This is a genomic window from Streptomyces sp. NPDC002476 (assembly GCF_042889785.1).
Taxonomy (GTDB): domain Bacteria; phylum Actinomycetota; class Actinomycetes; order Streptomycetales; family Streptomycetaceae; genus Streptomyces.
On record NZ_JBIARH010000028.1, the window covers coordinates 1 to 55,975 of the forward strand.

Below are 55,975 nucleotides of genomic sequence, written 5' to 3' on the forward strand. Positions count from 1 at the left end.
CACCGCGCAGCGAAGCGGGAACCCACCCGACACCGCAGCCTTCAACGGCGCGGTAGACGGGAATCGCCCTCGTTCACGGGGGCGAGGATGTCAAAACTGGGACAAGAACAAAGAGACGCCCTTTCCCGGCGGCATCGTGATCCCGGATGACGAGATGGGGCGGCTGCACAAGGTGGGCTTCGCCCAGGAGTTCGACATGAGGGGCAGCAGCTCGACCTTCAGCCACGACATGAACAGCGACGCGCCACCTGCGGTGAATGCCGCGGACCCCGGCCGCGACGGCGGCCGCGGGGACGTGTCGCGGGGCGATGAAGAGAACAGGTGAACATGCCGCACAAGACCTCTCGGTGTCTGTTGGTGGCGCTGACCGCCTCGATGCTCCTGAGCGCTTGCTCTGCCGCCGGCCGGGACCGCATCACGCGCGACCCCCTACCCGTACTGGGAGCGGGGAGCCGGCGCCCCCGAGGCCGCACGACGCCGCTCGCCGCTCCACCCCCTATTGCTCCCCAGGTCGTTACGACGGCGTGGTCACCCAGCACAGAGGCCACTGCTGATGGGTGGTTCGGGATTCTTCGACTCCACCGAGGCGAGACTCGTCCCAAGCCCCGTCGTGGTCTCAGCCGATGTGAGACACCACTCACCCGGCTCGCCATGCCCCAGTACGGAAGGCGTCGAATCGAAGGCGCAGGCACGCCGGCCACCGGGGCGGCGGAGCACATTGGTCCGGGCAGCAGGCGCCTGCCCGGTTGGTCACATGATGGTCCCAGCGGCAGGCGACGCCTCGCATCGCCCCAGGCCGGAGAACGAAGGACGACCGGGGCCGCCACCCCCCACAGGAGAGGCCCCGGTCGTCTTCCACGGGGCCGTAGGACGACCCCGTATTCCACTCAGCGCCGCCGCGGCGATTTCTGTCACACCACACTCTGTCCGAAGAATGTTGCAGGTTGTACAAGCCGTGGACGTACTCACGCGTAAGGTCGTAGCGTGCTGAGTCGCGCAGGGCGGCGAGGCAGTGATGACCAGCTGCTATTCAAGACGGCAGGGCAGGTTGAGGGAGTGCTGGGGGACGACGCTGAGCTGACCGCCGCCGTGCTCGCGGCGCAGGGCGGGGACGAAGATGCCTTCCGTACTGTGTACCGCGCCGTGCAGCCGCGTTTGCTCGGCTACATACGGACACTCGTGGGGGAGTCGGACGCCGAGGACGTGGCGTCCGAGGCGTGGCTGCAGATAGCCCGCGACCTCGACCGCTTCAGTGGCGACGCGGACCGGTTCCGCGGCTGGGCGGCGCGCATAGCCCGCAACCGCGCCCTGGACCATCTGCGGATGCGCGGCAGGCGCCCCGCCATAGGCGGCGACGAATCGGAGCTCTCGGACAGGCCGGCCGCGTCCGACACCGCCGACGAGGCGATGGAGGCCCTGGCCACCGGCAGCACGATGTCGCTCATCGCCCAGCTGCCGCAGGACCAGGCCGAGGCCGTGGTACTGCGCGTGGTCGTCGGACTGGACGCCAAGAGCGCGGCGCAGACGCTGGGCAAGCGGCCGGGGGCGGTGCGCACCGCCGCGCACCGGGGGCTGAAGCGGCTGGCCGAGCTGCTGCGTGTGAACGGTGCGAGCGGCGAGGGCGGCGCGAGCGGCGGAGAAGGCGCGGGGGGAACGGAACACGCGGACCGCGTGCGCGCGGATGATCCGGCGGACCAGGGCGCGACGCGCCGGACGACGGAGCTCGGTGCCGTGCCCGCCCAGCGTCCCGCACACCAGGGGCTGGCGGCCCCGGCCGGTGTGACGCATACGCGTCCTTGGACGCAGAAGGACATGTGATGGCCGACGAGCGGTACGAATGGCTTGACGAGGACGCGGCGGAGCACCTGCTTCGCGGCGAACCGGTCGCTTCCCTCGACGGTCACCGGGCTACGGAGGCGCAGGAGCTGGCGGCGGCACTGGAGGCCGTCGCCCGGACCGCCCGCCCGGCCGCCGGCGAACTGCCGGGCGAGGCCGCGGCGCTCGCCGCCTTCCGCGCCGCCGCGCACTCCGCGCCTTCCGTGCCCACGAACGCGGGCGATCTCGCCACGAGCGCGGAGACGCCGGGGCGCGCCGAGGTCACCGGACACGTGGAGGAGGTGGGCGAACCGGTCACGGCCGGCGTGCTCGACCCCGTCCGCATCCGCCCCGTCACCGGCACACCCGTCACCGGCACACCCGCCACCGGTACGGCCGCTTCGGCCGCCCCGTCGGCCGGGGGCTCCCCGGCGGCGGGCCGCGGCCGTGCCCGTACCCGTTCCCCGCGCCGGAACGGACCCGTGCGGTTCGGTCTGGTCGCCTCCTTCGCGGGCTGCGCGCTCGGTGGGGTGGCGATGGCCGCGAGCGCGGGCATGCTCCCCGGGCCGTTCGGCGAGCACACCCCCGGACCGGCGACCTCCGTGACGGCCGACGCGTCCCCCGACGGGGTCGGCTCACAGGACGTCACCGGCACGCACCCGCCCGCCGATCCGCCGGCCTCCCCGGACGCGTCGCCCTCCGCGCCCCGGACCGGCTCCTCCACCCCCGGCGACCGGGACACCGACAGGAGCGGCGAGGACACCGACCCCGGCAGCGGCGACGGCCGGACGGCCGGCCGCGGGCCGGATGGTTCCCCGCGCGGCAAGGCGTCCGGGAAGCCGGGGAACCGGACCTCCGGCCACTGGTACGCCGAGGCGAAGCGGGCATGCCGGGACTACCGCAACGGCGACCTGGACGACGACCGCAGACGCGCCCTGGAAGCGATGGCGAAGGGCGCCCGGAACCTGGAGCGGTTCTGCGACCGGATCCTCGCCAAGGGCGGGAAAGGGCAGAACGGGCAGAACGGGCAGGGTGATCAGGACGGGCAGGGCGGGCCGGGCGACGGCGACCGCACCGCCGAGGACGGCGACGACGACGGTCACGGCCGGGGCCAGGGTGTCGCGAACGAGCAGGGCGCGGGGAACGGGCGGAACCAGGCCCTCCCGGCGGCCCGGTTCACCACCGCCCCGAAGCGGCCGTCCGTGCCCCCGTCTCCGCGGCGGTCCGCGCCCCCGTACGCGTCACCGTCCGCCTCGTCCTACGCGGCACCGTCCCTCTCGCCGTCCACGATCCCGTTCGCGATCCCGCCCTCGGCGTACCGGGCGGCGGATGGTCCGGCCGCCGGCTCCTTCGGCCGCGAGCCGTGCGCACGGGGCTGCGGCAGCGCCGCCCACCACCAGGTGTGACGTTTTTCGAGGCCGTGACGCAGTACTGAATGCCGACTGGTCATCGGCAGCGCGACGAGCCGAGGTTCCCCCCGTACCTGTGGCTCAGCGCATCGGCGCGGGCGGGACATGTTCCCCCTGTCCCGCCCGCGCCACCCCGCTTCCGATCGGAGGCCACCCGACAGGCCCTCAGCCGTGGACGACGACCTTGTCCCCCTCCTTCACCTGGGCGAACAACGAGGCGATCTTCTGCTCGTCGCGGACGTTGACGCAGCCGTGCGAGGCTCCGGCGTAGCCCCGGGCCGCGAAGTCCGCCGAGTAGTGCACCGCCTGACCGCCGCTGAAGAACATCGCGTACGGCATGGCCGTGTGATAGATCGTCGACACGTGGTGCCGAGACTTCCAGAAGACGGAGAAGGTGCCTTCGCGGGTCGGCGTGTACTGGGAGCCGAAGCGGACGTCCATCGACGAGACGACCCGGCCGTCGATCATCCAGGACAGCGTGCGGCTGTTCTTGCTGATGCACAGCACCCGGCCCGTCATGCAGCGCTTGTCCGGCTTGGCGACGGGCAGGGTGGCCGGCGGGTGCAGTTCGGTCGCCGTCGGCGGACGCGTCATGCCCAGCAGCCGCTGCCAGGTGACGGTGTCCGTCTCGCCGGTGGCGGCCAGGCCGCGCTTGGTCTGGAAGGACCGTACGGCGGTGGCCGTGACCGTGCCGTAGTAGCCGGTGGGGGAGCGGTCGAAGTGACCGATCTGCCGCAGCCGGGCCTGGAGCTCGCGCACCCGGTCCCCCTGGGTGCCGCTCGCGATCAGTGGTGTGCCCTGCGGGTCCGGTTCCGTCGGCGGCTCGGGCGTGGCGGTCGGCCCGGTGGTCGCGGTGGCCGTCGGGGAGGCCGACGAGGGTGCGGCCTGCGGGGACGTGGCCGACGCGTCCGGGGACGCCGACCGCCGCGCGACGGGCTTGGCGTCGTCGCTCGGCGCGGACCCGGGCGGTGCCGGCGGCGGTGCCGGCGGCGGTGCCGAGCCGTCGGCGGCCGGCGCCTCGCAGCCGACGGTCGCGACGGCCACGGCGAGCACGGCCAGCGTCGCCTTGGCCGTGGCCCGTGCCCAGCCCTGTCTCCCGCGCCCCGCCCGATCTCTGCCGCTCGTCCGTGCGGTGGGCGGTGCGGTGTCCTGCGACCCGAGCGGTGCCCCGCCCCGCGACGCGTCTGCCGTGGTGCTTCGTATCATCTCGGTCCCCTGCTCCTCCGGGTTGCTCCGGTGTCCCCAAGGAACGGTTCCCGCCCTCCCCGGTTGCCAAAGCCCGCACATGGCGGGGCAAACCCGCGCATGATGGGGGGAGGCGGTCACGACGACCCCGGGCCGGGCGGGTGCTGTGAGCAAGGTCCCAGCGTCCGCCCCTCCATCGGCCTCGTGCCCGCCGATACAGTCCGTCGCGGGAACCCCATCATTCATTACCAGAAAGTAGCTTGTGGTCGACAAGCGGCTTGGTGAAGCAGCTTCAGCGGGAGGCACAGCAGATGACGCGTGAGTCGGAGTCGGGACTGCCGATCGAGCCGGTGTACGGGCCGGACGCACTCGACGGCTGGGACCCGGCGGAGAAGCTGGGGGAGCCGGGCTCGTACCCGTTCACGCGCGGTGTCTACCCGACGATGTACACCGGCCGCCCGTGGACGATGCGGCAGTACGCGGGCTTCGGCACGGCCACCGAGTCCAATGCCCGGTACAAGCAGCTGATCGCCAACGGCACCATGGGGCTCTCCGTCGCCTTCGACCTCCCCACCCAGATGGGCCACGACTCCGACGCGCCCATCGCGTCCGGCGAGGTCGGCAAGGTCGGGGTCGCGATCGACTCGGTCGACGACATGCGGGTCCTGTTCGACGGCATCCCGCTGGACAAGGTGTCCACGTCCATGACGATCAACGCCCCGGCCGCCCTGCTGCTGCTCCTGTACCAACTGGTCGCGGAGGAACAGGGCGTCGGCGCCGAGAAGCTGACGGGCACGATCCAGAACGACGTGCTCAAGGAGTACATCGCGCGCGGCACGTACATTTTCCCGCCGGGCCCCTCGCTCCGCCTGATCGCGGACATCTTCAAGTACTGCCGGGCCGAGATCCCGAAGTGGAACACCATCTCGATCTCCGGATACCACATGGCGGAGGCTGGTGCCTCGCCCGCGCAGGAGATCGCGTTTACGCTCGCCGACGGCATCGAGTACGTCCGCACCGCCGTCGCCGCGGGCATGGACGTCGACGACTTCGCGCCCCGCCTCTCCTTCTTCTTCGTCTCCCGTACGACGATCCTCGAAGAGGTCGCGAAGTTCCGCGCCGCCCGCCGGATCTGGGCCCGGGTGATGAAGGAGGAGTTCGGCGCGAAGAACCCCAAGTCGCTGATGCTGCGCTTCCACACCCAGACGGCCGGGGTGCAGCTGACGGCCCAGCAGCCCGAGGTCAACCTGGTGCGCGTCGCGGTCCAGGGCCTGGCGGCGGTCCTCGGCGGCACCCAGTCGCTGCACACCAACTCCTTCGACGAGGCGATCGCCCTGCCGACCGACAAGTCCGCCCGCCTCGCGCTGCGCACCCAGCAGGTCCTGGCGTACGAGACGGACGTCACGGCGACCGTCGACCCGTTCGCCGGTTCGTACGTCGTGGAGAAGATGACGGACGACGTCGAGACGGCGGCCCTGGAACTGATGCGGAAGGTCGAGGACCTGGGCGGCGCGGTGCAGGCGATCGAGCACGGCTTCCAGAAGAACGAGATCGAGCGCAACGCGTACCGGATCGCTCAGGAGACCGACAGCGCCGAACGCGTGGTGGTCGGTGTCAACCGCTTCCAGCTCGACGAGGAGGAGCCGTACGAGCCGCTGCGCGTCGACCCGGCGATCGAGGCGGAGCAGGCGGCCCGCCTCGCGAAGCTCCGCGCGGAGCGCGACCAGGGCGCGGTGGACGCGGCGTTGACCGAGCTGCGGAAGGCGGCGACGGGCGCGGACAACGTCCTGTACCCGATGAAGGACGCGCTCAGGGCGCGGGCCACCGTCGGCGAGGTCTGCAACGCGCTGCGGGAGGTGTGGGGGGCGTACGTGCCGACGGACGCGTTCTGAGGCGTTCCGGGGCCGCCGCTCACCAGAATTCACCGCCTCCCCGGGAATTCACCGCTCCCGTCTGGACGGAGTGTCGTACCCACGTGCGACACTCCGTTCATGCTGGGTGTCACCGACCTTCCTGCCTACCTCGCCGGCCTGGCAGTGATCGTGCTGCTGCCGGGACCGAATTCGCTGTACGTGCTGTCCGTCGCCGCCCGGCGCGGGGTGCGCACCGGGTACGTGGCGGCGGCCGGGGTGTGGACCGGGGACACCGTGCTGATGACCCTGTCCGCGCTGGGCGCCTCGTCGCTGCTGCGGACCACGCCGGTGCTGTTCGCCGTCGTCAAGTTCGCCGGTGCGGGCTATCTGGCCTGGCTGGCCATCGGCATGCTGCGGTCGGCGGTGGCGATGTGGCGCGAACGGCACCGGCGGGTGGCCGAGCTGACGGAGGAGAGCGCGGGGGCGGAAGCCGCCGGGGCGATGGAGCGGCCCTACCGCCGGGCCCTGGTGATCAGCATCTTCAACCCGAAGGCGATCCTGTTCCTGATCTCGTTCTTCGTGCAGTTCGTCGACCCCGGTTACGCGTATCCGGCGCTGTCGTTCCTGTTGCTGGGCACCCTGCTCCAGATAGCCAGCGCCCTCTATCTGTCGGTGCTGATATTCGGCGGCACCCGCCTGTCCGCCGCGTTCCGCCGCCGAAGGCGGCTGTCGGCGGGCGCGACCTCGGCGGCGGGGCTGCTGTTCCTCGGGTTCGCGGCGAAGCTGTCGCTCAGCAGCGTGTGACGGCGTATCTGGTATCCAGGGTGTCCCTGGTGTCCTGGTGTCTTGGTGTCCCCGAGTCGTCGTCCTCGCGAGGGCGCCCACGGCGTGCGGGAGCGCGCGGGGGAGTACATGCGGGGCGTGTGGTGTGTGCTGCCCGTGAGGAGTCGTCCATCTTTCGTTGCTTATGGTGACGAACTCCTCACGTGCTGCCGTCGCTGCCTCTACCGTGAAGGGGTTTTCCGCTTCACTTGGCACAGCGCGAAAGGTGGTCAACCATGGCTACGCGCAAGGAGATCGACGGCTCCGAGGGCGTCCCGCAGTTCTACGGAAGCGAACTCCGCTTCAAGCGGGAGCAGGCGGGACTGACGCTCGAAAGACTGCTCGACGGCAGCTACTACGGCATCACGTATCTGAGCGAGATCGAGCGGGGCTACCGTCGCATGCCCATGGACCTGGCCCAGCACGTGGACCGGGTGCTGGGTACGGACGGGTTCTTCGAGCGGCGCTGCGAAGACGTGCGCAAGGCCAAGAGCAAGGGGCATGCCGCGTACTTCTTCCAAGTGGCCGAGGCGGAGCTTCGAGCGCGCACCATCAACCATTGGTCCAACGCCCTCTTCCCGGGACTGCTTCAGACCAAGCCGTACGCACACTCGGTCATCCGCTCCGCGCATCCGTTGGACACGCCGGAAGAGGTCGAGGCCAAGATCGAGGCTCGGATGCGGCGCGCCCGGATTCTCGACGACCCCAAAAAGCCCGAGTACTGGGCCGTCATGCACGAGTCTCTGGTGCACCAACCCATCATTCCGCCTGAGGAAATGGCTGAACAGCTGGAGCACATCGCCGCATTGGTGCGGAGCGGCCGTATTGTCACGCAGATTCTGCAGTGGAATGGCCCGACCCGCCCCTTCACTGAGCTACCGCTTTTCTTTATGGACTTCGACGACGAGCCCCCACTTCTCTACACCGAGGGCCCCTACCACGGTCAGACCATTGACGATCCATCGGTCCTGATGAAGTACCGCAAGGCATACGATCGGCTGAGGGCCGCCGCCTTGCCGCCAGAGGTGTCCCTTGCCCTGATCGAGAAGGCGGCTGAGGAGTACCGGAATGGCCAGCATCGGTCTTGACCTCGACGCCGCTACCTGGCGCAAGAGCAGCTACAGCAACGGCGACGGCGGAGAATGCCTCGAAGTAGCCGATGAGTTCGCGCGCTGGCGCAGCAGCTCTCACAGCAACGGCAGCGGCGGTGACTGCCTCGAAGTCGCGGACGGCCATCTCGGTCTCGTCCCCGTCCGCGACTCCAAGCGCCCCGACGGGCCGGTGCTCGTGCTTCCCGCGTCCGCGTGGACGCCGTTCGTCGAGTCGGTCAAGGCGGCCTGACCATCACCGCGCCTTGACGCGACCCGGCCCCGACTCTCTCGTACGACGTCCGCACCGCCCGGCGGCTCCATCGGTCCCGTTGCCGACGGCGCGCACGCGAGGCCGTGCCGACGACGGGACAGCCCTTAGATGCGCCGGGACCCTTATGCGGCGTGGCGGTGCGGGGTGAGGTCGATGGTCAGGTCGGCGTCGAGCGCGCGGGCCAGGCGGCGCAGAAGGGGGATGGTGGGTACGGTGCCGCCGCCTTCGATACGGGAGATCTGCGGCTGCTTCATGCCGCAGCGCTCGGCGAGTTCGGTCTGCGACAGGCCGAGGGCGGTGCGCCGGTCGTACACCATCTGGCCCAGATCGTGGGCGAGTTCGGCTTCCTCGTAGAGGCGGTCGTACTCGGGGTTGTCCTCGGTCGCCTCACCCAGGAGCGCGCGGTGGCGGCGGGTCTTCCACTCGGCGTGGTTCATGGTTGGTCCTCCTTGATGTCGCGGCTGTAGGCAGCGTGCTCACTGGCCGGCTCATGGCGGGCCTCTCAGATGGACTGGGCCACCTGCGCGCGCTCGACCTCCGCGGTTTCGCGCATCCTGGTTTTGCGGAACACGGTCAGGAGCACGACGCGGCGACCGGGTGCGATCCAGTAGGTGATGCGCTGGGCGTTGCCGTCAAGGTCGAAGCGTAGTTCGCGGAGCTTGGCGCCGAGATGGCGCGTGTAGGGCTCGCCGAGCGTGGTGGCGTTCGCCGCGAGCCGGTCCACTTTCTGCTCGACGAGGACGTACTGGCGGGCGGGGATGCCCTCCAGCTAGAGCCGCACCTCGGGCTCGATCCCGATTGCGTACCGCTCACCGTCGACCATAACAGGAATGATATATGGCGGCGATGATATGAGTCCCGCGATGTCGACCCCTGGCCGGTTCGATCGCGCGCCGACATCGCCAGTAAACGCCCCAGGGGCCCTATCGAACGTTTGCTCGATAGGGCCCCTGGGGTCCTCCGCGAGCCTGCTTCGCGCCTCGGGCCCCCGCGCAGCCCGCCCGGCGGGCGCCCCGTCAGCCCGTCGCCGCTCGCTTCAGTGTGCGGGCCTTGCGGGCGAGTCGGCGGACCGTCGCGTTGCGCGGGATGAACGCGAGCTGCTGGGGCACGGCGCCCGGCAGGCCCAGCGCGGTCAGCCGGCGCCGCTTGAAGTAGCGCCGGATGTCGTCCCGGTACCGGCTCAGGTAGCGCTCGGCCTCGGGCCGCAGGCCGACCTGGAGCTGCGGCTGCATGGCGTAGCCGACGGCGCTGATCAGCCCGGTCGGCTTCCCCCGGACCTCGTCGGCGGAAGGCAGTGACCAGCCGGTGACGGCGGACGGGTCCTCCAGGTCGGGCAGCAGCGCGTCGACGATCGTCAGCGGGACGCGGTTGCTGTTCTGGTACGGGGCGAGCCGCTCCAGCACGGTGTCGGTGCCGACGCGGGCCACCGGGAGCCCGTAGAACGACGCGGCGGTCAGCAGCGCGGTGGAGAAGCAGCCGACGACCAGGGCCGGCCGCATGGTCCCGAACAGCGTCTCGGCGAGGACGGGGCTGTCCAGGACGGTCAGGTCGGCGCCGAGCCGTTCCGCCTCCAGTTCCAGCAGCCGCGCCCAGTGGGCCGGTGCGCTGGGGTGCGGCTTGAAGACGACCCGGGTGTGGCCGAGGGCGACGGCGCCGCGCAGCATCCGCGCGTGCAGCTCCTCCTCCTGCTGAGGCGTGAGGATGCCCAGCGTGGAGAGGTACTGGCCCAGCAGCAGGGCCGGTGCCGGTGCGGGCCCGGCGGAGGCGGGGGAAGCGCCGAACATGGCGTCCAGCGAGGTCTCCAGTGAGGTCCCCAGTGACGCGTCCGGCGAGGCGTCGAGGGCCGCCGATCCGGCCAGTTCGTCCAGCACCTCCAGGAAGACATCGGTCGGTACGACCTCGGACTCGACGCCGAACTCGGTGAGCAGCAGCGGTCGCAGGCCCGGCACCAGGTCCAGATGGAGCAGCCTGCGGATGCGGGTGCCGAGCAGCTGGTCGAGCCTGCTGCGGGTCGGACCGTAGCTCATCAGGCCGTCGGCGTAGATGTGCACGGGGCTGTCGCCGAAGATCACGGCGAGGGCCTGGGCGGGGTTGGCCTGGATGGACTCGCAGGCGATCTCGACGGGCCCGTCCCCGAGATGCCACTCCCTGCGCACGGCCCGCTGCCACAGCGAGGCGTCCTGCTCCCGTGGCGACCATCCGGCGGGGTGGAACGGACGGATGAATTCGTTCCAGGAATACACGTCGTCGAATTCGGACTCCAGTTTCTCGAAACCGGGCCTGCGGTGGAGCGGTGTGCCCAGTTCGGGAGAGGCGGAGGTGTCACTCACGACGAGAATGCGACGGTGTTCGGACCGGGGACCGAACTGGCCCGCGCGCAATGCGGCGACGACCGTCGCGGCGGCGTACTGCGTGCACGCGGAGAAGATCTGAGTGGTGGACCGGCCGGCCGGCGCCGTGTACGTACCGGACATCAGGCCGCGACCTCCCGCGAAACGGAGCGGCGGCGTACCCGGCGCAGCCGGTCCGCACGGCGGTCGCCCAGCGAATTCAGCGTGTCCGCGAGAATGTCCTGGGGCATGCGCCGCAGAGAGGCCGCGCTCAGGGTGCGCAATTTCCGTGCCACTGCTGGTTCGAACCTTTCGATGGATTCCAGGTGGTGCGCCATGACCGCGCAATAGGTCCGTACGGCCTTCGGCAGCAGCCGGTCGGCCTCCGGATCCTGTGCCGTTTCTTCGAGCACCTGGTCGAAGGCCCGGATGAAGTCGAGCTGTCGCACGTCGCCGATCTGCGTGAGCGAGGACGCCACCCCGCGCCGGTAGAAGACCCCCTGGAGCCCGACCACCGCGAAGGACTCGGCCTCGCGGTGCAGGCGCCAGATCCAGGGCCGGTCCTCGGCGGTGCGCAGCCCGTCCCGGAAACGGAGCAGCCCCGATTCGACGAGCCGGCGGTGATAGGCGCCGGCCCAGGCGTACGCGTAGTCCACGGGCGTCGACCGGTCGGCCGGCAGGATCACGTCGCGCGGCCGCATGACGGTGTCGCGCAGGCCGTGCGGGACCTGGTGGACCGTGCGCGTCCGGTCCGTGAACTGCACATGGTCCGTACGGACGAAGTCGCAGCCCAGGGCGGTGATGGCGGCGAGCAGCCGCTCGAAGTAACCGGGAACCACCCAGTCGTCGCCGTCGAGGAACGTGAGGTATTCGCCCCGCGCCGCGTCGATCCCGGTGTTGCGGGCGGTGGCCAGGCCCCCGTTCGTCTCGTGTCCGACCAGGACGGCACCGGGGATCTCGCGCTCCGCGCGCGCGAGGATCTCCGGCGTCCCGTCGGTCGAACAGTCGTCGACGAGAATGAATTCGAAATCCTCGCGGGCGTTGGCCCGCAGACTTCGCAAGGTATCGGGAGCATATGCCTGCACGTTGTAGAACGGCACGATGACGGAGAGCTTGACCACGTGCCACACGCTAGGCGCGGGGTCGTCATTTGCCTTTGCCCCGGAAAGGACGACAGGTGAACGAAGAATGTCGAAATGATGAACCGGATCGATTGCCCGCCCCGTGCGGGGTTTTCGCGAGGGTGATTCGCCGATCGTCGGCGGGCTGTTAACCAGCTGTTGCGGTCGCGTTGGGCCGCGAATCGAAATGCCTTCCTAAGTTCTGGGGCGTGGCTCCACGTACCGATAAGACGACCGCCCTCCGGGTAGCCGTGCTCGCCGACTCCGACACCCGGTGGAAATGGGGCGCGCTCACCGCGCGCCGACTCACCGCCGACGACCGGGGTGGTCCGGCGCAGCGCGTCGAGATCAGCGGACTGCTGCTGCGCGGCCGGGCCACCCCGACCCCGCGCCAGCTCGCCGAGGTCGGAGACGTCGGCATCGCGTCCGACCGGGTGCGCGAGGTCACGGCCGTCGAGTTCCTGCACGCGGTACGGGACGAGGGGTACGACGTCGTCGTCCTCGCCCTCGTCGGGGGAGCCGTCCAGGCGATGCTGCACGGGCTGGCCGCGCTGGGCCCGGCGGCCCGGCCGGTGCTCGTCACCGGCTATGTCGGCGTCGTCTACGAGAAGCTCGCCGACGGGCTGCTGCTGCGGCACGGCGCGGACGTCGTGCTCGCCAACTCCCGCCACGACGCGGAGCGTTTCCGCGCGGTGTACGAGGGGGTCGGCGCCGACGCCTCGGCCGTCACGGAGGCCGCCCTGCCGTTCCTCGGCGGCGAGCCGTACCGCCCGAAGGAGGGCCGCGACACCGTCGTCTTCGCCGCCCAGCCCTCCGTTCCGGCCTCCCGCGCCGAACGCACGTACCTGCTGCGCCGACTCGTCGAGCACGCCCGGCTGCACCCGGACCGCGAGGTGCTGCTGAAGCTGCGGTCCAAGCCGGGGGAGCACACCACGCACATCGAGGAAATCCCGTACCAGCGGCTCGCGGAGAGGATCCCCGGCGGGCCGCCGCCCAACTTCCGTCTGGTGTACGGGCACATGGGCGAGGTCCTGGACGGCGCCGACCTGCTGGTCACGGTCTCCTCGACGGCCGCCCTGGAGTCCCTGCACCGGCGCATCCCGACCGCGGTCCTCACCGACCTCGGCGTCCGCGAGGCCCTCGGCAACCACCACTTCATCGGCTCGGGCCTGCTCACCTCCTGGGACCGCCTGGACGGTGGCCACCGCCCGGAGCCCGACGCCGGATGGCTGGCCGGTCAGGGGGTCGCCGCCGACGGTACGTACGCCACCGCCTACGACGCCGCCCGTGCCCGCGTGGAGGACCTGCTCGCCGCCGGGCGGCTGCCCGGGATCGCCCCGTACTACACGCCCGCCACCGCCCCCGGCTACCTCCCCGGCATCCTCGCCCGCCACCACCTGGGCCCCGACGGCCGCCCACTGCCGGGCGCGCAGCGGCCGCGCGAGACCGGCGGGCTGCGCGGCGCGGTCCGCGAGGCGGTACGGGAGGCGGCGCGGGGCGCGTACCGGCAGGGCGTCCAGCGGGTCGCCCCCGTCATCCGGCGGATGGGCGAGCTGTGACCGCCGCACCCGGGGCCCCCGGACCCACCACCGCGGCGTCCGGCACCGGCGCTTCCGGAGCAGCCTCGCCGACCACCCCCGGGCCCGCCGCCACCGAGGCCGGACCCGCCGCCCCGTACCCACCGTCCACCGACCTCACCACCCACCGACCCCGACTCCAGGAGCAGCGATGACGCCGCCCACCGTGCTCGCCGTGATCCCCGCCCGCGGCGGATCCAAGGGCGTCCCGGCCAAGAACCTCGCCCAGGTCGGCGGCGTACCGCTGGTCGCCCGCGCCGTACGCGCCTGCCTCGCCTCCCACGAGGTCACGGACGTCGTCGTGACGACCGACGACGCGGCCATCGCGGACGCCGCCCGCGCGGCCGGTGACACCTCCGGCACCCCGGAGCGGCTGCACATCGTGCGGCGCCCCGCGGCCATCGCGGGGGACCGGGCGAGCAGCGAGGACGCGGTGCTGCACGCCCTGGACGCGTACGAGGCGATGCGCGACCGCGCCGCCGACGTGGTGCTGCTGGTCCAGTGCACCAGCCCCTTCGTCGTACGGGAGGACATCGACGGCGTCGCCGCCGCGGTCGCCCGCGAGGGAGCCGACACGGCGGTCACGGTCGCCCCCTTCCACGGCTTCCTCTGGCGCGACGGCAGCGCCCCGGCCCTGGAAGACGGCAACCACGGCGTCAACCACGACAAGTCCGTCCGCCAGATGCGCCAGGACCGCCCCGAGGACCTGCTGGAGACCGGCGCCGCGTACGCCATGGACGTCACCGGATTCCGCGCCCACCGCCACCGCTTCTTCGGCCACACCGCCCTGGTGCGCACCGACCCCGCGCGGGTCCTGGAGATCGACGACCCGCACGACCTGGCCCGCGCCCGCGCGCTCGCGCCGCTGCTGGACCCCTCCCCGCTGCCCACCCTCGCCGACGTCGACGCGGTCGTCCTCGACTTCGACGGCACCCAGACCGACGACCGGGTCCTCATCGACGCCGACGGACGCGAGATCGTCGCCGTCCACCGCGGCGACGGCCTGGGCATCGCGGCCCTGCGCAAGGCCGGGCTGCCGCTGCTGATCCTCTCCACGGAACAGAACCCGGTCGTCGCGGCGCGCGCCCACAAGCTCCGCATCCCGGTCCTGCACGGCATCGACCGCAAGGACCTGGCCCTCAAGCAGTGGTGCGACGAACAGTCCATCGCCCCCGAACGCGTCCTCTATGTGGGCAACGACGTCAACGACCTGCCGTGTTTCGCACTCGCCGGCTGGCCCGTCGCCGTCGCGAGCGCCCACGACTCGGTGCGCGCCGCGGCGCGTGCCGTCACCACCACGCCGGGCGGCTCCGGCGCGATCCGCGAGATCGCCGCCTGGCTGCTGGGCCCCGCTCTCACGAACCCCACCGAGTCCCCCAAGTGATCCCGGGTCCCCCCAAGACCCACACCCCGAGTTAAGGAAACAACACCTCATGAGCACCTCCCGCCTGCGCACCCTCGGCACCCGCACCGCGGGCCCCGGCCGCCCCGTCTACGTCACCGGTGAGATCGGCATCAACCACAACGGTGACCTCGACAACGCCCTCGCCCTGATCGACGTGGCCGCCGAAGCCGGCTGCGACGCCGTCAAGTTCCAGAAGCGCACCCCGGAGATCTGCACCCCGCGCGACCAGTGGGACATCGAGCGCGACACCCCCTGGGGCCGCATGACGTACATCGACTACCGCCACCGCGTCGAGTTCGGCGAGGACGAGTACCGGGCCATCTCCGAGCACTGCGCCCGGCGCGGCATCGACTGGTTCGCCTCCCCGTGGGACACCGAGGCCGTCGCCTTCCTGGAGAAGTTCGACGTGCCCGCCCACAAGGTGGCCTCGGCCTCCCTCACCGACGACGAGCTGCTGCGCGCCCTGCGGGCCACCGGCCGCACCGTCATCCTCTCCACCGGCATGTCGACCCCGAAGCAGATCCGGCACGCGGTCGAGGTCCTCGGCTCGGACAACATCCTTCTCTGCCACGCCACTTCGACGTACCCGGCCAAGGCCGAGGAGCTGAACCTGCGGGTCATCAACAGCCTCCAGCAGGAGTACCCCAACGTCCCGATCGGCTACAGCGGCCACGAGACCGGCCTCCAGACGACCCTCGCCGCCGTGGCCCTCGGCGCCGTGTTCGTCGAGCGTCACATCACCCTCGACCGCGCCATGTGGGGCTCCGACCAGGCCGCCTCCGTCGAGCCGCAGGGCCTCAGCCGCCTGGTGCGCGACATCCGCGCCATCGAGGCGTCGCTCGGCGACGGTGTCAAGAAGGTGTACGAGTCCGAGCTCGGCCCGATGAAGAAGCTCCGCCGGGTCGCGGGCGTCGTCGCCGAGAACGAGGCCGTCCCGGCCGCCGAGCCGGTCGCGGTCTGACGGGCCGACCGGTGAACCTCGCCTTCGTCGAGAGCCCGGTCCAGCTCCTGAACGTCCTGGAGTGGGCCTACGCAGAGGGAGGCGACGACCACGTCCTGGCGGACGTCACGGTCGTCGTCCTCCCCCCGGTCGACCCGATGTCGCGCGGCCAGCTGCGCCGGATGGCGGAGCTGGCCCGCGACGAGGGCGTCAACGTCCGATGGCAGGAGGCGCGCGGCGGTGCGGGCGCGCCCCTGAAGACCCTGCGCGCCCTGACCGGACTGCTGCGTGGCGCGGACCGGATCGTCATAGGGGACCCGTTCTCCCGTTACGTCCAGCTCCTGCTGACCATGGTCCGCGCCCGCCGCCTCACGGTGGTCGACGACGGCACGGCCACCATGGAGTTCGTCGCCCAGCTCGCCCGCGGCGAACGCCTGGTGCGCTGGCACCGCAAGGGCAGCCCGGGCCCGCGCGAACTGGTCCTGGCTCCGGTCACGGCCCGCGCCCGCAGCCGCTTCACCCCCTCCGCGACGCGTACCGTCGAGGTCTTCACGGCGATGCCGGTCGAGGCCCCGCCCGGTGTCACCGTCACCCCCAACACCTTCACCTGGACCCGCGCCCGCTTCGGCCCGCCGCGGCTCACCAAGGGCGCGGACATGGTCGGCACCTCCCTCGTCGAGACCGGCGTGGTCGACCAGGACCGCTACCTGGAGGCCGTCGCCTCCCTGGCCCGCACCCACCAGGCCGCCCGCTACTTCGCCCACCGCCGCGAGTCCACCGAGAAGCTCCACGCCCTGGAGGCGGCCACCGGCCTGGAGATCGTCCGCCCCGACCTCCCCCTCGAACTCATCGCCCGCCGCGGCCCCATCGGCCGCACCGTCCTGAGCTTCCCCTCCACGGTCGTCCACACCCTGCCGCTCGCCCTGGCGGGCACGGAGGTCAGGGTCGCGGTCTGCGACATAGCCCCGGAATGGCTCCGCGACACCGCCTCCCCCCGCGCCCACGGCTTCCTGACCGGGGTCACGGAGACCGCCCGCGACGTCCAACGCCTGGCGCCCTGGCGGGCGACGGCGGTCGGGGAGGCGTGAGAGCGGTCTGACGCGGGTCCGACGGGAAACGGCGCGGGACACCGCGCGTGATCGGACCGTGCCTCCGGGGCACCACCACGGGGTGCCCCGGACGGCTCGACGGGGACGCGGCGCGCGCCCGTGCCCTCAGGCGTTCCGGCGCTCCAGCATGCGGGAGAGCAGGTTGCGGGTGGCCCGCTGCACGTGCGGGTTCACGAAGCCGGGCTCGTAGAGCGCCAGCGGCCAGTAGAACGTTCCGGCGACGAAGACGTGCGTGCCCCGCTCGTCGACGCACAGGCTGGTGTTCTGCACGGTATGGCCCCGGCCCAGCCGGTCCTTGTAGGGGGACGCGGAGAGCAGCGTCTGCGTGGTGCCCGCGGGCCGGGGCATGGCCGGATTGCAGCCGTCGGCCTCGACGGCGATCAGGTCGGGAATCCTGTCGCCGTCGCGCAGACCGGTGCCCGACCAGAACCAGTGGCCGCTCTCCCGGACGACCAGGGGCGCGGGCGTCTTGAGGATGCCGTTGTACTGGACGCCGAGCAGCCTCTGCTCCGCGTGCCGGCGCTTCGTGCCGAGGTCGCGCCACCGCACCGTGGGCCCGCTCGGCCCCGGTTCGGGGTCGATGGCCTCCTTGTAGCAGGTCACCACACGGTTCGGACCGCCGTCGGCGGCGTCCTCGACACGGATCTGGAAGTAGATGTTGTTGGCGGTGAGGAACGCGAGATGGGTTCCGGCCAGGACGGCGCGCTCGGCGCAGTCGCGCATCTCCCTGGACCAGTACTCGTCGTGCCCGGAGAACATCATCACGCGGTGCTTCGAGGGATCGACCCGGCCCTCGTGCAGGTCCACGCTGCTGGCGTACGTGATGTCGTAACCGGCGCTCTCCGCCCACCGCGCCGCGCTGGTGTCCAGCTCGAACCAGTGCGGCGTACCGGACAGCGAGTAGGGCCGGTCGAAGGAGACCTTGAACGCGCGGTCCTCGGGTGCGCCCCACACGCCTTCGGGGCTGTAGCCGCGGTACAGGTTCTTTCCGGTGCGTCCGTCGTGGGGCCAGAGGTTGTACGCCTGGTACGTGGTGAACGGGACCACCATCAGGATGTCGGAGCGGCGCTCGGTGTCGCGTACGACGAAGGGCGTGCAACTGCCGTACCCGTCCTCGGTCGTGAAGACCGCCACGTAGATCCCCGACCCCCACGACCCCGGTACGCGCAGCGTCCACGAGACCGGCCAGTCGCAGGCGATGAGCCGGGCGTCGCCCTCGGCGGCCGGCCTGGTTCGCGGGTGCACGGGCACCGGGTCGCCGGTCAGCAGATGCCGGGTGCCCGTTCGGCCGTAGTGACCCACGCGGTGGACGGCCACCGTGCACGTCTGGCTGCGGTGCGACGACAGGTGGAAGTCGATCGACTCCCCGCGGCCGACGGAGGTCTTCGACGCGTAGCCCTGGATCTGGCCGACGGTGTCGGAGACCTTCTTCGTGCCGCCCCGCAGCCTGTTCCATTCCGTCGGGACCGCACGACGCGGCCTGTTCCGTTCCGTCGGGACCGCACGACTTGGCGGCACCGTGGGGCTGTTGCCGACGTGTGTGGCCGGGGTGGTTCCGTCCTGCACCCGGCATCCGGCAAGAGCGGCAGCCCCGATTCCGAACGCAGCCAACGCCGCCCTGCGGGACACCTTCGACACAGACACGCTCCGGGACCTGGACGCCGGGCCTGGTGCCCCGCGCGCGGACATGTGCGACCGGCCGACGCGGGAGTCCCGGCGCCATACCCGTCGGCGACCGTTCTCACTCCTGATGGATGTGACCGATCGTGAAGGATGATGGGGAGAAGGTGTGGTTGGTTGCCTGTGGAAGGCATCGCGGTGAACAGAGTGGCCGGAACATTGTTTTTCGGTCCGAAGTCGCATGCCTCTCGCTGATCCGGGTCGGCGCGGCAGACGGTCGGTCCCGTCCGTTGGGCCGCGGACCGGGGCGCACGCGGATTCGCCCCCACGCGCCCCCCGACCTCGAAGCGGTCCGCGCTCAGGGTTTGTCGGGACTCGTCCCCGATGGTGGTCGGATGCGGCCAGGAGTGGGCATCTGCTGGTGAACTGAACAGAATTGACTGTACGTCAGCTTAATTCCGTCGGAGTGACGACGGTCGCCGGTCCGGCCCTGAGGGCGGTGAGCCTGGATCTGCTGCCGGTCGGCGGGCTGTTCCTCGGGCTCGCGCTGCTGCCCGTAGGCGTGCGCTGCCCCGGCGCGGAGAGAGGCGCCGGGGCAGCGGAAGCCGACTGAGGCCGGCGGGGCGCAGGTGGCTGGGAGGGGCGGAAGAGCTGGCGTCGCGAGCGGCAATCTGCATCGAACTTCTTGGCGTTGCTCATGGCGTGATCGCCGCTTCGCCCAGGACAAGCGGACCGAGTCGGTTTGCCGGGGCGACCAGTTCAGTCAGGCCCGGGCAAACCGATGAATCCGCGAGCTGAGCAATCAGCCGCTGATGTCGACGACCTTCAGCTCAATGGGCCAAGCGTTGGTGCCGCATTTCAGAACCGAGGCAGCTTCGGTGGCACCCTTGCGCCAGCCCTTGCTACCGCGGTACGGCCCGTTCACGCGACCCGCGCTGGCACACTTGGCCTGCACGTACCAGGACCCGTTTCCCTTGTTGCACCAGGCGACGGCGTTGTTCGCGCTCTCGTGGCTCACGTAGGCACTACAGCCGCTCGGCTTGGGCACAGCGGCACTGGCCGCCGGTATGGAGCCCAACGTCACGCCGGTGGTCACCATGCTGATGACCGATGCCATTAATCCGAACTTCATTCCGGTGCGATTCATGACAAATCCTTCCCCTGGGGGCGAGTCGGTAAATGGGTCTCGGGAACGGTGTCAAAAGTCGCTGCGCTCTTGCATCCCGCCTTGGGAGGAGGCGCCATTCGGGCAATGGGAGGTTGTGTCCGGCATCGAAGTATGAGACTCAAGGCCGAAGTTGATGTGGATACTGCTGGGCCCATTGGCAGGCGGCTGGTAGCGGACCGCTGGGGGAGTCGTGCTTACGGCTGGCGAATGAGCGACGACGCACCCCGACCCGAGGGCGTGGGACAGGGCTTATTGGGGTCGGCCCCGAATGGCGGGCGGGGGTGGGTGAGGAGTGCCGGGGCGGGTCGGCGCTGACGGGCCGGGTCGACGGCGGGAGCCGTGACCGAGAGGCGCCGGGGGCAGGTGAGGCGGAGGGGTCCGCGGGGGCGGAGACGGGTGCGGGCCCGTTCACTCGAACGGGCCCGTCTTGCGCCCCGCGTGCGCCCAGCGATCGAAATGCGCGAGTTTACCCACCTCGTCGTCAGCTCACACGCGGCAACACGGTCATTTATTCGTCTGTGTGGCTGAACTTTTCTTGTTTCATGGTCAGTTGAAGGGGGAAGGGACGTACCCTTCACCGGGTGAACCACTTGATGTCCCGCGCGTCCGATGCTGTTCCCACGACTTCTGGCGACCCCCTCCCCGGCACCCTGTCCGACACCCTGCGCGCCGAGTTGATCGCCTTCCGGCGCGACCTGCACATGCACCCCGAGCTGGGCAACCAGGAGTTCCGCACCACCGCGGCCATCAAGGCCCGGCTGGAGAAGGCCGGGCTGCGGCCCCGGGTCCTCTCCACCGGGACCGGACTCATCTGCGACGTGGGCACGCGGGACGACTCCACCCGGCCGATGCTCGCCCTGCGCGCGGACATCGACGCCCTGCCGATCCCGGACACCAAGTCGGGGGTCCCGTACCGCTCCACCGTCCCCGACCGGGCGCACGCCTGCGGGCACGACGTCCACACCGTCTCGGTCCTCGGCGCCGGGCTCGTGCTCGCCGAGCTCGATCGCGAGGGGCTGCTGCCCAACCCCGTGCGCCTGATCTTCCAGCCGGCCGAGGAGGTGCTGCCCGGCGGGGCGCCCGACGCCATCGCGTCCGGGGCGCTGGAGGGGGTCGGCCGGATCATCGCCGTGCACTGCGACCCGAGGGTGGACGTGGGGCGGGTCGGGCTGAAGGTCGGCGCGATCACCTCCGCCTGCGACCGGCTGGAGATCGGCCTCGACGGCCCCGGCGGGCACACCGCCCGGCCGCACCTGACCACCGACCTGGTCACCGCCGCCGCCAAGGTCGCCACCGAGGTGCCCGCGCTGCTGTCCCGCCGTGTCGACGCCCGCGCCGGACTCGCCGTCACCTGGGGGCGGCTGCACGTCGGGCATGCCTGCAACGTGATCCCGCAGCACGCCGAGCTCTCCGGCACCGTGCGCTGCCTGGAGCTGGCCGCTTGGCGCGAGGCGCCCGACCTGGTGCACGCGGCGGTCGACGAGGTCGCCGGGATGTACGGCGCCAAGACCTTGATCAACTATGTCCGCGGCGTCCCGCCCGTCGTGAACGACGCCTCCGTCACCGATCTGCTCGCCGCCGCGATGACCGCGCGCCGCGGCGCCGACGCGATCGAGAGCACCGAGCAGAGCCTGGGTGGCGAGGACTTCTCCTGGTACCTGGAGCACGTCCCCGGCTCCATGGCCCGCCTCGGCGTCCGCACCCCCGGCGACAGTGCCCGGCTCGACCTGCATCGCGGCGATTTCGACGCCGATGAACGGGCCATCACGGTCGCCGTGGAACTCTTCACTGCCTCCGCGTTGCTGTACGGCAACCATCCGTGACCGAAGGTGTCACCCCCCGTTCGCGACGATCCGATAACGGCTTCCGTACGGGGCTTTATCTGACATCTACGCGCGTTACGATCGCCGCGAAACCAGCGCCGGAAGAGGCGCTTCGGTCAGGTTTGAAGGAGCCTTCCCTTGCGCCGGATCACCCGGATTGCCACCGTGGGCCTTGCGTCCGCGGCGCTCGCACTCAGCGCCACGGCCTGTGGCAGTAAGACGTCGTCGGATGCTGGTTCCGACTCCAAGGAAGCCAAGGCGGCCATCGCCTACGACGTCGGTGGACGCGGCGACCAGTCGTTCAACGACGCGGCCTACGCCGGTCTGGCCAAGGCTGAGAAGGAGCTCGGTTTCAAGGGCACCGAGGCGGAGCCGTCCGACGGCGAGGCGGACGCCGACAAGGTGCAGCGTCTCACCACGCTGGCCCGCGCCGGCAACAACCCGGTGATCGGCGTCGGCTTCGCGTACGCGCCCGCCATCGAGAAGGTCGCGGCGAAGTTCCCGAAGACCACCTTCGGCATCATCGACGACTCCTCGAAGACCGGCAAGAACATCGCCAACATGGTCTTCAACGAGGAGCAGGGCTCGTACCTCGCCGGTGTCGCGGCGGCCAAGGTGACCAAGTCCAAGACGGTCGGCTTCATCGGCGGTGTGGAGACCCCGCTGATCAAGAAGTTCCAGGCGGGCTTCGAGCAGGGCGTGAAGGACACCGACCCGTCGGTGAAGGTCCTTTCGCAGTACCTGACCCAGCCGCCGAATTACGACGGCTTCTCCAAGCCCGACCTTGGCAAGGCCGCCGCCCAGGGGCAGCTCGACAAGAAGGCCGACGTCATCTACTCGGCGGCCGGTCTGGCCGGCTCCGGGTCCATCGAGGCCACCGCGAAGGCGGGCAAGTGGGCCATCGGCGTCGACTCCGACCAGTACAACCAGAAGGGCCTGGCCGCTTACAAGGACCAGATCCTGACCTCGGTCACCAAGGACGTGCCGGACTCCGTCTTCGACCTGATCAAGTCGGTCAAGGACGGCAAGCCGCAGACCGGTGAGGTCCGCTACGGCCTGGACAAGGACGGCGTCGGCCTGGCCGACTCCAACCCGGCCTTCACGAAGATGGCCGACGTCACCGCTGCGGTCGACAAGGCGAAGAAGGCCATCGTCGAAGGCAAGATCACCGTCAAGACCGCCCCGTAACGACTTTTGTCTACGACCGGTCCGTCGTGAGCCCGGAGCGCGTGCCCCCATCGCCGCTCCGGGCCCGCGGGCGCTTTACGCGGACGGGTCCGGAGCGGCGTTCCCTCCGCACCGGACCCGTCCTTTTCGCGGGGACCCCGAGTCCGCTCCGTACGGGCCACGAAGCCGGGTTTTCGGTTTCGTCGCACGTCGGAGTCTCACGATTCGGCAGCACTACGCGCGTAGACCACCCCTTGCCGCGATAGCTTCAGCCCGCCCCTTTCCCCCCATGTCCCCGCTCCTGTCCGGCCGAGGAGAGTGCGTCATCAACGCGTCCAGTAGTCCCCCCGCCGTGGAACTGCACGGCATCACCAAGCGCTTTCCGGGCGTGGTCGCCAACCGCGACATCGACATCACCGTCCGCAAGGGCACGGTTCACGCCCTCGTCGGTGAGAACGGCGCCGGCAAGTCCACCCTGATGAAGATCCTCTACGGCATGCAGAAACCGGACGAGGGGACGATCAGGATCGATGGGGCCGAGGCGGTGTTCGGCAGTCCCGCCGACGCCATCGGCCGCGGCATCGGCATGGTGCACCAGCACTTCATGCTCGCCGACAACTTCACCGTGCTGGAGAACGTGGTCCTCGGCGGCGAGAAGCTGCACGGCATCGGCTCCGCCGCGCGCCGGAAGATCATGGAGATATCGGACGCGTACGGTCTGGGCATCAGGCCCGACGCCCTCGTCGAGGACCTGGGCGTCGCCGACCGCCAGCGCGTGGAGATCCTCAAGGTCCTCTACCGGGGGGCGCGCATCCTCATCCTGGACGAGCCGACGGCCGTCCTCGTGCCGCAGGAGGTCGACGCGCTCTTCGACAACCTGCGCGAGCTGAAGGCCGAGGGCCTCACCGTCATCTTCATCTCGCACAAGCTGGGCGAGGTGCTGTCGGTCGCCGACGACATCACGGTGATCCGCCGCGGCACGACGGTCGGCACAGCCGACCCGGCCACGACCACCACCAAGCAGCTGGCCGAGCTGATGGTCGGCAGCGAACTCCCCTCGCCCGAGACCCGCGAGTCCACGGTGACGGACGTCCCGATGCTCCGGGTCGAGGGCCTCGCGCTCGGCGCGACCGACCCGGACGGCGTGACGCGTGACGTGCTGGCCGGCATCGACTTCACCATCCACAAGGGCGAGGTCCTGGGCATCGCCGGTGTCGAGGGCAACGGCCAGACCGAGCTGATCGAGACACTGATCGGCATGCGGGACCCCGACCGCGGACTGATCACGCTCGACGGCGAGGACATCTCGCACGCCCCCACCCGCAAGCGGCGGGAGGGCGGCATCGGGTACATCCCCGAAGACCGTCACCGCCACGGCCTTCTGCTGGACGCCCCGCTCTGGGAGAACCGGATCCTCGGTCACGTCACCGAGAAGCCCAACAGCCGGGGCGGCCTGCTGGACATCAAGGCGGCGCGCGCCGACACCGAGCGGATCGTGCGCGAGTACGACGTCCGCACCCCCGGCATCGACGTCACCGCGGCCTCCCTCTCCGGCGGCAACCAGCAGAAGCTGATCGTCGGCCGCGAGATGAGCCACGACCCGATGCTGCTGATCGCCGCGCACCCCACCCGCGGGGTGGACGTCGGGGCACAGGCGCAGATCTGGGACCAGATCCGCGCGGCCCGCCGCGAGGGGCTCGCCGTCCTGCTCATCTCGGCGGACCTGGACGAACTGATCGGACTGTCCGACACCCTGCGTGTCATGTACCGCGGCCGGCTGGTCGCCGACGCCGATCCCGCCACCATCACCCCGGAGGAACTTGGCTCGGCCATGACCGGCGCCGCCACCGGTCATCTCGAGGCAGCACCGGAGGACGAGTCCTGATGAAGAAATTCGACAAGGACCGGCTGGTCCTGGGCTTCGCGGGCCCGGTCCTCGCCCTGGTCGTGGCCTTCGCGCTCACCACGGTGGTGCTGCTCGTCTCGGGGAAGGACCCCTTCGAGCCCTACCAGCTGATGTTCGACTCGGCGACGTACGCGGACGTCCAGGTACTGATCATCAACCAGGCCGGTACGTACTACCTCGCCGCCCTCGCGGTCGCGGTCGGCTTCCGGATGAACCTCTTCAACATCGGCGTGGACGGCCAGTACCGTCTCGCCGCGATGGCGGCCGCGCTGGTCGGCGCCTCCGTCGATCTGCCGGGGCCGCTCCACCTCGCGCTCGTCGTGGTCGTCGCCGTGCTGGTCGGGGCCTTCTGGGCCGGTATCGCGGGCTTCCTGAAGACCACCCGCGGGGTCAGCGAGGTCGTCTCGACGATCATGCTCAACTCCATCGCCACCGCGCTGGTCGCCTGGCTGATCCTGCCGAAGAACTTCGGTGTGCAGCCGGCCGGGTCCAACAACCTGACCACGGGCGACATCCCGGAGTCCGGCTGGTTCCCCGGCCTCTCCCTGGGCGACGAGGCGGGCGAGATCTACGGCTTCACCTTCGTCGCGGCGGCCCTCGGCGTCGTCTACTGGTTCGTGCTGAACCGCACCCGGTTCGGCTTCGACCTGCGGGCCACCGGCGAGAGCGAGAGCGCCGCGCAGGCGTCCGGCGTGGACGCCAAGAGGATGGTCCTCACCTCGATGCTGATATCCGGGGGGGTGGCCGGTCTCGCCGGCATGCCGACGCTCCTCGGCGACACCCATACCTACAGCCTCGACTTCCCGACCGGAATCGGCTTCACGGGCATCACCATCGCCCTGCTCGGCCGGAACAACCCGCTCGGCATCGCCTTCAGCGCCCTGCTGATCGCCTTCCTGGACAAGACCTCCTCCTCCCTCGACCAGTTCGGGTACGAGAAGGAGATCGCCACGATCATGCAGGGCCTGATCGTCATCTCGGTCGTCGTCAGCTACGAGCTGGTCCGCCGTTACGCAACCCGCCGCCAGCAGCAGAAGGTCGGCGAGGAACTCGCCGCAGGGCACGCCCTCACGACCGAGAAGGAGGCCGCACTGTGAGCGCCACCGAAGTCTCCGCCGCGAGCGTCGCCCCGACGAAGGGCGGCGGCCGCCGCAAGCTCTCCCTGCCGGTCGTCCTGCTGATCATCGCGGGCGCCCTGGCCCTGGTCTCGCTGGTCCGGCTGATCAGCGGCGCCAACGACGTGACCTCCGTCGGCCAGGTCGCGGGCGCCCTGGAACTCGCCGTCCCGATCGGGCTGGCCGGACTCGGCGGCCTGTGGGCCGAGCGCGCGGGCGTCGTCAACATCGGCCTCGAAGGCATGATGGTCCTCGGCACCTGGTTCGGTGCCTGGGCCGGTTTCCAGTGGGGTCCCTGGGTGGGTGTGCTGTTCGGCATCCTCGGCGGGGCCCTCGGCGGACTCCTCCACGCGATCATCACCGTCACCTTCGGCGTGAACCACATCGTCTCCGGTGTGGCCATCAACATCCTCGCCGTCGGCCTCACCCGCTACCTCTCCAACTTCGCCTTCGACGGCGTCGAGGGAGGTTCCTCCAAGCAGTCCCCGCGGATCGACGCGATCGACCGGATCACCGTTCCGGGACTGTCGGACTGGCTGCTCGACCTTCAACAGAGGCACTGGTTCCTGGTCTCCGACATCGCCGGGATGGTCGGCGGTCTGATCACCAACCTGTCCTGGCTGACCGTGATCGCCCTGCTGCTGGTCCCCGGCACCTGGTGGGTGCTGTGGCGCACCTCGTTCGGCCTGCGGCTGCGTTCCTGCGGCGAGAGCCCGGTCGCCGCCGAGTCGCTCGGCGTCAACGTCTACAAGTACAAGTACATCGCCGTCGTCGTCTCGGGCGGTCTGGCCGGACTTGCCGGGGCCTTCCTCGCGATCGTCTCCACCGGCATCTACCAGGAGGGCCAGACCGGCGGCCGCGGCTACATCGGTCTCGCCGCGATGATCTTCGGCAACTGGATGCCGGGCGGCCTGGCGCTGGGAGCCGGACTCTTCGGCTTCACCGACAGCCTCAAGCTGCGCGGCGGCGCCGAGAACGTGCACGCGATGCTCCTGCTGCTCGCCATCCTGCTGATCGTCGTGCTGCTCTGGCAGCTTTACCGTAAGAAGTATGTGGCCGCGGTCGTCTCGGCCGCCGTCTCCGCGCTGCTCTTCACCTGGTACGCGCTGACCGACCAGGTCCCGAGCCAGTTCGTCGACGCCGCCCCCTACGTCACCACGCTCCTGGTCCTCTCGCTCTCGGCGCAACGGCTGCGGATGCCGAAGGCGGACGGGCTGGTCTACCGGAAGGGCCAAGGCAAGTGACCGTCCCCGCCGAGGTCGACTGGGCGGCGCTGCGCAGCGCCGCACGGTCCGCCATGACGCGTGCGTACGTCCCCTACTCGCACTACCCGGTCGGGGCCGCCGCGCTCGTCGACGACGGGCGGATCGTCTCCGGCTGCAACGTCGAGAACGCCTCGTACGGCATCGGGCTGTGCGCCGAGTGCGGACTCGTCTCGCAGCTCCACGTCACCGGCGGCGGGCGGCTGACCCACTTCACCTGCGTGGACGGCGCGGGCGAGATCCTGGTGCCGTGCGGCAGGTGCAGGCAGTTGCTGTACGAGTTCGGCGGGCCGGGGCTGGTCCTTCAGACACCGGACGGGCTGCGCACGCTCGACGAGATGCTGCCGCAGGCGTTCGGACCGGGGCATCTGAAGCCGTAACGACCGGCGGCACTGAGTCACCGTGGCCCTCCCGCCCGTCGGGAGGGCCACGGACAGGGCCGTCCCCGCCGCCACCCTCTATGCGCGTAGAGTCATGCAGGACTCTTGCGCACGTACGTACAGGCCGGAAGGACTCCCAGGACATGGACGCCATCTCCGTCATCCGCACCAAGCGCGACCGGGGCGAGCTGAGCCCCGAACAGATCGACTGGGTCATCGACGCGTACACGCGCGGCGAGGTCGCCGACGAGCAGATGTCCGCGCTGGCCATGGCGATCCTGCTGAACGGCATGAACCGCGCCGAGATCGCCCGCTGGACCGCCGCGATGATCGCCTCCGGCGAGCGCATGGACTTCGCGTCGCTCTCCCGGCCCACCACCGACAAGCACTCCACGGGCGGCGTCGGCGACAAGATCACGCTGCCGCTCGCCCCACTGGTCGCTGCCTGCGGCGCCGCCGTGCCGCAGCTCAGCGGCCGGGGACTCGGCCACACCGGCGGCACGCTCGACAAGCTGGAGTCCATCCCCGGCTGGCGCGCGCACCTCACGAACGAGGAGATGCGACACGTCCTGGACGCCACCGGCGCCGTCATCTGCGCGGCCGGCGACGGGCTCGCCCCCGCCGACAAGAAGCTGTACGCGCTGCGCGACATCACCGGCACCGTCGAGGCCATCCCGCTGATCGCCAGCTCGATCATGTCCAAGAAGATCGCCGAGGGCACCGACGCACTCGTCCTGGACGTCAAGGTGGGCTCCGGCGCGTTCATGAAGACCATCGAGGACGCCCGCGAACTGGCCTCCACCATGGTCGCGCTGGGCACCGACAGCGGCGTGCGGACGGTCGCCCTGCTCACCGACATGGCCACCCCGCTCGGCCTGACCGCGGGCAACGCCCTGGAGGTGCGCGAGTCCGTCGAGGTGCTGGCGGGCGGCGGCCCGAAGGACGTCGTGGACCTCACCCTGGCCCTCGCCCGCGAGATGCTCGACGCGGCCGGGCTGAGGGACGCCGACCCGGAGAAGGCCCTCGCCGACGGCTCGGCGATGGACGTCTGGCGTCGGATGATCTCTGCCCAGGGCGGCGACCCGGACGCCGCGCTCCCGGTCGCCCGCGAGCGGCACGTGGTCACGGCCCCGGCCACCGGCGTGCTGACCCGGCTGGACGCGTACGACATCGGCGTTGCCGCCTGGCGGCTCGGCGCCGGCCGGGCCCGCAAGGAGGACGCGGTGCAGGCGGGCGCGGGCGTCGAACTGCACGCCAAGCCCGGCGACCCGGTCACGGCCGGACAGCCGCTGCTGACCCTGCACACCGACACGCCCGAGAAGTTCGAGTACGCACTGAAGGCCCTGCCCGGCGCTTACGACATCGCCCCCGAGGGCACGGACTTCACCCCGACGCCGGTCGTGCGCGAGCGCATCGCGTAACGCGGACCGCGCGGGCGCACGCCCCGCGCCCCGGACCACCGGACGGGACCCCACTCCCGTCCGGGGAACGGGAACGGCCCGTCCGGACGGATTCCTCCGCCCGGACGGGCCGTTCCCGTTCCCCGGCTCGTTCCGCCGGCCGGTTCTGCTCGGTCCTTCTACCCGGTCGTCTACCTGCTACTTGCCGAAGTAGGCGTTGTAGATCGCCACCGAGGACTTGTTGCCCTTCTTGTCGGTGACATCGGCCTTGTAGGAGATGGACTTGCCCTTGGCCGGGTTCTTCACCGAGAGCTTGCCCGACTTGACCGCGGTCTTCTTCCAGGTCTTGCCGCTGTCGTAACTGACGTACACCGTCAGCGACTTGAGGTTCTTACCGGCGGCCGAGCCCTGCACCGTCACCGGCACGGACGCGGTCCTGCCCGCGGTGACCTTGCCGTCCAGCGTCACGTTGGGGGTGAAGCGGACCGTGGAGGCCGGCAGCTTGGTCAGGGTACGGGTCTTCTGCGACCGGAAGGTCCAACTGGCGTCGATCCGGCTGGAGACGGCCGATGCCTTGGGGGAGAGCCGCACGGAGGTCGTCAGCCGGTAGTCGGCCGCGCCGGACGGCACGGTGATGGGCTCACCCTCCAGCGGGTTGGTGTTCTGGACGAGCTTCTTGCCGTTGCGGTACAGCACGGTGTTGACCGAGCTGTATATCTGGGCACCGTAGTTGCCGCTGCCGTCGGCCGAGACCGGCAGATCGGGGACGAGGTTGTTGCCCTCGCGGGAGATCCCCAGGTCGGAGGCGAGAACCGGGCCGAACACCGCGGTGTTGGCCTTCTTGGCGTACGTGGCGCCGGCCTTGAAGGTCTGCGGGTCGCCGAGAGTGTAGACCGACTCGATGTTCGGGATGCCGTCCGCGTCCACCCCGCCTACCTGCATGAAGTCGAAGCTCCACTTCACCTTGTCGGCGGTGGACACGTACGCGGTGACGGTGCCGGGCAGCTTGTGCGGGGACCAGATACCCCAGGAGCCGGACGAGCCGGGAATCAGGCCGTACGCCGCGAGATTACTGCTCTTGCCCTTGACGGACGCGCCGAGACCGAGGTTCACCTTGGCCATCTGACCGGTGGTGAACTTCCGCTTGTACCCGGTCGCGACCTGGGTCACCGGCCCGCCGACCGCGATGTCGTACCGGGTGGCGGCCCCCTTGGTCCAGGTGCCGATCCACTGCTGGGAGAGCGAGCCGTCCGTCACCTTCGGGCCCAGGTGCGCGGTGCGCAGACCCTTGTACGACTCCAGGAACCAGCCGTAGCCGTAGCCGGTCTGCTTGGTGTTGGACTGGATCTCGGGCGCGGCCAGCAGGTCCTTCGTGCCGGTGGCGGGCAGAGTGATCTCCACCGGCTTCGTCGTGCGCGCGTCGAGGGTGACGCTGGTGTTCTTGCTGATGTCCAGCTTCGGCTGGGTCAGCCAGTCGGTGCCCTTGGTGCTGTCCTCCGGGTCGGTGTGGACGGCCGTGTTGAGCATGTAGCCGCCCTTGGGCACGCGCACCTTCGCCGTGCCGTTCTCGCCCGTCGGGTTGAGCCAGGCGCCGAGCGCCGGACCGGAGAGGCCGGCCAGGTCGTTCTCGTAGAACGCGGCCGGCTTGCCGTCGCGTCCGATGACCTTGAGGGTGAGGTCGTACGACTCGATCTCGCGCTCGACCGCCGCGGCGGTGCGGACGGTCTGGCCGCCGCCGGTTCCGACGACGTAGGCCGAGTAGCCGCCGTCGGCGTTGCCGCCGAGCTTGGTGTTCACCGTCAGCGGCACGTCGACGGTGCCGCCCGCGGGGACGGTCACCTTGTCGGAGCCGAGGGTGAAGAAGCCGGCCGGGGCGGGCGCGCCCTTCGGCCCGGTCGCGGTGACCGCGAGGTCGAGGGTGACGTCCGTCTTCCCCAGGTTGCGGTACGTGATCTGCTTGGTGACCGGGGCGTCGTCCGTGTGCGGCCACTGCTGCACGCCGAAGTTCAGCGACACCGGGTCGGCCACGACGGTCTGGGCGATGGCCTTGTCGACGGCGATCCGGCCGGAGCCCTGCTGGAACGGCGTGTACGCGCCCGGCTTCGTCGAGGCCGTGAGCGCGCCCTTGAGCTCGGTGTACTTCCAGTCCGGGTGCTGCTGCTTGAGGAGCGCGGCGGCGCCCGCGACGTGCGGGGTCGCCATCGACGTACCGGAGATCGTCAGGTAGCCGGGCGGGTTCTGGCCCTCTTCCCGGTCGATGACGGAACCGGGGGCGGCGGCCGCCGTGATGTCCACGCCGGGGGCGGTGACGTCGGGCTTGATCGCACCGTCGCCGACCCGCGGGCCGCGGCTGGAGAAGTCGGCCAGCTGGTCCTTGTCGTCGACCGCGCCGACGGTCAGCGCGGCGTCCGCGCTGCCCGGGGAGCCGACCGTGCCGGCTCCGTCGCCCTCGTTGCCCGCCGCGATGGCGAACAGCACGCCCTTGTCGGCCGACAGCTTGTTGACCGCCGCTTCGAGCGGGTCGACCTCGGGGGTGTCGGTGCCGCCGAGGCTCAGGTTGACGACGTCCGCGCCCTGCGCGACCGCCCACTCCATGCCCGCCAGGATGCCGGAGTCGTCGCCGAAGCCGTCGTCGTCGAGCACCTTGCCCGCGAGCAGCTTGGCGTCCGGGGCCACGCCCTTGAACTTCCCGCCGGACTTGGCGCCCGTACCGGTGGCGATCGACGCCACGTGCGTGCCGTGGCCGTACCGGTCCTTGGTGTCGGACGCGGCGGAGAAGTTCTTCGCCTCCAGGATCTGGCCCTTGAGGTCCGGGTGGGTGTCGTCCACGCCGGTGTCCAGGACGGCGATCTTGACGCCCTTGCCGGTGTAGCCGGCCTTCCAGGCGGCGGGGGTGCCGATCTGCGGGACGCTCTTGTCGAGGCTCGCCCTGCGTACGCCGTCCAGCCAGACCCGGTCGATCCCCGCGGCCGTGGTGCGCTGGACACCGCGCGACGGCTTGCTGGTGAGCGCCTGCCAGACCTCCTGGGCGTCGTCCACCGGCGTGGTCACCGACTCGGCGTTCAGCGACTTCAGGGTCCGGCCGACCCGGGTGCCGCCCGCGTCGTGGACCTCGGCCTTCGCGGCCGACGCCCGCGCGCCCCGGTAGGAGACGATCAGCTTCAGGCCGGACTTCTGGGCCCTGCGGATCTCCGCGCGGTTCAGCTCGGTGATGTCGAACAGCCGGCGGTCCAGCTTTCCGGAGTTGATCAGCCGGTGGGCGTCGGCGGGGATGAGCAGGGTGTGCCCGTCGCGCATCTGCCGCTGCACCGGTATGTGTTCACGCCCCTTCGCGGGCAGGAACCGCAGCACCCGGCCCTTGGCGTCCACCGTGACGCGGTCGCCGGTGATGAGCGTCAGCTCGTGCGTCGCCCCGGCGGCGGTGCCCGCCGACCGGGCGGGCGTGGGCTGGGCCGCGGCCGGGGTGGTCATCCCCGCCGCGAGGGCCACGGCGGCGGCCGCGGCGATGGTCGAGACACACGCGCTTCTCACGTGTTTGCGCAACTCTCCCCCTGGAGAATCAGGCGGCCCACGAGGGCCACTGGTCAGTCGGTGCCGACGGGGCGGCCGCAGCGGCCGATCAGCCGGGAATCTGAAGGCTGAACAGCCGGACAGCGAACGGCCGAACCGTCGGACCGCTGGTACAGACCGGTCACAGCACTAGAGGGGGAATTGATCGTTCAGGTTCACAGGTGCTGCATAGATAACCGGAGTTGACGCAAGTTGATCGGTAACGGAGTGCTTGCGGACGCCGAGCGGGAGCCGGAAGACGGGGCGCGACCAGCCACGGGGCGGTGATGAGGCCGGACCGCGCCGAGCGGACGGAAATCGGGAGCGATGATTTTCGGCCGCGGGACCGGTCTTTCTGACGTGGAATCGATGACCCCGAACGTGCTCGTCGTCACCGGCCGCGTCACGCGGGCCGAGGTACCGGGACTCTGCGCCGAGCTGGAGTCCCTGCTGTACGACGCCAAGGGCGCCGTACGCGTCCCGGACGACCGGGTGGACTGCGACGTGGGCGGCGTCACGCACGTGGACCTGGCCCTGGTCGAGGCCGTGGCACGCCTGGGACTCGTCGCCCGGCGGGCGGGCGGCAAGCGCCTGCGCCTGCGCAACCCACCCCCCGAAATGCTCGCCCTGCTCGATCTGTTGGGGCTGTCCGGTGTCCTGGACGCGGCCCGCGGGCCGGGGCCCGGGGCGGGCGGGCCGGCCCCGGGAGGCCGCGGCTCCGGACCGGGAGCCCGGGAGCCGGGGCCGGAGCCGTGACGTACGGGGGCGAGGTCCGGAACCCGGCACATACGGGCGTGGGGCCGCCCCCGGCCGCCGACGCCTCCCAGCCCACCATGAGCCCGTTCCGTACACCGCGTCCCATGCCGCGTCGGCCGCGCTCCGTGTCGCGTGGGCCAGGACTCACACCGCGTCGGCCGGTCTCACACCGCGTCGGCGTCGAGCCGGTCCGGCAGCCCGAACAGCGGGAACCAGCGGGGCGTGTCCAGGAAGCAGTGCATCCCCGTGATGGAGCCCTCCGAGATGTCGATGACCTGCACCGCCCACGGCACGAACCCCGGGCCGTCCGGATTCGGCTTGTAGTGCGCGAACGCCGGGGTGCCGTTCGCCTCCGTCGCCACCAGTCGGGAGCCCGCGCAGGCCGCGCCGATGGTCTGCATGAAGCCGGTGATGTCGGCGTGCCCCCGGAGCCAGAGGTCGAACGGCGGCATGGTCATCACGGCGTCCTCGTGGAGCAGCGTGGTCAGTGCCGCCATGTCGTACCCCTCGAAGGCGGCGACGTACCGTTCGAGGAGTTTGCGCTGCTCCTCGTCGAGCGGGTTCGCGGTGTCGACGGGCTTGCCCGCGTGCTCCGCGAGCGTGGCACGCGCCCGCTGGAGGGCGCTGTTCACCGAGGCGACCGAGGTGTCGAGCAGCTCGGCGACCTCGCTCGCCCTCCAGGCCAGCACCTCGCGCAGGATCAGCACGGCCCGCTGCTTGGGCGGCAGATGCTGCAACGCCGCGACGAACGCGAGCCGCACCGACTCGCGCGCCACCGCGGCCTCCGCCGGGTCGTCGACCGACGGCAGGATCCGCCCGTCCGGCATCGGCTCCAGCCAGGTGTTCTCCGGCAGCGGTTTGAGCGCCGCGTCGGCGAGCGGCGTCGGGCCCGACAGGTCGACCGGACGGGCACGCTTGCTGCCCGCGTTCAGCATGTCCAGGCAGACGTTGGTGGCGATGCGGTACAGCCAGGAGCGCAGCGACGAACGCCCCTCGAACTTCGCGAAGTTGCGCCAGGCGCGCACCAACGTGTCCTGTACGGCGTCCTCCGCCTCGAAGGCCGAGCCGAGCATCCGGTAGCAGTAGCCGGTCAGCTCGACCCGGTGCCCCTCCAGCCGGCTGTCGATGTCCGCCGTCCCCGCCGGCACCGTCAGATCACTCATCGCTCCACCCCTGCTGTCCTGTGACACCGATCACTTCGGTACTGCGGACGCTAACGGAGCCCACTGACAACGGGGGTGGGAAGCGGCCAAGCCGTGCCCGTCCCGGCACACCGCGTACGGGACGGCGAGGACGACGCGGCGCGGACGGACTCAGGTGCCGCCGGGCCCGGGCGCGGACGGGCCCGGGCGCGGAAACGGTCGGGTGCGGAAGCAGTCGGGGGCCGATGGACTCAGGTGCCGGGCTTGCGCCCGTACACGTACACCTCGTCGCCGTTCTTCAGCAGCTTCCAGTACGTCTTCGCGTCGGCGTCCCGCATGTTGACGCAGCCGTGCGACCCCGGGTTGTTCCACATCTTCAGGCCGACCGAGTGGAACGCCTGCCCGCCGTCGAAGAACTGGGCGTACGGCATCCGCACGTGGTAGATCGACGATACGTGGTCGATGTTCCGCCAGTAGACCTTCTTCAGCCCGGTGCGGGTCTCGTACCCGTCCCGCCCGGTCCGTACCGGCACCGGACCGAACTTCAGCTTCGAGCCGTCCTGGATCCAGCTCAGCTGCCGGGTCAGGTCCACACACGCGATGCGCCCCTTGTTCGTGGGGCACTTCTTGTCCTTGTTCGGGTTCTTGCCGGCCGCCTTCTGGGCCGTCAGCGTCTTCATCGTCCGCCAGGTGACCGTACCGGCGTAACCGACCGCGGGGGTGACCCCGTAGGTGTTCTGGAACGACCGGATCGCCTTGCAGTCGGCGGCGGACTGCTTGCCGTCGACCGGCCGGTGCAGGTACTTCTCGACCTGCTTCTGGTACGGCCCGGTGGACGCCGTGCAGGACGCGGCCTGCGCGGATCCGCCGGTGCCCAGGACGACGGCGGGCACCGCCGTCAGACCGGCCACGGACACCGCGAGTACGCGCCGCGCCCGGACCCCTCGCATCTTCCCTGCGACTCTCATGCTGCCGAACTCCTCTTCGCGCTCAGACAAGTGCTTCCGACCACAGCACTAGACGCGCGTCGAGGAGTGGTTGGTTGTGCGCCGAATGTCTCAGTTCGATACAGGTGCCGACGTGCCTGGTCAGGTGCCGCGTCGGGTGCCTGCGGACGTCGGCGTCAGTGCTTCGGGCACTCCGCCGGGACCATCGCGCGCCGCGCGGCCCGTGAGCCGTACAGCGTGACCGTGACGACACCCAGCACCGCGAGCAGCCCCAGCGAGACCGTGCCGCCCCAGCCGACGGCGTGGAAGGCGACCGCGCCGAGCGTGCCGCCCGCGCTGGACCCCAGGTAGTACGCGGACTGGTAGAGCGCCGACGCCTGGGCCCGGCCCTTCGTCGCCGTACGGCTCACGGCCGACGAGGCGACCGCGTGTCCGGCGAAGAAGCCCGCCGTGATCAGCACCAGTCCGAGGAGCACGAGGACCACGTCGTCGGCGAGCGAGAACAGCAGTCCGGCGGCGGTCGTCGACACGGCCAGGTACAGCGCGCCCCGGCGGCCGAGCCGGGCGACCAGCTTTCCGGCCGCGGCGGAGGAGACCGTACCGACGAGGTAGACCAGGAAGATCGAGCCGACGACACCCTGCGGAAGGTTGAACGGCTCCGCCACCAGTCGGTAGCCGATCACGGTGTAGACCGCGCCGAACACCGTCATGAACAGCGCACCGATCGCGTACAGCCGACGCAGCAGCGGATCGGCCAGATGTCCGCACACCGTCCGCGCCACGGCCTTCGGGTTCAGCGAACCCGGGGTGAAGTGCCGCGCCCTGGGGATCAGGAAGTGGAACGCGACCGCGCAGGCCGCGGCCAGCAGCCCGACCGCGCCGAGCGCCGCCCGCCAGCCCCACAGCTGAGCGATCCAGCCGGTGAGGATCCGGCCGCTCATGCCGCCGATGCTGTTGCCCGCCACGAACAGTCCGATCGCGGCCACCAGCGCCTTGGGCCGCACCTCCTCCGCCAGGTACGCCATCGCGGAGGCGGGCAGCCCGGCCAGCGCCGCGCCCTGTACGGCGCGCAGCGCCACCAGCCAGCCCAGCGAGGGGGCGAAGGGCACGAGCAGCCCGACCAGTACGGCGACCGTCAGCGACGCGGTCATCATCTGCCGCCGCCCGAACCGCTCGGAGAGCGCACTCAGCGGCAGCACGCACAGCGCCAGCGCACCCGTCGCGGCGGAGACCGTCCAGCTGGCCTGCCCGGCCGTGGCGCCCAGCGAGGCGGAGATGGCGGGCAGCAGGGCCTGCGTGGAGTAGAGGAGCGCGAAGGTCGCGACACCCGCGGCGAACAGGGCGAAGCTCATCCGGCGATAGCCGGGGCGGCCGGGTTCGAGGCGGTCCGGCACGGCGGGACCGGCCTCGTCGGCGGGACCGGCAACGGCGGTCGCGGCGGCGGGGGCGTCGGCGACGGGGGACGGCTGGGGCGAGGCGACCACGGTGATCGTGGCCGCCCCGGTACTGGCAGGAGGCATGCTTCGAACGTAGGCCCCTCCGTTTCATGCGTCCAATGCATGAAACGGACATAATCAATCCCATGGTGCATGAACCCAGCTCACAGCCACGGCTGTCACCGAGCAGTTACGAAGAAGACGTTCGGGCCGTCCTCGCACCGCGTCTCGCCCACTTCGCGGCGGTGGCCCGCCACGAGCACGTCACCCGCGCCGCGCACGAGCTGGGCGTGCCGCAGTCGACGCTCTCGCGGTCGATGGTCAGGCTCGAACAGGACCTGGGGGTCGCCCTGTTCGCCCGCAAGGGCCGTACCGTCTCGCTCACTCCCGCGGGCCGCACCTTCCTGGCCTCAGTCGAGCGGGCCCTGGCCGAGGTCGAGAAGGCCGCCGAATCGGTACGGGCCGACGCCGACCCGGCCACCGGCAAGGTCGCCTTCGGCTTCCTGCACACCATGGGCTCCGAGACCGTGCCCGCCCTGCTCCGCGCCTTCCGCGCCGACCACCCCGGCGTCCGCTTCCAGCTCGTCCAGAACTACGGCGAGGCGATGATCGAACGCCTCCGGTCCGGCGGCCTCGACCTCTGCCTCACCTCACCCGTCCCGGACGCCCCCGACCTGGTCGCCCGCCGCCTCGACGAACAGCGCCTGCGCCTGGTCGTCCCCGAGGACCACCGCCTCGCCACCCGCCGCCGCATCCGCCTCGCAGAGGCCGCCGACGAGAAGTTCGTGACCCTCGAACCGGGCTACGGCCTGCGCCGGATCACCGACGACCTGTGCGCCCAGGCGGGCTTCAGGCCCCGGGTCGCCTTCGAGGGCGAGGAGGCGGAGACCCTGCGCGGCCTCGTCGCCGCCGGCCTCGGCGTGGCCCTGCTGCCCCCGCCCGCGGTGGCCCGCCCCGGCGTCGTCGAACTGACGGTGACGGCCCCGAGAGCGGCCCGCGAGATCGGGGTCGCCTGGCTCGACGGCCACCCGGACACCCCGCCCGTGGCGGCGTTCAAACGCTTCCTCCTGTCGCGCCGGGGGCACCTGCTGCCGGACTGAGCCGGGGCATTCGCCCACCGGATCGGCCCGGGGCGCGCCGCGTCACGTCGTACGGCCGCACGGCGCGAGAAGAGCCCCGCCGTTCCCTCCGAACCGGGGGTGTGGCGAGGCTTCGTCGCGCTCGGTACGCGGGTGGCGCGGTGGGATCAGACGGCGCCGAACTCTCCGGCTTTGACGCCCGCCACGAACGATGCAAACGCATGGGCGCGGATGCTCAACACCGGGCCGCGCGGGTCCTTCGAGTCGCGAACGGGAACCATGCCGGTGGTGGCCGCGCTGCGCGGGGCCCATTCGACACAGGAACCGCCGTTGTCGCTGTAGGAGGACTTGACCCAGCACAGAGTCGTGGAGTCGATCGTCACGGGGTGCCCTTTCGTAGCTGGTGGATCACATCCACGGAAGCTGTCTGCGACAGAGATACGGCCTGCAGGTGATGGTAGTCCCTCACCAGCGGTAATACGGAGGGCAGTTCGCGATCCAGATGCCCCTGTGTCTGCGATTCGACGTAGGAGACCACGGATCGGTCCTGAAGGGTGAGCAGGTTCACCAGCCGAGTGAACGGCCGCTGCTCGCCAAGACTGAAGGGGGCGAGTTGGAGCATGGTGTTCGGCTGTGCGGCGAACTCGATCAGATGCTGCAACTGAGCGTCCATAACGGCGGGGCCGCCGACAGGCCTGCGAATGCAGCTTTCGTCCAGTACCGCGACTACCAAGGGAGGCAGGGGCCGCACCAGCGCGGCCTGGCGCTCTATGAGGAACGAAACCCTTTCATCTGCCTGTTCACGGGTAATGACGCCCCGTGCAACGGCACTGTCGGCCAGGGCTTGTGCGTACGCGCGCGTCTGAAGCGGTCCAGGGATGACACCCGATTCGAAGAGTTTGATCTCCGCCGCCCGGCCCTCCAGCCCGACGTACTCGGGGAACCCTTGCAACAGCACACCGTGCCGGATCTCACGCCAGGCGCGTTCGAATGTGTCGGCTGTTCCTTCGATTCCGAACGCGGCATCAACGGCGGTCGCGAACTTGCGGGTTGGCGACTTACGCCCATTTTCAACTCCCGAGACATGCCGCCCGGAATACCCGATTCGCTCACCGAGGTCGTCCTGTCTCCAGCCGCGCTCCTCCCGTGAGCTGCGTAACCGTGCGCCAAAGGCTGCTTCCGGGCTCGCCTCCGGGTTTAGCTCATTGCGGTTTACCAATGTGCCCTCCCTGAACGGGACGTTGAATACCTGCTCACTGTAGGTCGATGCTGAGCGCTCCCGTAGTGGAAGCGCTACAGAGAGGAGCGGTCGTGTCTGCAAAGAGCGGCCCCCCGAGCAGTGGACTGGAACCCCCACAACTCCCGTCCCTCGGCACGCTCATGGTGGATACCTCGCATGGTGCGCGGGTGGGGGAGTTCCGCGGAACCGCCGGCCCGTACTGGTCGTTGCGGCCAGTCGGTGGCGGCGCCGAGTGGGAAGCCGAGCCCGCCCGCGTCCGCCCTGCCGACCCGATAGAGCGACTGCGCGCCGAAATCACCCGCGCCAATCGTCGCAGCCGTGGCGAACTGCTGTGACAGCGCGGGTCCTTGCAGAGGTGTACGCGGGTGACGCGCGGACGACCGTCCATCTCGGCGGAGCGCTCGTCGCGTCCCCGCGGCTCGCCCTCCGTTGGCTGCGTGGTCAGGCCGAACGACTGGCGAACGGACTGGACCCGGACCCCGGCGCCCCGTGGATTCCCCGAGCGGCGTTACGAGCGATGCCCCCGGCCGAACGCGACGCACCGGCCGAGCTGCGCGCCTGGGCTGCCGACGACAAGTGCCAGGGCGAGGCGCTTCACCGGATCGCCTCGGGAGGCGAGTTCGAGTTCGTCGTTCGGGACGGAGCGTGTCGGTACGGGCTCACAGCCCGACCCTTGCGCATACCGGATTTCACCCGAAAGGCGGGCGCGCTGATCAACGCGTAATCCCTCATCGCCTCGTCCGGCTGCCCCATGTCGTGGAGACGGCCTGTCGTGAAGACGGCGGCAGTCGGGTGCGCTCCGCCTCGTAGGCGTAGCCCGAAGACCGTAGACAGAAGATCGGCGCCCGCCGACCACCGCCCCCCGACCACCGACAGAAGATCAGGAAAGCCGTGGCATTGCTGACCCCGTTCGTTGCTTTACGCAGTGACGAAATGACCGTTGCCGTAGCGGAGTTGAAGATCGATTTCGCCGCGCGTGGACCCCAACTCGCCTATCGGAAGCCTCGCCAGGGCGACCGGGACCATCACGGAAACCTGTGGGTTCGCATGTCGGAGTCCCCGGTGGGGCGCCCTGTGTACGCTTCCATGCACACGAGTCGGCAACGCCGGTGCATGGAACGCCTGTTGTGTCAGGTCTGTGCCGAACCGGCCGACCGGAACGAACAAGGCTGGCTGTTCCTCGACTGGCGACGCCCGGACTCGCCCCGGACCTGGCCCGAGAGGTCCATCACCTCCATGCCGCCCCTGTGCGTCGAGCACGCCCGCGTGTCCGTACGGCAGTGCCCGTTCCTCCGCCGTGCCGAGTACGCCGTACTGCGCGTACGCAAACCCCAGCTCTACGGGGTCTCGGGCACCCTTTACCAACTCGCCGACACCGGATGGCACACCTCCGAGAACGACGTACTCTCCCCGTACAGCAGCCCCCGCCTCCCCGGCATGCTCGCCTCCCGCCTCCACCGCCAGTTGCGCGGCGTGACGGTCGTCGACCTGCCATAGCCCCCCGCACCGCGGTGGGGACCTCTCAAGGCTCCGGACCGCTCACTACTGCGCCGGCAGTTGCCGAGTAGTCTCCATGGCTCAAGACCGCTTTGCCGGGCATGAGCTTCGTGCAAGCTGAAGGAGTGACGAATCGGTGGGCCAGATGGGTTTTTGGTCGCAATGTCGCGATTCAAGGAAGTGAGTAAAATCGGCCGTCCTGCCACCTAAACCAGCAGGTCAGGAACTGTGCTCCCCGCGCGTGCGGGGATGGTCCGCATTCGGGCTGCACGTCGGGCACGACGAGGCTGTGCTCCCCGCGCGTGCAGGGATGGTCCCTTGAACCTCGGCGTCTACGAGAACCGTCACCGCCGTTCAGTCAAGGAACGAGCCCGCGGACAAGGATTGTCCCAATGTGCCCAGGCTGGGGAGCGTCGAGCACCTGGGCGTTGATCTCCGTGAACCCTGCCCTGGTGAGCAGGCGCTCCCACACGGCTGGACGGTAGCTGTAGCGGTAGGTGAACATCGCCTTGCCCGCGAAGCCTCCCTTGTACATGCCTTGCGGTCCGTATGCGCCGGGGATGGCTGGAGGCTGCGAGAAGACGAAGGCGCCGCCGGGGTTGAGCCGCTGTCGGACAAGGGGGAAAAGGCGGCTCGGGTCGGTGAACCAGGCGGCTCCGAAGACGGAGTAGACGGCGTCGTACGTGTCCTCGTGCTTGCTCAGGTAGTCCAGGATCTCGGCGCATACGAACTCAGCGCCCGTACGGGCCCACTTCGCGGTGGTCTTCTTGACCATGACGGGAGACAGGTCGACGCCCCGAGCGGCGATGCCCTGCTGAGCGAGGTAGGCGAGGGCGCGGCCGGTGCCGCAGCCGATCTCCAGGACGGATCGCGGGTTGCCGAGCAGTTCTGGGCCGGGGCCGTGGTCGGCGTACTGGGTCCAGCAGAAGCTGGGCTCGGCGTCGTCCTTGAAGGCGGAAGCGGCGAAGGTGTCCCACAATTCCGTCTCGGCGGCGATGTCGTGTTGTGCGGGCAAGGCGATTCCTCTTCATAGGGGCCGGCCCCTGTCCACCGAGAACCGGGGACAGGGGCCGGCGTAGGGCCGTTCAGTGGCTGTCGGGGACCTTGTTGTCGCACGGCGAGCAGTCCGCGCCGTCGATCGCCCACAGCTCCTCGTCGATGTGGAAGCCGATGAACTTCAGGAAATCCGCTGTACGCAGGCACAGTCCGTCACGACGGCGCTCGATGAACGGGGCGTGGTGCTTGTACCGGCCCTCGTTGTACGCATCGCAGAGAGCCCACCACACGGGCGTGTCCAGGATGAGCTGGTGGACGCCGATGTCGACGAGCTTGCCGACCCCGAGGTGGACCTCGGGGTGTTCCATGCAGCCGATGGTGTACATGACGGCGTTGCCGAGGATCCGTTCGGCCATGTCGCGGACCATCGTGTGGTCACGCAGCAGCAGGGCGGCCTCGCGGTCCCAGAGGGGCATGCCGCTGTCCAGCACGTTGATCGTCAAATGCTTGATGTGGGGCTGAACGGCGTTGAGGAGTTCCTCCGGGTCCCGAGTGCGGGTGCCGATGGGCCTGTCGAGCGTGACGGTCATGTACTACTCCTTCGGAGACAGGTCGTGCCGTACCGATTCGAGCCCGTCCCGCCTGCTGGAAGCGCGGTGCGGACGCCTTGCGAACCTTCATCCGGCGAGTCCTGCTGGGTGATCCGGCCGGATCGGGCGGCTTGAGTTGAGTCCTGGTGGGTCCGGTGGCACAGGCAGGTGCAGCGGCGTACGAGCAGAAGCCCGGTGATGAAAGGCAGAGGAACGTCCTCCGTCTGGCGGCACTCCACATGCAGGACTTCGTAACCATGTCGGAGGGCTACAGCACACTCCGGGGACAACGTGTCCGTGCTGGCGGCCGAAGCGGTCAAAGCGCAACCTCCACGACCCGGTGATGCGGGCACGCGCAGGCCGGGAACTCCTGCCCGAGGCTTGTCGCCGATTCGGCGCCATCGAAGCCGCGCGTGCCCGAGTCGCTCGTAACCCGCCCCGCGCGGTCGACGGTGTAGACCCGCAACGTCATCCGGGGTGGCAGGTCGTCGTCTTCCCCTGCCCTTCCCGCCACGCTCACGCCCGGCCGCCTTGTCGGACCGCTTCTGCGAGTTGCACGGCTACGACGGGGCGCACGCGCCCCAACTCCACGAGCCCAAGAATGGGCGAGCCGGTATCGACCCCGAGCGACGGCAGCACGATGTCTGCCTGGTGGAGAGCCGCCCGAAGCGACTCCACGGCTGTGAAGGGATCAACATCGTCGCGTGCTGTGACCATGGGCAGGACGATAGGGACGGGGAGTTACTGGACGCGATGCGATGTTCTCGAATGTTCTTAGGGTCTGGCTGAATGTTCTCGTGTGGTCTCAAGTAAGAGGGTGCACGCTGTAGTGCGCGCGCAGCAGCGCCGGTGATGCTGATGGCGACAGAGTCCCAGAAACGGGAGGCGACCATGCCACGACGACTGCGCTTCAGCGGCACTGACAGCAAGAACGGTGGCTGCCCTGCTGTTCACGAGGACCTCGACTCCGGTGAGATCCTCGTCCAAGGAACACCACTCACCGACCCCGAGGACATCGCCCAACTCCAGTACTTCGGTCCCGGGGATGCGGCGGTCGTCGTGCCGCGTGAACTTCTCGTCAATCACGGTCCCAAGGAGGTCACACGCGTGCCCAAGCTGATCAGCCTGGAAGAGTTCGGCCGCCTCTTCGAGACTTTCGAACACTCGGCTTGGCACCTGGAGACCCGGCGGGGCTACGCATCGGACCGGGAGGATTCCGGATATGCGGAGTTCCTTGCGGCCGGCACGGCGCCGTGCGACCTCGACAGCGAATGGTGCGTGAACATCCGTCGGCAGACGGCCAGCGGCAAGTACGTGGGGCGGGTGCGCGTCGTCGACAACCCGCCGACCGAGGGGCAACTGTTCCTGCTCGGCTATGCGAAGTGCAACGCGGCCACGGGCGAGGACGTGCGGAACCTGTGGCGCGAGGACGCGGCGCGCCTACGGCTGCCCGCTGAAGACTTCTGGATCTTCGACAGCCGGTTGGTGGCCGTGCTGCGCTTCGACGACGAGGACGCCTTCCACGACGTCGAGGTCGTCACGGAGCCTGCCGCGGTCTTGCGGTACTGCCAGGTCCGCGACGCCGCGGTGCATGGGTCCTTGCGCTACGACGAGTTCGCGGCGCAGCTCGGCGCCAACTAGCGAGCGGGACCAGTGAGCACAGACTTCCAGCAGGCCAGGAAGGCCCTTGGGCTGCGTCTGAGGGATCTCCGGCTGTCGGCCCCGGGAGGACGGCTCACCGGTACGCAACTTGCTCAGCGACTTGGCTGGCCACACTCCAAGATCTACAAGCTGGAGAACGGTCAGCAGACCGCCACCAGCGACGACCTGCGGGCCTGGGCCGGAGGCGTCGGCCAACCAGATGTCTTCGACGAACTGGACGCCCGGCTCAAAGGTTTCGAGTCCCGCATCCGTTCCTGGCGCCGACAGCTGGCCGCCGGACACCGGCCCGTGCAGGACAGCTGGAACCTTGAGGTCGGGCGGTCCCAGACCATCTACGCCTGGGAGGAGTCTGTCGTTCCCGGCATGTTGCAGACGGCCGACTACGCGCGGCACATCTTCCTGCGGTACGCGGACCTTCAGGGTTCGGTACGCGACGCAGATGCCGCGGTCCGTGCCCGCATGCGGCGTCAGGAGTGGTTGTACGAAACGGGCCGGAAGTTCCACGCCCTGATGTGGGAAGCGGCCCTCCACGCCCTGGTCTGTCCTCCATCCGTACTCGCCGGCCAGCTTGATCGGCTTGCGGGCATCATCGGCATGGACACCGTGGAACTCGGGATCATTCCGCTCGGCGCCTCGCTCAAAATCCCGACGGCCAACGGCTTCTGGGTCCTGGATGACAGGCTCGTGATTACTGAGGACTGGCATGCGGAGCTGTGGCTTGACGACGCCGGCAGCGTGGCTACCTACCTGAGGGTCTGGAACACACTCCGAGAATCCGCCGTGTACGGCGTCGACGCGCATAACCTCATCAATGAAGCTCGTCGGACGTTGAACTCACGGCGAGGCTGACACGTCCGCCCCGGAGCCGACTGCTTCGCCTCGTGGTCAAGGCGATCACGCTGCCTGGACCCCCGCACGCGCGGGAAGCGCCTGCTGCCTCAGCTCACGGCAGCGATGGATTCGGGACCACCGCAGGGAGCGCAGTGCAGCGGGAGCCCTCACCCCCGCAACGACCTCCCGAACCCCGCCGCCAACGGCATCCGCAGGCCCAGCGGCGGCGGGGCCGCGAGGGCGTCGGCGACGGGGCGGGCATAGGGGTGGCCCAGGAGCGAGCCGCGGATGAAGTTCGTGGCCAGGGCCGTGACTTCGGCGCGGTGCTGGCGCAGGGAGTGGCCATCGGAGTGGACTTCGAAGCGGCAGGTGTCGCGGTTGGTCTTCTTGGCGCGTTCGGCGAGTTGGAAGGAGAGTTCGGGGTCCGTGCGGGCGTCGTTCGTGCCGTGGACGAGCAGGACCCGTCGGCCGCGCAGGTGCTTCACCGGTTCCGGTTCCGGCTCCGGATTCGGATTCGGTTGATCCGTCGTGCTGCCGGGGAGCCAGGGGGCCATCGCCAGAACGGAGTTGACCGCCGCGTGGCCGCCCGCGCGGAGGGCGGCCCGGCCGCCCATGCCGTGGCCGGCGAGGCAGACGGGGACGTCGCCGTAGCGGCGTGCGACCTCGTCCGCCGCCCATTCGGCGTCCGCCGCGAGCTGGGCGTCGGCCGTGTTCCAGCCGCGGCAGCGGTAGTGCACCACGTGGACGGCGAGGCCGTCCGTGCGGCCGGCGCGGGCCAGGGTCCGGGCCAAGGGGAGCTGGAAGGCGTGCGAGAGGAGGGAGGGGCGGCGGTGCGAGGCGGGTTCGCCGTCCGGGAGCAGCAGGACCACGCCGCTGACCGCGGTTGGTGCTCCGGCCGTGCCGACAGCCCGTCCCAGTCTCGCGGCGGGTAGGGGGAGCGCGCGCTGTGCCATGACAGAACAGTGTCAGAAGGGCGGGTGTACGCCACCCGTCTTCGCGGTCACTGTTACGTATCGACGAGCGGCATTCTACGCGCGTAGGAGTTAGAGTGCCCGAATGATGAGTCCCACCCCGCACCTGCCCGGCCGGGATCAGATCCGGCGTGCCCCCAAGGCCCTTCTCCACGATCACCTCGACGGTGGTCTGCGCCCCGGAACGATCGTCGATCTCGCCCTCGCGAGCGGATACGACGGGCTGCCCGAGACCGAGCCGGACAAGCTCGGCGTCTGGTTCCGCGAGGCGGCGGACTCCGGGTCGCTGGAACGCTACCTGGAGACGTTCGCGCACACCTGCGCCGTCATGCAGACCCGCGAGGCGCTGGTCCGGGTGGCCGCCGAGTGCGCCGAGGACCTCGCCGTGGACGGTGTGGTGTACGCCGAGGTGCGGTACGCCCCCGAGCAGCACCTGGAGGCCGGTCTGACGCTCGAAGAGGTCGTCGAGGCGGTCAACGAGGGGTTCCGCGAGGGCGAGCGGCGCGCTCGCCGGGACGGTCACCGCATCCGCGTCGGCGCGCTCCTCACCGCGATGCGGCACGCCGCCCGTTCCCTGGAGATCGCCGAACTCGCCAACCGCTACCGCGACCAGGGCGTCGTCGGCTTCGACATCGCGGGAGCCGAGGCGGGCTTCCCGCCCACCCGGCACCTCGACGCGTTCGAGTACCTCAAGCGCGAGAACAACCACTTCACCATCCACGCGGGCGAGGCGTTCGGTCTGCCGTCGATCTGGCAGGCCATCCAGTGGTGCGGCGCCGACCGGCTCGGCCACGGCGTCCGCATCATCGACGACATCCAGGTCGCCGAGGACGGCAGCGTGACGCTCGGCCGCCTCGCCTCGTACGTACGGGACAAGCGCATCCCGCTGGAGCTGTGCCCGACCTCCAACCTCCAGACCGGGGCCGCCGCCTCGTACGCCGACCACCCCATCGGGCTGCTCCGGAAGCTGCATTTCCGTGCCACCGTGAACACGGACAACCGGCTGATGAGCGGCACGACCATGAGCCATGAATTCGAGAAGCTGAGCGAGGTCTTCGGATACACGCTCGATGACATGCAGTGGTTCACCGTCAACGCGATGAAGTCAGCCTTCATCCCTTTTGATGAACGTCTGGCGATGATCAATGATGTGATCAAGCCCGGCTACGCCGAGCTCAAGTCGGAGTGGCTTTTCCAGCAGACCGCCACGACCAGCGTTTCTTCCTCTCCGGGGGAGTGATACACGCGGTTTTGAAGACGGCCGGTCCGCGCGGGCGCGCGGAATTCACCGGCCGTTTTCGCCGCGAGGGATGTTTGCGGGAGCGGCGGCGAGCTGACTAATTTTCAGAACCGCTCGTTCCAGAGCCGCTCAGTCCCCTCCCCAAGGATGAACTCCCCATGAAGCATTCTGCTGCCAGGACCCTCGGTGTCGCCGCTCTCGGTGCCGCTTTCGCCGCCGTCGCCGCGGGTACCGCCTCCGCCGCGGTGCTGCCGACCGACGCCGCGGCCACCGCGCTTCCGGTCGCCGGTTCCGCTCTCGGTGCCGCCGCCAAGCCGGGACCGGTCGAGGAGACCGCCACCAAGCTCCTCGGCACCGGCCAGCAGAAGCTCGTCGGCGATGTCACCGCCCCGGTCAAGGGCCTCCTCGGCGGCCTGCCGGCGGGTGGCGCGAAGACCGGCAGCCTCTCGGCCAACGGCATCCCGCTCGGCTGATCCCGTAACGGGCACGTGTGGCACACGCCTGTGGGGCGGGCTTCCGGATTCGGCTGCCCGCCCCGCAGGCGTGTCGCGTCACAGGCGTGTCGCGTCACAGGTATGTCGTTCGTGTCGTGCGTACTGTCCCGGGTGTCCCCGCGTGTGCTGCGAAGTCCTGCTAAGAGGTCACCAGGCGGTGGCCGACGACTCCTCCTCGGACGGGAACAGTACCCACAGCGCCAGGTACAGCAGGAACTGCGGCCCCGGCAGCAGACAGGACAGCAGGAAGATCACCCGCATGGTTCCCGCGGAGGTGCCGAAGCGCCGTGCCAGCGCAGCGCACACTCCACCGATCATGCGTCCGTCTCGGGGGCGGGCAAGTGCGGCCATGGTGAGCTCCTTCGCGAACCGTTGGTGGGGAGCAGTTCCGTCGTGCTCCCGATGTGTCCATCGTCGCTCGGCGAACGGGGGCAAAACGTCGCTCTACGGTGCCGTTTTGACCCTGGGAATCGTCGGGGTCGAGCCCTGAGCCGTCCCGTCCGCCGGGTGCGGAACGGGCTTCGTCCGGCGCCGCTTCCTGCGTCGCAGCCGCGCCCGGCACATGGGTACGACCAGCAGGTGGGCGAGCGCCACGCCGATGGTGTTCAGCAGCAGCGAGTCCACGTCGACCCGCTGTCCGGGCACCCCGGTCTGCGCCAGCTCGATGCCCATCGAGATCAGCGCTCCGGCGGAGACCGTACGGGCCATCGAGGCCCACGGGGAGACGAACAGCCGGCCCCCGGCCATGGGCAGCAGGACGCCGAGCGGGGCGAGCAGCAGCAGCCCCTCGCCGATCCGGCGGGTGGCCTCGACCGGGCCGAGGGAGAGGTCGGCTCTGATGCCGGCGAGTGGTCGAAAATTCGAAGCGGTCATCCACGGCACATCGAGTGGACGCAGGGTCAGCCACCCGACGAACAGCAGATGCGCGAGGAGGAGAAGGATCCCGGCCGCGCGGAAACGGATGACAGTCTGGCTGTCCGAACCTTGACGCACGCCCCCCTAGACGCGTCGGGCGGTGGGATCGGTTCCGGGTCCCGGCTCAGTCGCCCGTCCCCGTCCCCGCCCCCGCCCCCGTCCCCGCCCCCGCACCGGTGTCCGTCTCCGCAATCGCGCCCGTGCCCTGGCCCTGCCCCTGGCCGGTGCCCGCGTCCGTGGGGGTCGTCAGCGGCGTCGCCGTCTGCGGCCTGGCCTTCGTCTCCGTGGTGCAGAGGTAGCCGCGCGCCGGGTACTTCCCGGGGCCGCCCAGGACCACCGTGCCGTTCGGCGCGAGCTTGGTGCTCTCCGCGTACGTGCACACGATCTGTGCGAGCGCCTCGGTCGGCAGGTCCTCCGGCTGCTCGCTCAGCCGCAGCGTGCCCGGGGGGTCGCCGGCGCGCGCCGCGCCTATCCGCAGCTTCTCCGGGACGGCCGTGGTGAACCCGGCCGCCCCCTCGTCGTCCGACGGTCTGCGCTCCAGTTCCTCCAGGAGCGCCTGCGCGACGCGGGCCCGGTCCGTGTTCGCCTCGACCTGGACGGTGCGGTCCACCGTGGTCAGCTGCGAGGAACAGACCAGGTGGATCTGCATGGATATGCCCTGGAGGGACTGCGCGGTCACGTCCTGCGCGGGCATCGAGCACGGGACGCGGGACGGTGCGGGACCGGCGTCCACCGGCACGGACGTGGTCCTGATCCCGCAGCCCGCGGCCAGCACGGCCGTGAGCGCGGCTCCGGCCAGCGCCGCCCCCGAACGGCGTGCCCGGTGGTTGTTGCCCATCACGTCGCGTCGTCCTCCTCGTCCGGGCACCTCGTGTCGTCCCCGCCGGTGCCGTCGGCCCCCTCGCTCCCGGAACGGGTGAGCGACTCGGCGTCGCGCGGCAGCCGCAGGACGAACACCGCGCCGTCGCCGTCCGGCGAGTTCGAGGCCGTGATGTCGCCGCCGTGGATGTGCGCGTTCTCCATCGCGATCGACAGACCGAGACCGCTGCCGTCGGAGCGCGGGCGCGAGGCGCTGGCCTTGTAGAAACGGTCGAAGACGTGCGGCAGGACGTCCTCGGGGATGCCGGGGCCGTGGTCGCGGACCTCGATGACGAGTTCGTCGCCCTCGGTCCGCACCGCGACCCGTACCGGCGAGCCGCCGTGCTTGAGCGCGTTGCCGATCAGGTTCGCCAGGATCACGTCGAGCCGGCGCGGATCGAGACGGGCCATGATGCCGCGCTTGGCGTCCAGGTCCACCGCGTCCAGCCAGGCACGCGCGTCGACGCAGGCGGTGACCTGGTCGGAGACGTCGACCGTGTCGAGCACGAGCCGGGCCGTACCCGCGTCGAAGCGGGTGACCTCCATCAGGTTCTCCACCAGGTCGTTGAGGCGCCGCGTCTCGCTCACCACCAGATGCACCGCGGGCGCGATCATCGGATCCAGACCGTCCGCCTCGTCCTCCAGCACTTCGGTGACGGCGGTCAGCGCCGTGAGCGGGGTGCGCAGTTCGTGCGACATGTCCGCGACGAACCGTCGACTGGCCTCCTCCCGCGCGCTCATGTCCGCGACCCGCTTCTCCAGCGCGCCGGCGGTCCTGTTGAACGTCCGGGAGAGATCCGCGAGTTCGTCGGTGCCGGACACCACGAGCCGGGTGTCGAGCTTGCCCTCGCCGAGCTTGCGCGCGGCGTCGCCGAGCCGCTGCACGGGCCGCAGCACGGTCGTCGCCGCCGCCTGCGCCAGCAGGGCCGAACCGATCAGCGCGAGCGCGGTGGCGATCCCCAGCGACCAGGCGAGGGAGTTCAGGTCCTGCCGCTCCTGGTCCAGCGACTTCAGCATGTAACCGGTCGGGCCGCCGCCGGTGATCCTCGTACCGCCCACCAGGTACGGTGTGCCGCGGATGCTGGTCCGCTGCCAGAACAGGTGGTACTCGTACGTGTTGTCCGCGCCCACCTTCTGTTCCTCGGTCACCGCCTTCTGCAGCGACGACGGGACGTTGTCGAGCGTGAACGTGTCCAGGTCGGAGTTGCCGACGATGGGCTTGCCGGCGTCACGCTCGTCGACCAGCAGCACGCTGTACCCGGGCGAACTGTTCGCCATCTGCACGGCGGCGTTCTGCAGATCGTCCTTGGTCGGCCGCAGCGGCAGCGACGCCGCCCGGTTCTGCATCTCCTGCCGGAAGTCCCCCAGCGCCGCGTCCTGAGTGCGCGTCAGCACCGCCTCGCGGTTCAGCCAGTACGCGATGCCCGAGGCCGACACCGCGGCGGTCAGCGCCACCAGCCCGAACACGACGACGAGGCGCAGACGCAGGCTCGTCCAGCGCAGCCCCGCGAGCAGGCTCCGCTCGGCGACACCGCTCACTGAGGCGAGTCCAGCCGGTAGCCCACGCCGCGAACCGTACGGATCAGGGTCGGCGACGACGGCACGTCCTCCACCTTGGCGCGCAGCCGCTGCACACAGGCGTCCACCAGCCGGGAGTCGCCCAGGTAGTCGTGCTCCCAGACCAGCCGCAGCAACTGCTGCCGCGACAGGGCCTGGCCCGGCCGGCGGCTCAGCTCCAGCAGGAGCCGCAGCTCGGTCGGCGTGAGCTGGAGGTCCTCGCCGTTCTTCGTCACGGTCATCGCGGACCGGTCGATCACCAGGTTCCCGAAGACCGCGGAGTCGGTGGACTCGCGCTCGCCCCGGCGCAGCACCGCCCGGATGCGGGCGTCGAGCACCCGGCCCTGTACCGGCTTCACCACGTAGTCGTCGGCGCCGGACTCCAGTCCGACCACCACGTCGATGTCGTCGCTGCGCGCCGTCAGCAGGATGATCGGCAGCTGGTCGGTGCGCCGGATGCGACGGCACACCTCGAAGCCGTCGATACCGGGCAGCATCACGTCCAGCACGATCAGGTCAGGCCGCTGCTCGCGCAGCAGTTTCAGGCCGTCCTCTCCCGTCGCCGCGGTGGCCACACGGTGGCCCTGGCGTGACAGCGAGAGTTCGAGGGCCGTGCGGATGGAATCGTCGTCCTCGATCAGCAACAGGAAAGGCACGGTGGTCATTCTGGCCCATGGGAGAGCCTCAGTTCGACCGCCGGCGGTCACACGTACACCCGGCGCGCGGCCCGCGCGGCGACGACAGGCCCTGTGACAGGGCTGTGACAGTCGGGGGACAGCGTGATGAAACTGCCCCGGCAGGCTCGTTGGCACACGGAACGGCCGGACTCCACCGATGGGGGGCGCGAGATGAACGCAACTCACAGCATCACCGCAAGCGCAGTTGTCACGCGTCTCCACGATGTCGGCCGGAGCGCCGAGAAGTCCGGTGCCGGAGCGGGCACGGCCCTGCTGGAACGGGGCCGGGAGCACGGGGGAGCACGGGGGCGCGCCCGCGGCACCGGGCGTTCGCACACGTCGTCGTCCGCGTCCGCCGATCAGGGCCGACGGCCCTGGATGGCGGTGGTCGACGCGTCCGTGGGGGGGAAGCACGGGGAAACCGCGTACGGGGAGGCCACGGGGGAGCGGAAGGCACCGGCACGGGCCGAGGACGTCGACACGGCGTTCACGGCCTACGTCCGGGAACGCCGCGCCTCCCTGTACGCGACCGCCTACCACCTGACCGGCGACCGGTTCGAGGCCGAGGACCTGCTGCAGAGCGCCCTCTTCTCGACGTACCGGGCCTGGGACCGGATCAGCGACAAGGCGGCGGTCGGCGGCTATCTGCGCCGCACCATGACCAATCTGCACATCAGCGCCTGGCGCAGGCGCAAGCTCAACGAGTACCCGACCGAGGAGTTGCCGGAGACGCCCGGCGACACGGACGCGATGCGCGGCACGGAACTGCGCGCCGTGCTGTGGCAGGCGCTGGCCCGGCTGCCCGAACTCCAGCGCACGATGCTGGTCCTGCGTTACTACGAGGGCCGCACCGACCCGGAGATCGCGTCCATACTCGACATCAGTGTCGGCACGGTGAAGTCCAGCATCTGGCGGTCGCTCCGCCGGCTGCGCGAGGACGAGGTCCTCAGCTTCGGCCGTGACCAGCAGGAGTCCTTCGGCGAGTTGGTGGCCTGAGGGCGGGGGGAACGGGGATACGGGGGAATCACGGGGGCGTCGCTTCGGGGGAGGCGGCGGAGTAACAGGGGGAAGGGAAACACCGCGGGGGCGGACGGGTCGGGGGGCCTGTCCGCCCCCGTCGGCGTGTGCGAGGGGTGGGTTGTCGCGCGTGGGGGTTGTGCGGGGCACGTCGCCCGTGACGGTGTGCGCGGGCGTGGGCCTGTGCACGGGGTACGACCGTGCGAGGCGGGACCGTCACACCGTTCCGCGAGCCGTGGGGGTGCGGCAGCGGCCGGCCGCCGCGGCCGCCAGCCGCCCCAACGCCTCCTCCCTGCCGCAGGGGTGGGCGCCCAGCGCCGCCTGCCGGGCCACGATCCGCCGCTCCGCCCTCATCAGCCGCCAGCCGCGCCGCAGCAGGAACGGCACGGACTTGCGGCTCTCCCGCAGGTCCCGCACCAGCCGGCGGCGGAACGTCGTCGTCGGGCGGCCGCGCAGGCACAGCGCGTCCGCGAGCACACCGAGCTCCTGACAGCGCTCGACTATGTCCGCCGCGAAGATCCCCTCGGCCACGAACAGCGGTGTGCGCGCCATGTGGAGGGTCTCCCGGCCGACCCGGGAGCTTGTGGAGATGTCGTACACCGGGACGTGCGTGCGTCCGGTGCGGCACAGCTCCTCGATCGCCGCGACCGCCGCGTCGGCGTCCCAGGACCGTACGGAGTCCCAGTCGATGTCCGTGCTGCCGGGAACGAGCGGCAGCGTGGGGTCGTCGCCCTCCTTGTAGAAGTCGTCCAGCCGCAGCACCGGCAGTTCGGTGCGGGCGGCGAGGTGGGACTTGCCGGAGCCGGACGGTCCGGCGAGCAGCACGACACGGGTCGGGATCGGTTGGGAATTCACAGGACACGAGTCTGAGGCATTGACCCGGGCAGGGGATCCCCCGGTGGTCGTGTTGGTATCGAGCATCACACCTCAACTACGCTACGCACTCAATTGATTACTCGACCGCATCGATCAGGTGGGAACCCATGGCACGTCACGCACTGAACACCTCCCGGCGCCACGCCCTGCTGAGGGCGGGTCTGACCATCACCGCGGTGGGCGCCGCGCTGGGCGCGGGAGGTGCGGCAGCCCAGGCGGCTCCGCTGCCCCTCGTGCCGGCCACAGGTGCCGACACCGGCACCGAGGTGGCGGGCAGCGCGTTGACCGGGGCGGTCGGGCAGTCGCTCCAGAGCGGCATCGCGCCGGTCGCGCAGATGCGGCTCGACCCGCTGGCGGGCACCGGCACGGATCCGCTGGACAACACCGTCAGCACGCAGATCGCCGACTTCAAGCCGCTCACCACGGGCGTCGTCACCGACCCGCTGACCAGCGGGGGCACCCCGAAGGACCTGCCGGTGGCGGGGCAGATGGTGGGCCTCCTGAACGGCTGACGTCGGCGCGCGGAGACGGCGGCGGCCCGCTCCCCGGAAGTCCGGGGAGCGGGCCGGCCGGGCCGGGGCCCGGACCGGTCGGGGCCCGGCTCCGGCTCAGTACGAGGAGCCCGACACGCCCAGTGCGCCCGTCGGATGCCAGACCGTCTTGGTCTCCAGGAAGGCGGTCAGCCGGTGGGTGCCCGGATCGGCCGACCAGTCGAGGGCGCTCTCCCCGCCCACAGGCTGTGGACGCAGCACGCGCTTCAGATTGTCCGCCGCCGCGACCTCCAGCTCCTTCGCCAGGGCCGGGTCCGCGCCCGTCAGGTCGATGGCGTTGACGTCCTGGTGGGAGGCGAGCGGCGTCGCGATCTCCGCCGTCCCCCCGGACAGGATGTTCACCACGCCGCCCGGCACGTCGGAGGTGGCCAGCACCTCGCCCAGGGACAGGGCGGGCAGCGGGGACGCGGCCGAGGCGACGACGACCGCGGTGTTGCCGGTCGCGATCACCGGGGCGAGCACCGAGACCAGCCCCAGGAACGAGGACTCCTGCGGCGCCAGGACCGCGACCACCCCGGTCGGTTCGGGCGTCGACAGGTTGAAGAACGGGCCCGCGACCGGGTTCGCCCCGCCCACGACCTGGCCGATCTTGTCGGTCCAGCCCGCGTACCAGACCCAGCGGTCGACCGTCGCGTCCACGACCGCCGCCGCCTTGGACTTCGACAGGCCCTCCGCCTCCGCCACTTCGCGGACGAACTGGTCCCGGCGGCCCTCCAGCATCTCCGCGACGCGGTAGAGGACCTGGCCGCGGTTGTACGCGGTCGCGCCCGACCAGCCCCCGAACGCCTTGCGGGCGGCCACGACCGCGTCCCGCGCGTCCTTGCGGGAGGACTGGGGGGCGTTCGCCAGCCACTTGCCCTTCCCCGCCGCGTCAGCGGCCGATGTCTTCGCCGTCACCTCGTACACCCGGCCGCTCTCGGAGCGGGGGAACTTGCCCCCGACGTACAGCTTGTAGGTCTTGAACACGCTCAGACGGTTCGGACGGTTATCGGACATCGAGGTACGCCTCCAGGCCGTGACGACCGCCCTCGCGGCCGAAGCCCGACTCCTTGTAGCCGCCGAACGGCGAGGTCGGGTCGAACTTGTTGAACGTGTTGGCCCAGACGACGCCCGCCCGGAGCCTGTTCGCCACCGCGAGGATGCGGGAGCCCTTCTCCGTCCAGATGCCCGCCGACAGGCCGTACTGGCTGTTGTTGGCCTTGGCGACCGCCTCGTCGGGGGTGCGGAACGTCAGTACGGACAGCACCGGGCCGAAGATCTCGTCGCGCGCGATGGTGTGCGCCTGGGTGACGTTCGTGAACAGTGTCGGTGCGAACCAGTAGCCGGTGGTGGGCAGTTCGCAGGGGGCGGTCCAGCGTTCGGCGCCCTCGGCCTCGCCCGTCTCCGCGAGCGCGGTGATCCGGGCGAGCTGCTCGGCGGAGTTGATCGCGCCGATGTCGGTGTTCTTGTCCAGCGGGTCGCCGAGCCGGAGCGTGGAAAGCCGCCGCTTGAGCGCGTCCAGCAGCTCGTCCTGGACCGACTCCTGCACGAGCAGCCGCGAGCCCGCGCAGCAGACCTGGCCCTGGTTGAAGAAGATGCCGGTGACGATGCCCTCGACGGCCTGGTCGATCGGCGCATCGTCGAAGACGATGTTGGCCCCCTTGCCGCCCAGTTCGAGGGTCAGCTTCTTGGAGGTGCCCGCGACCGAGCGGGCGATCTGCTTGCCGACCGCCGTGGACCCGGTGAACGCCACCTTGTCGACACCCTGGTGCTCGACCAGCGCCGCGCCCGCGTCCCCGTAACCGGTGAGGATGTTCACGACGCCCTTGGGCAGACCCGCCTGTCGGCAGATGTCCGCGAAGAACAGCGCGGACAACGGGGTCGTCTCGGCGGGCTTCAGCACCACCGTGTTGCCGGTGGCGAGCGCCGGGGCGACCTTCCACGCCAGCATCAGCAGCGGGAAGTTCCACGGGATGACCTGGCCCGCGACGCCGAGAGGGCGCGGGTCCGGGCCGAAACCGGCGTGATCCAGCTTGTCGGCCCAGCCCGCGTAGTAGAAGAAGTGCGCCGCGACCAGGGGCAGGTCCGCGTCCCGGGTCTCCTTGATCGGCTTGCCGTTGTCGAGGGTTTCGAGGACGGCGAGCTCGCGGCTGCGTTCCTGGATGATCCGGGCGATCCGGAAGAGGTACTTGGCGCGCTCGGAACCGGGCAGCGCCGACCACTTCTCGAACGCCTTCCGGGCCGCCCTCACGGCCCGGTCGACGTCCTCGGCACCGGCCCGCGCGACCTCGGACAGCACCTCCTCGGTGCTCGGCGAGACCGTCTTGAAGACCCGGCCGTCGGCCG

The 55,975-nt window shown here is 70.4% G+C and carries 53 protein-coding genes and 1 pseudogene (1 of these 54 cut by a window edge); 30 read left to right on the forward strand and 24 right to left on the reverse strand.

Annotated elements, in window-relative coordinates; translation table 11 throughout:
- From ACFYXM_RS26475 to ACFYXM_RS26485, 3 genes and pseudogenes are all read left to right on the forward strand, one after another.
- Positions 1 to 325, forward strand: a pseudogene (locus ACFYXM_RS26475) (hypothetical protein); the annotation flags it as partial.
- A gap of 731 nt (positions 326 to 1,056) precedes the next feature.
- Entirely contained in the window at positions 1,057 to 1,818 is a 762-nt protein-coding gene (locus ACFYXM_RS26480; RefSeq protein WP_389292940.1) for an RNA polymerase sigma factor, read from the forward strand.
- Positions 1,818 to 3,221: a hypothetical protein gene (locus ACFYXM_RS26485; RefSeq protein ID WP_389292941.1), complete on the forward strand. Its 1,404-nt coding sequence runs from the start codon at positions 1,818 to 1,820 to the stop codon at positions 3,219 to 3,221. Before ACFYXM_RS26480 ends, ACFYXM_RS26485 begins: the two co-directional genes overlap by 1 nt.
- Before the next feature lie 168 nt (positions 3,222 to 3,389).
- Here the strand turns inward: ACFYXM_RS26485 and ACFYXM_RS26490 are convergent, their stop codons facing one another.
- On the reverse strand, positions 3,390 to 4,430 hold the full coding sequence (locus ACFYXM_RS26490) for a L,D-transpeptidase family protein (RefSeq protein ID WP_389292942.1): 1,041 nt from the start codon (positions 4,428 to 4,430) through the stop codon (positions 3,390 to 3,392).
- Positions 4,431 to 4,720: 290 nt separating this feature from the next.
- Between ACFYXM_RS26490 and ACFYXM_RS26495 the strand changes: the two genes are divergently transcribed.
- The 4 genes from ACFYXM_RS26495 to ACFYXM_RS26510 all read left to right on the forward strand — a co-directional run bounded on the left by ACFYXM_RS26495 (position 4,721) and on the right by ACFYXM_RS26510 (position 8,425).
- The gene (locus tag ACFYXM_RS26495) at positions 4,721 to 6,301 is read left to right on the forward strand and encodes a methylmalonyl-CoA mutase (protein WP_389293079.1); all 1,581 of its coding nucleotides are present in this window, start codon (positions 4,721 to 4,723) and stop codon (positions 6,299 to 6,301) included.
- Between the two features lie 99 nt (positions 6,302 to 6,400).
- Entirely contained in the window at positions 6,401 to 7,066 is a 666-nt protein-coding gene (leuE, locus tag ACFYXM_RS26500) for a leucine efflux protein LeuE (RefSeq protein WP_389292943.1), read from the forward strand.
- Between the two features lie 254 nt (positions 7,067 to 7,320).
- Positions 7,321 to 8,172: a helix-turn-helix transcriptional regulator gene (locus ACFYXM_RS26505; RefSeq protein ID WP_389292944.1), complete on the forward strand. Its 852-nt coding sequence runs from the start codon at positions 7,321 to 7,323 to the stop codon at positions 8,170 to 8,172.
- Positions 8,153 to 8,425, forward strand: a complete 273-nt coding sequence (locus ACFYXM_RS26510) for a DUF397 domain-containing protein (RefSeq protein WP_389292946.1) — start codon at positions 8,153 to 8,155, stop codon at positions 8,423 to 8,425. Before ACFYXM_RS26505 ends, ACFYXM_RS26510 begins: the two co-directional genes overlap by 20 nt.
- 143 nt (positions 8,426 to 8,568) lie before the next feature.
- Here the strand turns inward: ACFYXM_RS26510 and ACFYXM_RS26515 are convergent, their stop codons facing one another.
- The 4 genes from ACFYXM_RS26515 to ACFYXM_RS26530 form a co-directional block, all read right to left on the reverse strand.
- Positions 8,569 to 8,883, reverse strand: coding sequence for a multiprotein-bridging factor 1 family protein (locus ACFYXM_RS26515; RefSeq protein WP_389292947.1), 315 nt, complete (start codon positions 8,881 to 8,883; stop codon positions 8,569 to 8,571).
- A 65-nt stretch (positions 8,884 to 8,948) separates the two neighbouring features.
- Positions 8,949 to 9,215 (reverse strand): type II toxin-antitoxin system RelE/ParE family toxin, encoded by a 267-nt coding sequence (locus tag ACFYXM_RS26520; RefSeq protein ID WP_389293081.1) that lies wholly within the window; start codon positions 9,213 to 9,215, stop codon positions 8,949 to 8,951.
- A gap of 247 nt (positions 9,216 to 9,462) precedes the next feature.
- Positions 9,463 to 10,920 carry a polysialyltransferase family glycosyltransferase gene (locus ACFYXM_RS26525; RefSeq protein WP_389292949.1) on the reverse strand — a complete coding sequence of 486 codons (1,458 nt, stop codon included), beginning with the start codon at positions 10,918 to 10,920 and terminating at the stop codon, positions 9,463 to 9,465.
- Entirely contained in the window at positions 10,920 to 11,897 is a 978-nt protein-coding gene (locus ACFYXM_RS26530; RefSeq protein WP_389292950.1) for a glycosyltransferase family 2 protein, read from the reverse strand. The genes ACFYXM_RS26525 and ACFYXM_RS26530 overlap by 1 nt, the downstream gene beginning before the upstream one ends.
- Before the next feature lie 209 nt (positions 11,898 to 12,106).
- On the opposite strand from ACFYXM_RS26530, the gene ACFYXM_RS26535 reads away from it, so the two are divergent.
- The 4 genes from ACFYXM_RS26535 (at position 12,107) to ACFYXM_RS26550 (ending at position 16,907) form a co-directional block, all read left to right on the forward strand.
- Positions 12,107 to 13,456, forward strand: a complete 1,350-nt coding sequence (locus tag ACFYXM_RS26535) for a DUF6716 putative glycosyltransferase (protein ID WP_389292951.1) — start codon at positions 12,107 to 12,109, stop codon at positions 13,454 to 13,456.
- A gap of 169 nt (positions 13,457 to 13,625) precedes the next feature.
- Complete coding sequence (locus ACFYXM_RS26540) at positions 13,626 to 14,858, forward strand: cytidylyltransferase domain-containing protein (protein ID WP_389292953.1); 1,233 nt, start codon at positions 13,626 to 13,628, stop codon at positions 14,856 to 14,858.
- Between the two features lie 49 nt (positions 14,859 to 14,907).
- The gene (locus tag ACFYXM_RS26545; RefSeq protein WP_389292955.1) at positions 14,908 to 15,840 is read left to right on the forward strand and encodes an N-acetylneuraminate synthase family protein; all 933 of its coding nucleotides are present in this window, start codon (positions 14,908 to 14,910) and stop codon (positions 15,838 to 15,840) included.
- An 11-nt stretch (positions 15,841 to 15,851) separates the two neighbouring features.
- Entirely contained in the window at positions 15,852 to 16,907 is a 1,056-nt protein-coding gene (locus ACFYXM_RS26550; RefSeq protein ID WP_389292956.1) for a hypothetical protein, read from the forward strand.
- A gap of 126 nt (positions 16,908 to 17,033) precedes the next feature.
- Here the strand turns inward: ACFYXM_RS26550 and ACFYXM_RS26555 are convergent, their stop codons facing one another.
- Entirely contained in the window at positions 17,034 to 18,572 is a 1,539-nt protein-coding gene (locus ACFYXM_RS26555) for a N,N-dimethylformamidase beta subunit family domain-containing protein (RefSeq protein WP_389292957.1), read from the reverse strand.
- A 442-nt stretch (positions 18,573 to 19,014) separates the two neighbouring features.
- On the opposite strand from ACFYXM_RS26555, the gene ACFYXM_RS26560 reads away from it, so the two are divergent.
- Entirely contained in the window at positions 19,015 to 19,161 is a 147-nt protein-coding gene (locus ACFYXM_RS26560; RefSeq protein WP_389292958.1) for a hypothetical protein, read from the forward strand.
- 189 nt (positions 19,162 to 19,350) lie between these two features.
- Here ACFYXM_RS26560 and ACFYXM_RS26565 read toward each other — a convergent pair whose 3' ends face one another.
- Positions 19,351 to 19,695: a hypothetical protein gene (locus ACFYXM_RS26565; RefSeq protein ID WP_389292960.1), complete on the reverse strand. Its 345-nt coding sequence runs from the start codon at positions 19,693 to 19,695 to the stop codon at positions 19,351 to 19,353.
- A gap of 614 nt (positions 19,696 to 20,309) precedes the next feature.
- Here ACFYXM_RS26565 and ACFYXM_RS26570 point away from each other — a divergent pair.
- From ACFYXM_RS26570 to ACFYXM_RS26600, 7 genes are all read left to right on the forward strand, one after another.
- Complete coding sequence (locus tag ACFYXM_RS26570; protein ID WP_389293083.1) at positions 20,310 to 21,539, forward strand: amidohydrolase; 1,230 nt, start codon at positions 20,310 to 20,312, stop codon at positions 21,537 to 21,539.
- 138 nt (positions 21,540 to 21,677) lie between these two features.
- Positions 21,678 to 22,727, forward strand: coding sequence for a BMP family protein (locus ACFYXM_RS26575; protein WP_389292961.1), 1,050 nt, complete (start codon positions 21,678 to 21,680; stop codon positions 22,725 to 22,727).
- A gap of 268 nt (positions 22,728 to 22,995) precedes the next feature.
- Complete coding sequence (locus ACFYXM_RS26580; RefSeq protein WP_389292963.1) at positions 22,996 to 24,591, forward strand: ABC transporter ATP-binding protein; 1,596 nt, start codon at positions 22,996 to 22,998, stop codon at positions 24,589 to 24,591.
- The gene (locus ACFYXM_RS26585; protein WP_389292965.1) at positions 24,591 to 25,709 is read left to right on the forward strand and encodes an ABC transporter permease; all 1,119 of its coding nucleotides are present in this window, start codon (positions 24,591 to 24,593) and stop codon (positions 25,707 to 25,709) included. Before ACFYXM_RS26580 ends, ACFYXM_RS26585 begins: the two co-directional genes overlap by 1 nt.
- Entirely contained in the window at positions 25,706 to 26,971 is a 1,266-nt protein-coding gene (locus ACFYXM_RS26590; RefSeq protein WP_389292967.1) for an ABC transporter permease, read from the forward strand. Before ACFYXM_RS26585 ends, ACFYXM_RS26590 begins: the two co-directional genes overlap by 4 nt.
- Complete coding sequence (locus ACFYXM_RS26595; protein WP_389292968.1) at positions 26,968 to 27,369, forward strand: cytidine deaminase; 402 nt, start codon at positions 26,968 to 26,970, stop codon at positions 27,367 to 27,369. Before ACFYXM_RS26590 ends, ACFYXM_RS26595 begins: the two co-directional genes overlap by 4 nt.
- Positions 27,370 to 27,512: 143 nt before the next feature.
- Positions 27,513 to 28,790, forward strand: coding sequence for a thymidine phosphorylase (locus tag ACFYXM_RS26600; protein ID WP_389292970.1), 1,278 nt, complete (start codon positions 27,513 to 27,515; stop codon positions 28,788 to 28,790).
- A gap of 177 nt (positions 28,791 to 28,967) precedes the next feature.
- On the opposite strand, the gene ACFYXM_RS26605 is transcribed toward ACFYXM_RS26600, so the two are convergent.
- Entirely contained in the window at positions 28,968 to 32,240 is a 3,273-nt protein-coding gene (locus tag ACFYXM_RS26605) for a S8 family serine peptidase (protein ID WP_389293085.1), read from the reverse strand.
- Between the two features lie 447 nt (positions 32,241 to 32,687).
- On the opposite strand from ACFYXM_RS26605, the gene ACFYXM_RS26610 reads away from it, so the two are divergent.
- Positions 32,688 to 33,074 (forward strand): lipid asymmetry maintenance protein MlaB, encoded by a 387-nt coding sequence (locus tag ACFYXM_RS26610; RefSeq protein WP_389292972.1) that lies wholly within the window; start codon positions 32,688 to 32,690, stop codon positions 33,072 to 33,074.
- A gap of 164 nt (positions 33,075 to 33,238) precedes the next feature.
- Here ACFYXM_RS26610 and ACFYXM_RS26615 read toward each other — a convergent pair whose 3' ends face one another.
- From ACFYXM_RS26615 to ACFYXM_RS26625, 3 genes are all read right to left on the reverse strand, one after another.
- The gene (locus ACFYXM_RS26615) at positions 33,239 to 34,237 is read right to left on the reverse strand and encodes a sigma-70 family RNA polymerase sigma factor (RefSeq protein ID WP_389292973.1); all 999 of its coding nucleotides are present in this window, start codon (positions 34,235 to 34,237) and stop codon (positions 33,239 to 33,241) included.
- Positions 34,238 to 34,467: 230 nt separating this feature from the next.
- Entirely contained in the window at positions 34,468 to 35,184 is a 717-nt protein-coding gene (locus tag ACFYXM_RS26620) for a L,D-transpeptidase (RefSeq protein WP_389292974.1), read from the reverse strand.
- Positions 35,185 to 35,339: 155 nt separating this feature from the next.
- Positions 35,340 to 36,683, reverse strand: a complete 1,344-nt coding sequence (locus ACFYXM_RS26625; protein WP_389292976.1) for an MFS transporter — start codon at positions 36,681 to 36,683, stop codon at positions 35,340 to 35,342.
- A 62-nt stretch (positions 36,684 to 36,745) separates the two neighbouring features.
- On the opposite strand from ACFYXM_RS26625, the gene ACFYXM_RS26630 reads away from it, so the two are divergent.
- Positions 36,746 to 37,699, forward strand: coding sequence for a LysR family transcriptional regulator (locus tag ACFYXM_RS26630; RefSeq protein ID WP_389292978.1), 954 nt, complete (start codon positions 36,746 to 36,748; stop codon positions 37,697 to 37,699).
- 146 nt (positions 37,700 to 37,845) lie between these two features.
- Here the strand turns inward: ACFYXM_RS26630 and ACFYXM_RS26635 are convergent, their stop codons facing one another.
- Complete coding sequence (locus ACFYXM_RS26635) at positions 37,846 to 38,061, reverse strand: DUF397 domain-containing protein (RefSeq protein WP_389292980.1); 216 nt, start codon at positions 38,059 to 38,061, stop codon at positions 37,846 to 37,848.
- The gene (locus tag ACFYXM_RS26640) at positions 38,058 to 38,897 is read right to left on the reverse strand and encodes a helix-turn-helix domain-containing protein (RefSeq protein WP_389292982.1); all 840 of its coding nucleotides are present in this window, start codon (positions 38,895 to 38,897) and stop codon (positions 38,058 to 38,060) included. The genes ACFYXM_RS26635 and ACFYXM_RS26640 overlap by 4 nt, the downstream gene beginning before the upstream one ends.
- 161 nt (positions 38,898 to 39,058) lie before the next feature.
- Here ACFYXM_RS26640 and ACFYXM_RS26645 point away from each other — a divergent pair, with 161 nt between their 5' ends.
- The 3 genes from ACFYXM_RS26645 to ACFYXM_RS26655 all read left to right on the forward strand — a co-directional run bounded on the left by ACFYXM_RS26645 (position 39,059) and on the right by ACFYXM_RS26655 (position 40,415).
- Positions 39,059 to 39,253 carry a hypothetical protein gene (locus tag ACFYXM_RS26645; protein WP_389293087.1) on the forward strand — a complete coding sequence of 65 codons (195 nt, stop codon included), beginning with the start codon at positions 39,059 to 39,061 and terminating at the stop codon, positions 39,251 to 39,253.
- Positions 39,250 to 39,642: a hypothetical protein gene (locus ACFYXM_RS26650; RefSeq protein ID WP_389292984.1), complete on the forward strand. Its 393-nt coding sequence runs from the start codon at positions 39,250 to 39,252 to the stop codon at positions 39,640 to 39,642. The genes ACFYXM_RS26645 and ACFYXM_RS26650 overlap by 4 nt, the downstream gene beginning before the upstream one ends.
- Positions 39,643 to 40,031: 389 nt before the next feature.
- Entirely contained in the window at positions 40,032 to 40,415 is a 384-nt protein-coding gene (locus ACFYXM_RS26655) for a hypothetical protein (protein WP_389292986.1), read from the forward strand.
- A 358-nt stretch (positions 40,416 to 40,773) separates the two neighbouring features.
- On the opposite strand, the gene ACFYXM_RS26660 is transcribed toward ACFYXM_RS26655, so the two are convergent.
- Positions 40,774 to 41,430, reverse strand: coding sequence for a class I SAM-dependent methyltransferase (locus ACFYXM_RS26660; RefSeq protein ID WP_389292988.1), 657 nt, complete (start codon positions 41,428 to 41,430; stop codon positions 40,774 to 40,776).
- Between the two features lie 70 nt (positions 41,431 to 41,500).
- Positions 41,501 to 42,001, reverse strand: coding sequence for a hypothetical protein (locus ACFYXM_RS26665; RefSeq protein ID WP_389292989.1), 501 nt, complete (start codon positions 41,999 to 42,001; stop codon positions 41,501 to 41,503).
- A gap of 891 nt (positions 42,002 to 42,892) precedes the next feature.
- On the opposite strand from ACFYXM_RS26665, the gene ACFYXM_RS26670 reads away from it, so the two are divergent.
- The gene (locus tag ACFYXM_RS26670) at positions 42,893 to 43,642 is read left to right on the forward strand and encodes a DUF6879 family protein (protein ID WP_389292990.1); all 750 of its coding nucleotides are present in this window, start codon (positions 42,893 to 42,895) and stop codon (positions 43,640 to 43,642) included.
- A 12-nt stretch (positions 43,643 to 43,654) separates the two neighbouring features.
- The gene (locus ACFYXM_RS26675) at positions 43,655 to 44,512 is read left to right on the forward strand and encodes a helix-turn-helix domain-containing protein (RefSeq protein ID WP_389292992.1); all 858 of its coding nucleotides are present in this window, start codon (positions 43,655 to 43,657) and stop codon (positions 44,510 to 44,512) included.
- Between the two features lie 149 nt (positions 44,513 to 44,661).
- On the opposite strand, the gene ACFYXM_RS26680 is transcribed toward ACFYXM_RS26675, so the two are convergent.
- Entirely contained in the window at positions 44,662 to 45,447 is a 786-nt protein-coding gene (locus ACFYXM_RS26680; RefSeq protein WP_389292993.1) for a prolyl oligopeptidase family serine peptidase, read from the reverse strand.
- Between the two features lie 103 nt (positions 45,448 to 45,550).
- On the opposite strand from ACFYXM_RS26680, the gene ACFYXM_RS26685 reads away from it, so the two are divergent.
- Positions 45,551 to 46,705, forward strand: coding sequence for an adenosine deaminase (locus ACFYXM_RS26685; protein WP_389292995.1), 1,155 nt, complete (start codon positions 45,551 to 45,553; stop codon positions 46,703 to 46,705).
- A 158-nt stretch (positions 46,706 to 46,863) separates the two neighbouring features.
- On the forward strand, positions 46,864 to 47,178 hold the full coding sequence (locus tag ACFYXM_RS26690; protein ID WP_389292996.1) for a hypothetical protein: 315 nt from the start codon (positions 46,864 to 46,866) through the stop codon (positions 47,176 to 47,178).
- A gap of 168 nt (positions 47,179 to 47,346) precedes the next feature.
- Here the strand turns inward: ACFYXM_RS26690 and ACFYXM_RS26695 are convergent, their stop codons facing one another.
- From ACFYXM_RS26695 to afsQ1, 5 genes are all read right to left on the reverse strand, one after another.
- Complete coding sequence (locus ACFYXM_RS26695) at positions 47,347 to 47,550, reverse strand: PspC domain-containing protein (protein WP_073781639.1); 204 nt, start codon at positions 47,548 to 47,550, stop codon at positions 47,347 to 47,349.
- Between the two features lie 93 nt (positions 47,551 to 47,643).
- The gene (locus tag ACFYXM_RS26700) at positions 47,644 to 48,192 is read right to left on the reverse strand and encodes a VanZ family protein (protein WP_389292998.1); all 549 of its coding nucleotides are present in this window, start codon (positions 48,190 to 48,192) and stop codon (positions 47,644 to 47,646) included.
- Between the two features lie 46 nt (positions 48,193 to 48,238).
- Entirely contained in the window at positions 48,239 to 48,952 is a 714-nt protein-coding gene (locus ACFYXM_RS26705; RefSeq protein WP_389293000.1) for a hypothetical protein, read from the reverse strand.
- On the reverse strand, positions 48,952 to 50,511 hold the full coding sequence (locus ACFYXM_RS26710; protein ID WP_389293002.1) for an ATP-binding protein: 1,560 nt from the start codon (positions 50,509 to 50,511) through the stop codon (positions 48,952 to 48,954). Before ACFYXM_RS26710 ends, ACFYXM_RS26705 begins: the two co-directional genes overlap by 1 nt.
- On the reverse strand, positions 50,508 to 51,185 hold the full coding sequence (afsQ1, locus tag ACFYXM_RS26715) for a two-component system response regulator AfsQ1 (protein WP_199883123.1): 678 nt from the start codon (positions 51,183 to 51,185) through the stop codon (positions 50,508 to 50,510). Before afsQ1 ends, ACFYXM_RS26710 begins: the two co-directional genes overlap by 4 nt.
- Positions 51,186 to 51,377: 192 nt before the next feature.
- On the opposite strand from afsQ1, the gene ACFYXM_RS26720 reads away from it, so the two are divergent.
- Positions 51,378 to 52,202: a SigE family RNA polymerase sigma factor gene (locus ACFYXM_RS26720; RefSeq protein WP_389293004.1), complete on the forward strand. Its 825-nt coding sequence runs from the start codon at positions 51,378 to 51,380 to the stop codon at positions 52,200 to 52,202.
- Positions 52,203 to 52,439: 237 nt separating this feature from the next.
- On the opposite strand, the gene ACFYXM_RS26725 is transcribed toward ACFYXM_RS26720, so the two are convergent.
- On the reverse strand, positions 52,440 to 53,144 hold the full coding sequence (locus ACFYXM_RS26725) for a uridine kinase (protein WP_389293006.1): 705 nt from the start codon (positions 53,142 to 53,144) through the stop codon (positions 52,440 to 52,442).
- A gap of 62 nt (positions 53,145 to 53,206) precedes the next feature.
- On the opposite strand from ACFYXM_RS26725, the gene ACFYXM_RS26730 reads away from it, so the two are divergent.
- Positions 53,207 to 53,611 (forward strand): hypothetical protein, encoded by a 405-nt coding sequence (locus ACFYXM_RS26730; RefSeq protein WP_389293007.1) that lies wholly within the window; start codon positions 53,207 to 53,209, stop codon positions 53,609 to 53,611.
- 96 nt (positions 53,612 to 53,707) lie between these two features.
- Here ACFYXM_RS26730 and ACFYXM_RS26735 read toward each other — a convergent pair whose 3' ends face one another.
- Positions 53,708 to 54,646, reverse strand: a complete 939-nt coding sequence (locus tag ACFYXM_RS26735) for an aldehyde dehydrogenase family protein (protein WP_389293008.1) — start codon at positions 54,644 to 54,646, stop codon at positions 53,708 to 53,710.
- Positions 54,636 to 55,975, reverse strand: the 3' portion of a protein-coding gene (locus tag ACFYXM_RS26740; protein WP_389293010.1) for an aldehyde dehydrogenase family protein. The gene runs 130 nt beyond the window's last position; 1,340 of the gene's 1,470 nt are visible here — the last part of the coding sequence; its start codon lies off the right edge, out of view; its stop codon occupies positions 54,636 to 54,638. The genes ACFYXM_RS26735 and ACFYXM_RS26740 overlap by 11 nt, the downstream gene beginning before the upstream one ends.

Bases quoted from the DNA above. Each gene is read 5' to 3' on its own strand.
- ACFYXM_RS26695 (WP_073781639.1), bottom strand. From the start codon at position 47,550: ATGGCCGCACTTGCCCGCCCCCGAGACGGACGCATGATCGGTGGAGTG.
- ACFYXM_RS26615 (WP_389292973.1), bottom strand. From the start codon at position 34,237: ATGAGTGATCTGACGGTGCCGGCGGGGACGGCGGACATCGACAGCCGG.
- ACFYXM_RS26730 (WP_389293007.1), top strand. From the start codon at position 53,207: ATGGCACGTCACGCACTGAACACCTCCCGGCGCCACGCCCTGCTGAGG.
- leuE (WP_389292943.1), top strand. From the start codon at position 6,401: ATGCTGGGTGTCACCGACCTTCCTGCCTACCTCGCCGGCCTGGCAGTG.
- ACFYXM_RS26680 (WP_389292993.1), bottom strand. From the start codon at position 45,447: ATGGCACAGCGCGCGCTCCCCCTACCCGCCGCGAGACTGGGACGGGCT.
- ACFYXM_RS26735 (WP_389293008.1), bottom strand. From the start codon at position 54,646: ATGTCCGATAACCGTCCGAACCGTCTGAGCGTGTTCAAGACCTACAAG.
- ACFYXM_RS26565 (WP_389292960.1), bottom strand. From the start codon at position 19,695: ATGAATCGCACCGGAATGAAGTTCGGATTAATGGCATCGGTCATCAGC.
- ACFYXM_RS26525 (WP_389292949.1), bottom strand. From the start codon at position 10,920: ATGTCCGGTACGTACACGGCGCCGGCCGGCCGGTCCACCACTCAGATC.
- ACFYXM_RS26725 (WP_389293006.1), bottom strand. From the start codon at position 53,144: ATGCTCGATACCAACACGACCACCGGGGGATCCCCTGCCCGGGTCAAT.
- ACFYXM_RS26600 (WP_389292970.1), top strand. From the start codon at position 27,513: ATGGACGCCATCTCCGTCATCCGCACCAAGCGCGACCGGGGCGAGCTG.
- ACFYXM_RS26585 (WP_389292965.1), top strand. From the start codon at position 24,591: ATGAAGAAATTCGACAAGGACCGGCTGGTCCTGGGCTTCGCGGGCCCG.
- ACFYXM_RS26630 (WP_389292978.1), top strand. From the start codon at position 36,746: ATGGTGCATGAACCCAGCTCACAGCCACGGCTGTCACCGAGCAGTTAC.
- ACFYXM_RS26665 (WP_389292989.1), bottom strand. From the start codon at position 42,001: ATGACCGTCACGCTCGACAGGCCCATCGGCACCCGCACTCGGGACCCG.
- ACFYXM_RS26705 (WP_389293000.1), bottom strand. From the start codon at position 48,952: ATGGGCAACAACCACCGGGCACGCCGTTCGGGGGCGGCGCTGGCCGGA.
- ACFYXM_RS26625 (WP_389292976.1), bottom strand. From the start codon at position 36,683: ATGCCTCCTGCCAGTACCGGGGCGGCCACGATCACCGTGGTCGCCTCG.
- ACFYXM_RS26570 (WP_389293083.1), top strand. From the start codon at position 20,310: ATGTCCCGCGCGTCCGATGCTGTTCCCACGACTTCTGGCGACCCCCTC.
- ACFYXM_RS26670 (WP_389292990.1), top strand. From the start codon at position 42,893: ATGCCACGACGACTGCGCTTCAGCGGCACTGACAGCAAGAACGGTGGC.
- ACFYXM_RS26485 (WP_389292941.1), top strand. From the start codon at position 1,818: ATGGCCGACGAGCGGTACGAATGGCTTGACGAGGACGCGGCGGAGCAC.
- ACFYXM_RS26685 (WP_389292995.1), top strand. From the start codon at position 45,551: ATGATGAGTCCCACCCCGCACCTGCCCGGCCGGGATCAGATCCGGCGT.
- ACFYXM_RS26505 (WP_389292944.1), top strand. From the start codon at position 7,321: ATGGCTACGCGCAAGGAGATCGACGGCTCCGAGGGCGTCCCGCAGTTC.
- ACFYXM_RS26510 (WP_389292946.1), top strand. From the start codon at position 8,153: ATGGCCAGCATCGGTCTTGACCTCGACGCCGCTACCTGGCGCAAGAGC.
- ACFYXM_RS26645 (WP_389293087.1), top strand. From the start codon at position 39,059: ATGGTGGATACCTCGCATGGTGCGCGGGTGGGGGAGTTCCGCGGAACC.
- ACFYXM_RS26620 (WP_389292974.1), bottom strand. From the start codon at position 35,184: ATGAGAGTCGCAGGGAAGATGCGAGGGGTCCGGGCGCGGCGCGTACTC.
- ACFYXM_RS26720 (WP_389293004.1), top strand. From the start codon at position 51,378: ATGAACGCAACTCACAGCATCACCGCAAGCGCAGTTGTCACGCGTCTC.
- ACFYXM_RS26610 (WP_389292972.1), top strand. From the start codon at position 32,688: ATGACCCCGAACGTGCTCGTCGTCACCGGCCGCGTCACGCGGGCCGAG.
- ACFYXM_RS26515 (WP_389292947.1), bottom strand. From the start codon at position 8,883: ATGAACCACGCCGAGTGGAAGACCCGCCGCCACCGCGCGCTCCTGGGT.
- ACFYXM_RS26545 (WP_389292955.1), top strand. From the start codon at position 14,908: ATGAGCACCTCCCGCCTGCGCACCCTCGGCACCCGCACCGCGGGCCCC.
- ACFYXM_RS26540 (WP_389292953.1), top strand. From the start codon at position 13,626: ATGACGCCGCCCACCGTGCTCGCCGTGATCCCCGCCCGCGGCGGATCC.
- ACFYXM_RS26490 (WP_389292942.1), bottom strand. From the start codon at position 4,430: ATGATACGAAGCACCACGGCAGACGCGTCGCGGGGCGGGGCACCGCTC.
- ACFYXM_RS26690 (WP_389292996.1), top strand. From the start codon at position 46,864: ATGAAGCATTCTGCTGCCAGGACCCTCGGTGTCGCCGCTCTCGGTGCC.
- ACFYXM_RS26655 (WP_389292986.1), top strand. From the start codon at position 40,032: ATGGAACGCCTGTTGTGTCAGGTCTGTGCCGAACCGGCCGACCGGAAC.
- ACFYXM_RS26495 (WP_389293079.1), top strand. From the start codon at position 4,721: ATGACGCGTGAGTCGGAGTCGGGACTGCCGATCGAGCCGGTGTACGGG.
- ACFYXM_RS26605 (WP_389293085.1), bottom strand. From the start codon at position 32,240: ATGACCACCCCGGCCGCGGCCCAGCCCACGCCCGCCCGGTCGGCGGGC.
- ACFYXM_RS26580 (WP_389292963.1), top strand. From the start codon at position 22,996: ATGTCCCCGCTCCTGTCCGGCCGAGGAGAGTGCGTCATCAACGCGTCC.